At 70.1% G+C, this 57671-nt stretch carries 47 protein-coding genes and 4 pseudogenes (1 of these 51 running past the window's edge); 29 read left to right on the top strand and 22 right to left on the bottom strand.

The window, feature by feature from the left end; translation table 11 throughout:
• Positions 1-979, top strand: partial view of an MMPL family transporter gene (locus tag IEY79_RS31115; RefSeq protein ID WP_189110990.1) — the 3' end only. Its footprint begins 1262 nt before the window's first position; the window shows 979 of its 2241 coding nt (coding positions 1263-2241); its start codon lies off the left edge, out of view; the stop codon is at positions 977-979.
• 39 nt (positions 980-1018) lie between these two features.
• Here the strand turns inward: IEY79_RS31115 and IEY79_RS31110 are convergent, their stop codons facing one another.
• Positions 1019-3208 carry an MMPL family transporter gene (locus IEY79_RS31110; protein WP_189110989.1) on the bottom strand — a complete coding sequence of 730 codons (2190 nt, stop codon included), beginning with the start codon at positions 3206-3208 and terminating at the stop codon, positions 1019-1021.
• 199 nt (positions 3209-3407) lie between these two features.
• On the opposite strand from IEY79_RS31110, the gene IEY79_RS31105 reads away from it, so the two are divergent.
• On the top strand, positions 3408-4184 hold the full coding sequence (locus IEY79_RS31105; RefSeq protein ID WP_189110988.1) for a vWA domain-containing protein: 777 nt from the start codon (positions 3408-3410) through the stop codon (positions 4182-4184).
• Positions 4185-4281: 97 nt separating this feature from the next.
• On the opposite strand, the gene IEY79_RS31100 is transcribed toward IEY79_RS31105, so the two are convergent.
• Entirely contained in the window at positions 4282-5280 is a 999-nt protein-coding gene (locus IEY79_RS31100) for a helix-turn-helix transcriptional regulator (RefSeq protein WP_189110987.1), read from the bottom strand.
• Positions 5281-5465: 185 nt separating this feature from the next.
• On the opposite strand from IEY79_RS31100, the gene IEY79_RS31095 reads away from it, so the two are divergent.
• The 6 genes from IEY79_RS31095 (at position 5466) to IEY79_RS31070 (ending at position 10832) form a co-directional block, all read left to right on the top strand.
• On the top strand, positions 5466-6041 hold the full coding sequence (locus IEY79_RS31095) for a DinB family protein (protein ID WP_189110986.1): 576 nt from the start codon (positions 5466-5468) through the stop codon (positions 6039-6041).
• On the top strand, positions 6041-7144 hold the full coding sequence (locus IEY79_RS31090; protein WP_189110985.1) for a winged helix DNA-binding domain-containing protein: 1104 nt from the start codon (positions 6041-6043) through the stop codon (positions 7142-7144). Before IEY79_RS31095 ends, IEY79_RS31090 begins: the two co-directional genes overlap by 1 nt.
• A 138-nt stretch (positions 7145-7282) precedes the next feature.
• Entirely contained in the window at positions 7283-8524 is a 1242-nt protein-coding gene (locus IEY79_RS31085; protein WP_189110984.1) for a serine hydrolase domain-containing protein, read from the top strand.
• A gap of 214 nt (positions 8525-8738) precedes the next feature.
• The gene (locus tag IEY79_RS31080; RefSeq protein ID WP_189110983.1) at positions 8739-9317 is read left to right on the top strand and encodes a snapalysin family zinc-dependent metalloprotease; all 579 of its coding nucleotides are present in this window, start codon (positions 8739-8741) and stop codon (positions 9315-9317) included.
• Positions 9318-9454: 137 nt separating this feature from the next.
• Positions 9455-10042, top strand: a complete 588-nt coding sequence (locus IEY79_RS31075) for an O-methyltransferase (protein WP_189110982.1) — start codon at positions 9455-9457, stop codon at positions 10040-10042.
• A gap of 148 nt (positions 10043-10190) precedes the next feature.
• A complete protein-coding gene (locus IEY79_RS31070; protein WP_189110981.1) occupies positions 10191-10832 on the top strand; it encodes an SRPBCC family protein in 642 nt (213 codons plus the stop codon).
• A gap of 17 nt (positions 10833-10849) precedes the next feature.
• Here IEY79_RS31070 and IEY79_RS31065 read toward each other — a convergent pair whose 3' ends face one another.
• Positions 10850-11533, bottom strand: a complete 684-nt coding sequence (locus IEY79_RS31065; protein ID WP_189110980.1) for a helix-turn-helix domain-containing protein — start codon at positions 11531-11533, stop codon at positions 10850-10852.
• A 66-nt stretch (positions 11534-11599) separates the two neighbouring features.
• Here IEY79_RS31065 and IEY79_RS31060 point away from each other — a divergent pair, with 66 nt between their 5' ends.
• Entirely contained in the window at positions 11600-12442 is an 843-nt protein-coding gene (locus tag IEY79_RS31060) for an oxidoreductase (protein WP_189110979.1), read from the top strand.
• Positions 12443-12549: 107 nt separating this feature from the next.
• Here IEY79_RS31060 and IEY79_RS31055 read toward each other — a convergent pair whose 3' ends face one another.
• From IEY79_RS31055 to IEY79_RS31040, 4 genes are all read right to left on the bottom strand, one after another.
• The gene (locus tag IEY79_RS31055) at positions 12550-14226 is read right to left on the bottom strand and encodes a hypothetical protein (RefSeq protein WP_189110978.1); all 1677 of its coding nucleotides are present in this window, start codon (positions 14224-14226) and stop codon (positions 12550-12552) included.
• A 663-nt stretch (positions 14227-14889) separates the two neighbouring features.
• Positions 14890-15123 carry a hypothetical protein gene (locus tag IEY79_RS31050; RefSeq protein WP_189110977.1) on the bottom strand — a complete coding sequence of 78 codons (234 nt, stop codon included), beginning with the start codon at positions 15121-15123 and terminating at the stop codon, positions 14890-14892.
• A gap of 214 nt (positions 15124-15337) precedes the next feature.
• Positions 15338-18061: an ATP-binding protein gene (locus IEY79_RS31045; protein ID WP_189110976.1), complete on the bottom strand. Its 2724-nt coding sequence runs from the start codon at positions 18059-18061 to the stop codon at positions 15338-15340.
• A 10-nt stretch (positions 18062-18071) separates the two neighbouring features.
• Positions 18072-18839 carry a TetR/AcrR family transcriptional regulator gene (locus IEY79_RS31040; RefSeq protein ID WP_189110975.1) on the bottom strand — a complete coding sequence of 256 codons (768 nt, stop codon included), beginning with the start codon at positions 18837-18839 and terminating at the stop codon, positions 18072-18074.
• Between the two features lie 109 nt (positions 18840-18948).
• Here IEY79_RS31040 and IEY79_RS31035 point away from each other — a divergent pair, with 109 nt between their 5' ends.
• The 7 genes and pseudogenes from IEY79_RS31035 to IEY79_RS31005 all read left to right on the top strand — a co-directional run bounded on the left by IEY79_RS31035 (position 18949) and on the right by IEY79_RS31005 (position 26829).
• Entirely contained in the window at positions 18949-19992 is a 1044-nt protein-coding gene (locus tag IEY79_RS31035; RefSeq protein ID WP_189110974.1) for a medium chain dehydrogenase/reductase family protein, read from the top strand.
• A gap of 4 nt (positions 19993-19996) precedes the next feature.
• Positions 19997-20638, top strand: coding sequence for a TetR/AcrR family transcriptional regulator (locus IEY79_RS31030; protein WP_189111033.1), 642 nt, complete (start codon positions 19997-19999; stop codon positions 20636-20638).
• 36 nt (positions 20639-20674) lie between these two features.
• Positions 20675-21313, top strand: a complete 639-nt coding sequence (locus IEY79_RS31025; RefSeq protein WP_189110973.1) for an ABC transporter permease — start codon at positions 20675-20677, stop codon at positions 21311-21313.
• A gap of 242 nt (positions 21314-21555) precedes the next feature.
• The gene (locus tag IEY79_RS31020) at positions 21556-23859 is read left to right on the top strand and encodes an esterase-like activity of phytase family protein (RefSeq protein ID WP_189110972.1); all 2304 of its coding nucleotides are present in this window, start codon (positions 21556-21558) and stop codon (positions 23857-23859) included.
• A gap of 479 nt (positions 23860-24338) precedes the next feature.
• Complete coding sequence (locus IEY79_RS31015; RefSeq protein WP_229701266.1) at positions 24339-25637, top strand: peptidase; 1299 nt, start codon at positions 24339-24341, stop codon at positions 25635-25637.
• Between the two features lie 161 nt (positions 25638-25798).
• Positions 25799-26050 (top strand): annotated as a pseudogene (locus IEY79_RS31010) (VOC family protein); the annotation flags it as partial.
• 182 nt (positions 26051-26232) lie between these two features.
• Positions 26233-26829: a hypothetical protein gene (locus IEY79_RS31005; protein ID WP_189110970.1), complete on the top strand. Its 597-nt coding sequence runs from the start codon at positions 26233-26235 to the stop codon at positions 26827-26829.
• Between the two features lie 177 nt (positions 26830-27006).
• Here IEY79_RS31005 and IEY79_RS31000 read toward each other — a convergent pair whose 3' ends face one another.
• Positions 27007-27927 carry a trypsin-like serine peptidase gene (locus IEY79_RS31000; RefSeq protein WP_229701265.1) on the bottom strand — a complete coding sequence of 307 codons (921 nt, stop codon included), beginning with the start codon at positions 27925-27927 and terminating at the stop codon, positions 27007-27009.
• 131 nt (positions 27928-28058) lie between these two features.
• A complete protein-coding gene (locus tag IEY79_RS38100) occupies positions 28059-28181 on the bottom strand; it encodes a hypothetical protein (RefSeq protein WP_268240635.1) in 123 nt (40 codons plus the stop codon).
• A gap of 78 nt (positions 28182-28259) precedes the next feature.
• On the opposite strand from IEY79_RS38100, the gene IEY79_RS30995 reads away from it, so the two are divergent.
• The 3 genes and pseudogenes from IEY79_RS30995 to cdgB form a co-directional block, all read left to right on the top strand.
• Positions 28260-28679, top strand: a complete 420-nt coding sequence (locus tag IEY79_RS30995) for an effector-associated constant component EACC1 (protein ID WP_189110969.1) — start codon at positions 28260-28262, stop codon at positions 28677-28679.
• A pseudogene (locus tag IEY79_RS37635) lies at positions 28663-29289 on the top strand (caspase family protein); the annotation flags it as partial. The gene IEY79_RS30995 and the pseudogene IEY79_RS37635, both read left to right, overlap by 17 nt.
• 174 nt (positions 29290-29463) lie before the next feature.
• Positions 29464-30444: pseudogene (cdgB, locus tag IEY79_RS37630) on the top strand (diguanylate cyclase CdgB); the annotation flags it as partial.
• Between the two features lie 59 nt (positions 30445-30503).
• Here cdgB and IEY79_RS30985 read toward each other — a convergent pair.
• On the bottom strand, positions 30504-31277 hold the full coding sequence (locus tag IEY79_RS30985) for a polysaccharide deacetylase family protein (RefSeq protein ID WP_189110968.1): 774 nt from the start codon (positions 31275-31277) through the stop codon (positions 30504-30506).
• Between the two features lie 503 nt (positions 31278-31780).
• Between IEY79_RS30985 and IEY79_RS30980 the strand changes: the two genes are divergently transcribed.
• Both IEY79_RS30980 and IEY79_RS30975 read left to right on the top strand, forming a co-directional pair.
• Complete coding sequence (locus IEY79_RS30980; RefSeq protein WP_189111030.1) at positions 31781-33289, top strand: cryptochrome/photolyase family protein; 1509 nt, start codon at positions 31781-31783, stop codon at positions 33287-33289.
• 137 nt (positions 33290-33426) lie between these two features.
• A complete protein-coding gene (locus IEY79_RS30975) occupies positions 33427-34254 on the top strand; it encodes a class I SAM-dependent methyltransferase (protein ID WP_189110967.1) in 828 nt (275 codons plus the stop codon).
• A gap of 51 nt (positions 34255-34305) precedes the next feature.
• On the opposite strand, the gene IEY79_RS37625 is transcribed toward IEY79_RS30975, so the two are convergent.
• A complete protein-coding gene (locus IEY79_RS37625) occupies positions 34306-34452 on the bottom strand; it encodes a hypothetical protein (RefSeq protein WP_229701264.1) in 147 nt (48 codons plus the stop codon).
• Positions 34453-34743: 291 nt separating this feature from the next.
• Complete coding sequence (locus IEY79_RS30965; RefSeq protein ID WP_189110965.1) at positions 34744-35952, bottom strand: serine hydrolase domain-containing protein; 1209 nt, start codon at positions 35950-35952, stop codon at positions 34744-34746.
• Between the two features lie 295 nt (positions 35953-36247).
• Here IEY79_RS30965 and IEY79_RS30960 point away from each other — a divergent pair, with 295 nt between their 5' ends.
• A complete protein-coding gene (locus IEY79_RS30960; RefSeq protein WP_189110964.1) occupies positions 36248-37927 on the top strand; it encodes a serine/threonine-protein kinase in 1680 nt (559 codons plus the stop codon).
• A gap of 112 nt (positions 37928-38039) precedes the next feature.
• Here the strand turns inward: IEY79_RS30960 and IEY79_RS30955 are convergent, their stop codons facing one another.
• The 3 genes from IEY79_RS30955 to IEY79_RS30945 form a co-directional block, all read right to left on the bottom strand.
• On the bottom strand, positions 38040-38732 hold the full coding sequence (locus IEY79_RS30955) for a response regulator (protein WP_189110963.1): 693 nt from the start codon (positions 38730-38732) through the stop codon (positions 38040-38042).
• A gap of 163 nt (positions 38733-38895) precedes the next feature.
• Entirely contained in the window at positions 38896-39780 is an 885-nt protein-coding gene (locus tag IEY79_RS30950; RefSeq protein ID WP_189110962.1) for a universal stress protein, read from the bottom strand.
• Positions 39781-39953: 173 nt separating this feature from the next.
• Positions 39954-40577, bottom strand: coding sequence for a DoxX family protein (locus tag IEY79_RS30945; RefSeq protein WP_189110961.1), 624 nt, complete (start codon positions 40575-40577; stop codon positions 39954-39956).
• Positions 40578-40910: 333 nt separating this feature from the next.
• On the opposite strand from IEY79_RS30945, the gene IEY79_RS30940 reads away from it, so the two are divergent.
• Together IEY79_RS30940 and IEY79_RS30935 are read left to right on the top strand one after the other, a co-directional pair.
• A complete protein-coding gene (locus IEY79_RS30940; protein WP_373292664.1) occupies positions 40911-41393 on the top strand; it encodes a cyclic nucleotide-binding domain-containing protein in 483 nt (160 codons plus the stop codon).
• A 69-nt stretch (positions 41394-41462) separates the two neighbouring features.
• Positions 41463-42272 (top strand): response regulator transcription factor, encoded by an 810-nt coding sequence (locus tag IEY79_RS30935; protein ID WP_189110960.1) that lies wholly within the window; start codon positions 41463-41465, stop codon positions 42270-42272.
• Here the strand turns inward: IEY79_RS30935 and IEY79_RS30930 are convergent.
• Positions 42188-43945 (bottom strand): sensor histidine kinase, encoded by a 1758-nt coding sequence (locus tag IEY79_RS30930; protein ID WP_308426703.1) that lies wholly within the window; start codon positions 43943-43945, stop codon positions 42188-42190. The two genes, IEY79_RS30935 and IEY79_RS30930, sit on opposite strands and share 85 nt — an antisense overlap.
• Before the next feature lie 466 nt (positions 43946-44411).
• On the opposite strand from IEY79_RS30930, the gene IEY79_RS37620 reads away from it, so the two are divergent.
• Together IEY79_RS37620 and IEY79_RS30920 are read left to right on the top strand one after the other, a co-directional pair.
• A complete protein-coding gene (locus tag IEY79_RS37620) occupies positions 44412-46199 on the top strand; it encodes an HNH endonuclease (protein WP_229701263.1) in 1788 nt (595 codons plus the stop codon).
• A 102-nt stretch (positions 46200-46301) separates the two neighbouring features.
• The gene (locus tag IEY79_RS30920) at positions 46302-48152 is read left to right on the top strand and encodes a DUF2075 domain-containing protein (protein WP_189110959.1); all 1851 of its coding nucleotides are present in this window, start codon (positions 46302-46304) and stop codon (positions 48150-48152) included.
• Between the two features lie 692 nt (positions 48153-48844).
• Here IEY79_RS30920 and IEY79_RS30915 read toward each other — a convergent pair.
• The 4 genes from IEY79_RS30915 to IEY79_RS30900 form a co-directional block, all read right to left on the bottom strand.
• A complete protein-coding gene (locus IEY79_RS30915; protein WP_189110958.1) occupies positions 48845-49678 on the bottom strand; it encodes a PIG-L family deacetylase in 834 nt (277 codons plus the stop codon).
• Positions 49679-49946: 268 nt separating this feature from the next.
• Positions 49947-50162, bottom strand: coding sequence for a DUF6243 family protein (locus IEY79_RS30910; RefSeq protein WP_189110957.1), 216 nt, complete (start codon positions 50160-50162; stop codon positions 49947-49949).
• Between the two features lie 189 nt (positions 50163-50351).
• Positions 50352-51329, bottom strand: coding sequence for a CPBP family intramembrane glutamic endopeptidase (locus tag IEY79_RS30905; protein WP_229701262.1), 978 nt, complete (start codon positions 51327-51329; stop codon positions 50352-50354).
• Positions 51330-51522: 193 nt separating this feature from the next.
• Complete coding sequence (locus IEY79_RS30900; RefSeq protein ID WP_189110955.1) at positions 51523-51792, bottom strand: hypothetical protein; 270 nt, start codon at positions 51790-51792, stop codon at positions 51523-51525.
• A gap of 54 nt (positions 51793-51846) precedes the next feature.
• Between IEY79_RS30900 and IEY79_RS30895 the strand changes: the two genes are divergently transcribed.
• The 3 genes from IEY79_RS30895 (at position 51847) to IEY79_RS30885 (ending at position 56648) form a co-directional block, all read left to right on the top strand.
• The gene (locus IEY79_RS30895; protein WP_189110954.1) at positions 51847-52578 is read left to right on the top strand and encodes a MerR family transcriptional regulator; all 732 of its coding nucleotides are present in this window, start codon (positions 51847-51849) and stop codon (positions 52576-52578) included.
• Between the two features lie 318 nt (positions 52579-52896).
• Entirely contained in the window at positions 52897-53304 is a 408-nt protein-coding gene (locus IEY79_RS30890) for a hypothetical protein (protein ID WP_189110953.1), read from the top strand.
• Positions 53305-53507: 203 nt separating this feature from the next.
• Positions 53508-56648 (top strand): ATP-binding protein, encoded by a 3141-nt coding sequence (locus IEY79_RS30885; protein ID WP_189110952.1) that lies wholly within the window; start codon positions 53508-53510, stop codon positions 56646-56648.
• Here IEY79_RS30885 and IEY79_RS30880 read toward each other — a convergent pair.
• The gene (locus IEY79_RS30880) at positions 56629-57420 is read right to left on the bottom strand and encodes an ABC transporter permease (protein WP_189110951.1); all 792 of its coding nucleotides are present in this window, start codon (positions 57418-57420) and stop codon (positions 56629-56631) included. The two genes, IEY79_RS30885 and IEY79_RS30880, sit on opposite strands and share 20 nt — an antisense overlap.
• A pseudogene (locus tag IEY79_RS30875) lies at positions 57417-57671 on the bottom strand (ABC transporter); the annotation flags it as partial. The gene IEY79_RS30880 and the pseudogene IEY79_RS30875, both read right to left, overlap by 4 nt.

Here is a 57671-nt window from a genome sequence, read left to right as displayed (position 1 = left end):
CGCGGTCGTTTCCAGCGACGACGCCGCGGCCACCGCCGCCGCGGCCAAGGAAGCGGCCGCCCGGATCCAGGGCACCAAGGACGTACTCACGGTCGCCCCGCCCCTGATGAACAAGCAGGGCACCACCGCGCTCCTCACCGTCATCCCCAAGGCCGGCCCGACCGACGAGGCCACCGAGAAGGTCGTGCACACTGTCCGCGACCGTGTGGCCGGCATCGGGGACGGGAGCGTCGCGGGCGCGGAGGGCGCCACTGTCGGGCTCTCCGGGACCACGGCCGTCGGCATCGACGTCTCCGAGAAGGTCGCGGACGCCATGCTGGTCTATCTGCTGCTCGTGGTCGGTCTGTCGATCCTGCTGCTGATGCTGGTCTTCCGGTCGTTCCTGGTGCCGGTGAAGGCGGCCCTCGGCTTCCTCCTCACCATCGGCGCCACCTTCGGCATCACCGTGGCGATCTTCCAACAGGGCCACTTCGCGGACCTGTTGGGCATCGACGTCCCGGGACCGCTGGTGAGTTTCCTGCCGATCCTTCTCATCGGCATCCTGTTCGGGCTGGCCATGGACTACGAGGTCTTCCTCGTCTCGCGCATGCGTGAGGACTTCGTCCACGGAGCCGGCGCCCAGGAGGCGACCGTCAGCGGGATGGGGCACAACGCCCGTGTCGTCACGGCCGCCGCCCTGATCATGACGGCGGTCTTCGGCGGGTTCATCTTCATGCCGGACCCGATCATCAAGTCGATGGGATTCGCGCTGGCCGTGGGGGTGCTCGTGGACGCGTTCATCGTGCGTATGGCGCTGGTCCCGGCGGTCATGTCCCTTCTCGGACGAGCCGCTTGGTGGTTGCCGCGCCCGGTCGACCGGATCCTGCCCAACCTCGACATCGAGGGCGAGAGCCTTCAGCGCACGCTCGTACCGGAGCAGGGGGAGCGCACGGCCGAGGAGGACAGCAGGGGCAAGGACGCGGACGCGGTCAAGGTCTGAGAACGGACCCGACTCCCCCTCACTGAGGGCTTGTTCCCCTCAGTGAGGGTCCTTCCGCGTCGGCTCGATGGAGAGGTTCGGTACGATCCGGCCAAGCCGGGCGGGCATGGCCCAGTTGGCCGGACCGATCAGATGCATCAGGGCCGGGACGAGCAGTCCCCGGATGATCAGGGCGTCGACGAGTACGGCGAAGGCCAGGCCGAATCCGAACTCCTTGAGCACATGGTTGTCGCCGATCAGGAACGAGCCGAACACCAGGATCATGATTCCGGCCGCCGCCGCGATGACACGGCCCGTCTTCGCCTGACCGTGCGTCACCGCCCAGTGGTTGGCCCCGGCCTCGTCCGTGTGCGGGGAGGACATACGCCGGTGGTGCCACTCCTCCTGCATGCGGCTGACCAGATACACCTCGTAGTCCATCGAGAGCCCGAAGAGCACCGAGAACAGCAGGACCGGGATGAAGGCGTCCACGGGCCCGGCGACCGGCACGTTGAGCACCGAGAGGCCCCAGCCCCAGGTGAACACGGCGTTCAGCGCGCCGAGTGCCGCGCCCACGGACAGCAGGTTCATCACCGCCGCCACCAGCGGGATCAGCAGACTCCGGAACACCGCCACCAGCAGCAGGAACGCCAGGATCACGACGACGGCGATGAACAGCGGCAGCTTCTCGCTCAGCACCCGTGAGAAGTCGATGTTGGTCGGCGTCACTCCGCCCACATGGACGGGCGGATGGCCGGGCCCCTCGGCCTTGGGCGCCAGGTCGCGGACGGTGCTCGCCAGGGTCACGGTCCGCTCCGCGCCCGGACCGGTGCTCGGGTAGAGGATCGCGAGCGCGACCTTCCCGTTGGGCGAGGTCGTCGGCGGGGTCACGGTCACCACCCCCGGTGTCTTCGCGGCGGCGGCCAGGAAGGTGTCGAACGCCTTCGTGTCGTCGGGCGAATCGATCTCCGTCACCAGTTGGAAGGGCCCGTTGAAGCCTGGTCCGAACCCCCTGGCCAGGGTGGTGTACGCCTGGTGGGTGGTGGAGTCCTCGGGGTCGTTCGCGGCGCCGGACGAGCCGAGGCGCAGCGAGAACAGCGGCAGCGCGACCACGACCACGAGGGCCAGCGCGATCGCCGCCACCGGAATCCTGCCCCTCTCCACGAACCTCGCCCAGTGCAGCCAGAATCCGGCGGCGTCGTCGGAGACCGGCCCCTTCTCCTCGTGGGCGCGCCGCTCGCGCCGCGAGAGGGTCTTGGGGCCGAGGAAGCCGAGCATGGCGGGCAGGAACGTCAGCGAGGTGGCCATCGTCAGGGCGACCGTGAGCGCGGACGCGAGCGACAGCCCGTAGAGGAAGTCGATCCCGAGCGCGAACTGCCCGAGCAGCGCGATGCACACCGTGATCCCGGCGAACAGCACGGTCCGCCCGGAGGTGTTGACCGCCCGCACCGTCGCCTCCTCGTACGACAGCCCGGACTTCACCGCGCTGCGATGGCGGCTGATGATGAACAGGCCGTAGTCGATGCCGACGCCGAGCCCGATCAGTACGGCGAGGTCGCTGGAGACGCTCGGGGTGTCCATCACGTGTGACACCAGGCTGATGAGGGAGGTGCCGACGAACAGCGCGATGGCCGCGGTCACCAGCGGCATCAGCGAGGCGAACAGGGCCCCGCCGAAGACGATCAGGAGGATGACCAGCGCGGCGATCGCGCCCACCGCCACCGACAGACCGGGGCCCGAGCTCTCCTCGGCGGTGATCGACTGACCGCCGAGCGAGATACGGACGTTCGGCCCTTCCGCGGCCTTGGCGGTGTCGATCAGCGTCCGGGCGTCCGACGTCGTGACGTCGGCGGCCCGCATCTTCCAGTTCACCGCGGCGAACGCGATGGTGCCGTCCTTGCTGATCTGCCCCGCGCCCTGCTTGCTGTACGGGCTGACGACCGACGCGATGCCGCGGATGGCGGCGACCTTCGTGAGCATCGTGGTGACCGGGTTCCGCACCGAGTCCGAACGGACCGTGGCGCCGCCCGTGGCCTCGATGACGACCTGGTCGCCCTCGCCCGACACCTTCGGGAAGTTCTCGGTGAGGAGGGTCACGGCCGCCTGGGCGTCGGTGCCCGGCAGGCTGGCGCTCTCGTTGTACCTGCTGCCGAACGACTGGCTGAGCGCGACGGTGAGGACGAGGACCAGGAGCCAGCCGGACACCACCGCGCGGCGGCGCAGGAAACACCAGTGAGCCAGACGAGACACGATGTTTCTCCGCCGGGATGTCGGGTGGCCGGACAGGACGAATGAAGGACTACTCGACATGGGCGCCGCTGTGGCGAAACGTCACTCCAACGTGGGCGGGTCACTCGCCCGTGCGCCGTGTCGCGGGGAGGGCGACCGGCGGTCCCGATGGGCCGAAAGCCCGTACGCGCGGGGGTCAGTTGCTGCACAATCACTGCGTATGGCCATCGACTACCGCAAGTTCGTCAATTTGGGGCGCCGGAAACCGAATTACGAGGTCCCGGTCGAAGCGATCACCGAAGAAAGGGTCGCCCAGCGGGCGCCGGGGCTGGTCAGCCTCTACAAGACCGCCGCGGTCTCCCTCGCCAAGCACGACATCGGCGGGCAGCGTGCCGCCGTCTATCTGGTGCTGGACCGCTCGGGCAGCATGCGGCCGTACTACAAGGACGGCTCCGTGCAGCACCTCGCGGAGCAGACCCTCGCCCTCGCGGCCAATCTGGACGACGACGGCGTGGTCCCGGTCGTCTTCTTCTCCACGGGGATCGACGGGACGGCCGAGATAGGCCTGGACGACTACAGGAACCGGATCGGTGTGCTGCATCGCGGCCTGGGGCACATGGGGCTGACGAACTATCACGTCGCCATGCAGGCCGTCGTCGACCATTACGAGTCGTCCGGGGCCACCGATCCGGCGTTCGTCGTGTTCCAGACCGACGGCTCGCCGTCGTCCAAGGCGGCGGCGGAGAGCGTCCTCTGCATGGCCGCGAGGCTGCCGATCTTCTGGCAGTTCGTGGGCTTCGGCAACGACCAGTTCCACTTCCTGCGCAAGCTCGACGACCTGCCGGTGCCCCAGCGGCGCGTGATCGACAACGCGGGATTCTTCGCGGCGGGCCCGTCCCCGAAGACCCTCTCGGACGCGAGTCTGTACGACCAGTTGCTGAACGAATTCCCGCAGTGGCTGGTCGAGGCGCGAAAGGCCGGCATCGTACGGCGCTGAACGGTGCGGCGTACGGCGGCGTGGGCCGAGCTCTCAACTCGCCTGATTCCGTGGGGAGTCCTGCGTCGATGATGGCTGTCCGTGCGCCGGACCGGCGCTATGTCCCGTCGCCGCGGCCGGCTGCGGCGTCGGCGTAGCGGTGGGCCAACCGCGCGAACGCTTCCCTGAGTTCGGGCGGTCCTACGACCTCGATGTCGGCGTCGAACTTGCCGATGGTGGCGGCCAGACCGGCCCACGACCACGAGCCCAGGACGAGCCGGCAGCGGTCCGGGCCCAACGCCTCGACCAGTCCGTCGCGGAGGTAGGGGGACACCTCTCCGGCGGGCAGATCGAGGATCACCTCGCCCCGGCAGGGCCGGTGACCGGTGCCGTCGGAGCCGTAGAAGCCCAGGAATTTGCTGACGACGAAGGCGGCCACGTCGCCTCCGGGCAGTTCACGCGGGGTGAAGCGGGGGCCCGTCGGCGTACGCGGGGTGATCCGGTCCGCGCGGAACGTACGCCAGTCCTCCCGGTCGAGGTCCCACGCGACGAGGTACCAGCGCCCGCCCCAGGTGACGAGGTGATGCGGCTGCGTCCGCCGCGGCGGGGGACCGGTGGTGTCGCCGTCGGCCCTCGCGTAGTCGAAGCGCAGCTCCTCCCGGGCGTGGACGGCGGTGCTGAGCGCCATCAGCACGCCGCTGTCCGCCTGCGGGCCGGCGCGCCTCGCGGGCGGCTCGACGGCCGTGACCTGGAGGGCGTCGATACGGCGGCGCAGGCGCCCGGGCATGACCTGCCGAACGGTGTGCAGAGCGCGTGCCGCGGCCTCCTCGATGCCGGCGCCGGTGGTGGTGGCGATCTGGAGTGCCACGGCGAGGGCGACGGCCTGCTCGTCGTCGAAGAGCAGCGGGGGCAGTTCCGTACCGGCGTCGAGCCGGTACCCGCCCTCCGGCCCCTTGACGGCCACCACCGGGTAGCCGAGCTCGCGCAGCCGGTCGACGTCGCGGCGTACGGTCCGCGGGCTGATGTCCAGCCGCTCGGCCAGCAGCGCCCCCGGCCAGTCCCGGCGGGCCTGGAGCAGCGAAAGCATCGACAGCAGACGTGCTGAGGTCTTCGGCATGCTGTCGATTGTCGCCCGAGAAGCGGCCACATCCTGTCCTCTTCTCTTGGGAAGGTTGGGCTGTGCCGGAGAACGCGCGGGACGGAACGCGCGACGGCACGCGCACGACATAACGAGCACGACGTGACGCGCACGACAGAGCACGCACGACACACGTGATGAATCCAGCGGAAGGCCCTCCCACCATGAACGCCACCACCCCGTCCCGGACCGCCGACGCCGAGCGCGCCGACCTGCTCGCCGCCCTCGCCACCGTGCGCTCCAAGCTGACCGGCACCGTGCGCGGGCTCACCGACGAGCAGCTCGGCGAGCGCCCGACGGCCGGTGAGCTGTCGCTGGGCGGGCTGATCAAGCATGTGGCGTCAACCGAGGAGGCCTGGCTGCGCTTCACGGTCGACGGACCGTCGGCGATGAGCTTCGACCTGCCGGACGGTGTCACCTGGGCCGACTTCGCCGCCGGTACCGCCACCGAGTTCCCGCAGTGGGCGATCGACCGTGAGAACGACTTCCGGATGCTGCCCGGCGACACGTCGGCCGGGATCCTCGCGCGTTACGAGAAGGTCGCCGCGCGGACGGTGGAGATCGTCTCCGCCCTCCCCGACCTGTCGGCGACGCACCCGCTGCCCGACGCGCCCTGGAACGAGCCGGGAGCGGAGCTCAGCGTGCGCGGGGTGCTGATGCACGTCATCGCCGAGACCGCGCAGCACGCCGGGCACGCGGACATCGTGCGCGAGTCGATCGACGGGCAGAAGGCGACCTGATGGCCGTCGTTCTCGGTACGCGGGCGCTCAACCGCGCTACGCTCGCCCGGCAGTTGCTGCTCGACCGCTCCGGACTGCCGGTCCTCGCCGCCGTCGCGCACCTCGGCGGACTCCAGGCGCAGGAACCGCAGGAGCCGTACGTCGGACTCTGGTCCCGGCTGGGCGCGTTCCGGCCCGGGGCGCTCTCGGACCTGTTGACCGGGCGGAGCGTGGTGCGGACGCATCTCATGCGCCGTACGGTCCATCTCGTCACCGCCGAGGACGCCCTGGCCTGGCGGGCCCGCCACGAGGCCATGCTGCGCCAGCGCGTGCTCGGGGTGTACCGCGCGGAGCTCGACGGGACGGATCTCGAAGAGCTCGCGGCGGCGGGCCGGGCGGTGCTGGCGGACGGTGAGCCGCGCTCGATGACCGAGCTGGCGCGGGCGGTCGCCGACCGCTGGCCCGCGGTCGGGACACGGGCGCTCGGGGAGATGCTGATCACCGCGCTCGTCCCGACGGTCCAGCTGCCGCCGCGCGGGCTGTGGCGGACGAAGGCGGGAGTACGCAGCGTCCCGCTCGCCTCCTGGCTGGGGCGGGAGATCGCCCCTCTGTCGCCAGACGGTTCCGACCCGGTGGGCCAGGCGCTGCTGCGGCGCTATCTGGCCGCGTACGGCCCCGCAGCCTCGGCGGACCTGCGCGCCTGGTGCGGGCTCGCGGGACTGCCCGCCGCGGTGGCCGCGGTACGCGAGGAACTGGTCGCCTTCCGCGACGAGCGGGGCCGGGAACTGCTGGACCTGCCCGACGCCCCGCGCCCGGACCCGGACACCCCGGCCCCGGTCCGGTTCCTGCCGGCCTTCGACAACGCGATCCTCGGTTATCACGACCGCGGCCGGATCATCGACGACGCACACCGCGGTCTGTCGGTCGCCGGCGAGCGCGTGGTCCTGCTGGGCGGCCGGGTCGCCGCGACCTGGACCGTGGAGGACGGCACGGTGGCGGTGACCCCGCTGCGCCGTTTCTCCCGGGCGGACCGCGCGGGCGTCGCCGAACAGGGCCGGGAACTGGCGCTGTTCCTCTCCGACAGGGAGAGTGACCGTGTACGTGTGACCGGGGCGCCGGGCTGAGGGGACACCCCCGGGGTACAGCTGGCTGTACCCGGGAGTGGCCCGCTGGCCGGATCGTGGCCGGCGGGCCGTTTTTCTAAGTTGGTGATCACACCGCACGGAGCGGTGACACACCAACTCCCAAGGAGCCGACGGATCATGGCGACCAAGACGTTCACCCGGACCACCTCCCGCGCCCTGACCACGACGCTCGTCACCGCGCTCGCCGCGCTGGGCGTGGCGGTGCCGGCGGCGACCGCGGCGCAGCAGGCGAAGCCGGTTCCGTCGGCGGAGGCGGCGCGGTCCGCGAGCTCGGCGAGCTCGGCGACTTCGGGGAAGGAGTCGCTTCAGCAGCTGGTGAACGCGGTCCAGAAGACCGGCACCGTGGGTGTGCTCGCCCGGTCGACCGGCCCGCGTGGAGTCCAGTACGCGACGGCCGGTGTGGCGGACGTGGAGACCGGCCGCAAGGCGCGGCCGGGTGACAAGTTCCGTATAGCCAGCGCGACGAAGACCTACGTCTCCACCGTCGTGCTGCAACTGGTGGGCGAGGGAAGGCTGTCGCTGGACGACACGGTCGAGGAATGGCTGCCGGGTGTGGTGTCGGGCAACGGCAACGACGGCGGCGGAATCACGGTGCGGCAGCTGCTGAACCACACCAGCGGCCTGTTCAACTACACCGCCGACTTCCCCGCGCTGACCGGAATCGCCGCCTACGAGGCCGGCCGCCACACGACCTGGACCGACGAGGAGCTCGTGGCCATCGCGATGCGCCACGCGCCCACTTTCGAGCCCGGCACCAACTGGTCGTACTCCAACACCAACTACACCCTCGCCGGAATGATCATCAAGAAGGTCACCGGCCACACCTGGCAGCAGGAGGTCACCAAGCGCATCGTGCGCCCCCTGGCCCTGCACAACACCAGCACCCCCACCACGTCCTCCCGTATCCCCGGCTCCCACATGAAGGGCTACTCCGCCTTCGGCGAGTCCGCGCCCGCGATCGACGTCACCGCGTTCAACCCGAGCGCGGCCGGTGCGGCGGGCGCCATGATCAGCACCACCGGCGACATGACCACCTTCTACCAGGCGCTCATGCGCGGCCGGCTGCTGAAGCCCGCCCAGCTGAAGGAGATGAAGACGACGGTGGCCGCCGCGGAGCTGGACGCGGCCTGGCCGGGGGCCCGCTACGGTCTGGGCCTGATGGAGATCCCGCTGACCTGCGGCGGCAGCTACTACAGTCACGCCGGCGACTTCCCCGGTTACGCCACCCGCACCGGCGCCACCCCCGACGGCCGCCGCGTCGTGATCCTTGAGGCGACGGGCGACGGCTCCATGCCGGGCTCGATCTACGCGGCGAGCGACCTCGTCGACAAGCAGCTGTGCGCCGGCCGTACCAAGTGACGCTACGGAAAGGGCCCGTCCGGACAGGATCCGGACGGGCCCTTTCCGGCGTCCGGCACGCGGCGGGTGACCGATGGGCAACAGGTCCGGATCCGGGCGCGGTTGCGGGCTCCGTTGGGCCGTTGGATTGACGGATTGGTGCCGGTCGCCGCTGGGCAGTGAGCAGGGGAACTTCGTGTCATGTCCACGACTGTCTCCTGCAAGGAGGTCGACCATGCATGTCCGTAAGTTGACCGGCGGGCTCGTTGCCGCCCTGGCTGTGACGTTTTCCCTGATGGGTGGCCAGGCCACGGCCGCTCCCACCGGCACCGCCTCCGCCGCCGATGACGTGACCGCGGCCGCGCGCGTCGTCACCTACGACGCGGGCGGTTCGGCGGAGTTCAGGTCCGCGGTCGACCGGGGGGCGGCGATCTGGAACGAGAGCGTCGACGCCGTCGAACTGGTCCCGGTCGCGGCCGGCCAGCGCGCCAACATCCGCGTCCTGGCGGACAACGGGTGGCCCCGCGCGCTGACCACCTCGCTGGGCAACGGCACGGTCTGGATCGGACGCCAGGCGGTGAACGAGGGCCACGACACGGTCCGTATCTCGTCCCACGAACTGGGCCACATCCTGGGCCTCCCGGACCGCAAGCCCGGCCCGTGCACCAGCCTGATGTCCGGCTCCAGCGCGGGCACCTCGTGCAAGAACGCGTACCCGAACGCGGCCGAAAAGGCCGAGGTCGACGGCTACTTCGGCGGCGCGTTCGCCCGTACGGCGGGTTCGGTGCCGCTCAACACCATGATCGTGGACTGACCGTCGGACCCGACGGATCCGCAGGGCGTGACCGCCACCGCCCCTGCGCCCCGGAGTGCGCATCGCGCTCCGGGGCGTACGGCACCGGCCCGCCCAACTCGCTGACGCCGGGCCCCCGTCGGCGCTAGCGTGCGGTGATGATCAGTGACGAGCAGATGACAGCGCGTGCCGTCCCGCCCCGCGTGGTGGCCGCGGAGGCCATCGCCTCCGAGACGGGATTCACGAAGAGCTGCCTCCCCGAAGTGGGCCGGCTGCTGAGGCTGGCCGCCGCCTCGAAACCCGACGGGGTCGTCGCGGAGAGCGGCACCGGCTCGGGCGTGGGCACCGCCTGGCTGCACAGCGGCCTCGGCGCCGGCGCGCGCCTGGTCACCGTGGAGCGTGACGAGGAGCTGGCACGTCGGGCCTCCGGCGTCTTCGCGGACGACGAGCGCGTCGGCGTACTCACCGGGGACTGGCGGCTGCTTGAGCGGCACGCACCGTTCGACGTCTTCTTCTGCGACGGCGGGGGCAAGCGGGACGACCCAGGGAGAGTCGTGGAGCTGCTCGCTCCCGGTGGCCTTCTGATCCTCGACGACTTCACCCCCTCGTCCGAGTGGCCGCCTCGTTTCGAGGGCGAGGTGGACGAGCTCCGCGTCTTCTATCTGACCCATCCGGCGCTGGAAGCCACCGAAGTACTCACGACACCGGCCAGCTCAGCGGTCGTCGCGGCCCGCCGCGTCCCGTGACCGGCGGACTGCGTAGCCCTCGCGGTTACGTAGTTTTCGCCGATGCGACGAGGCGGGGGCCCGCGGGATTGTCGGTACCGGACGGTTCGTGATCGCCGTCGCGCCCAACCGGCCACTCCCGCAAGTGAAGAACAGACAAGGAAACGCCATGCCCGGCATCCGTACCACCAGCGTCCGCGCCGCCCTCTTCACCGCCCCGCTCGTCGCCGTCGCGCTCCTCGGCACCGGGGTCGCACCCGCCGGGGCCACCGGGTCGGCCTCGCACCACACCGGCAAGTCGCTCACCTGCCGCGGGAAGGGCGTCGACCCGGATGCCGTCGTGCGCTACCGGACCGAGACCGTCATCGACGCGCCGCTGAGCACCATCTGGAAGCTCCAGACCGACGTGGAGCGCTGGCCGTCCTGGCAGGAGCACGTGACGACCAGCGAACGACTCGACCACGGCCCGTTCCGCGCGGGATCGGCGTTCCGGTGGACGACCCCCGTGCCGCCCAACCCCGTGACTCCCGCCACCAGCCTGGACATCACCTCGACCGTCAAGCAGGTCAAGCGCGGCTCCTGCATCCGCTGGACCGGCCCCGCCGTCGGCGAGCAGCTGCGTATCGACGGCGTCCACGTATGGAACTTCACCAAGGTCAGGGGCGGTGTGCGCGTGACCACCGAGGAGACGCACACCGGCGAGCAGGTCGAAGCGAACGTGCCCTTCGCGACCGAGGTCCTCAGTACGGGGCTGGAGACATGGCTGCTGGAGCTGAAGACCGCCGCCGAGGCCCGCGCCGGCCACCGCTGAGCACGAACCGCGGACGTCTACGGGCGGCGAGCCAGCCCCAGCTCGCCCGCCCGCAGCCCGGCCTGGAAGCGGGAGCCCGCCTCCAGCCCGGCCATCAGCTCGGCCACGCGGCGGCGATACGTACGCAGTGAGACCCCCAGCCGCTTGGCCGACGACTCGTCGGTGAGCCCCGAGGAGAGGGCGTCGAGGATCACGCGGCCCTCGGCATCGAGGTGCGGGATCTCCCCGCGCAGATAGGTGTCGGGATCGACGGCGCTGTCCCAGATCGCCCGGAACATCGAGTGGACGCCCTCGACCAGGGTCTCCGACGTCGTCACGGTGTACTCGCGGCCGGTGGGGGAGGCGGGGGTCTCCCGGCCGGCGAGGATCATCACCCGCCGGTCGATGAGGATCGTCTCGTGCGGCAGCCGCGAGCCGCTGATCCGTACCTGAGCGCCCTGGCTCCGTACCTCCCGCAGATGAGTCCGGGCCTCCTCGTCGGCGAGCGCGACCGGGCTGAGCAGCTTGCGGATCGTGAGGCTGCCGGCGGAACCCGTGGCCCGCATCCGCTTCGCGATCCCCGCTCTCGCCTCCGGCAGCGACCAGGTCCTGAGGTCCCGTGCGGCGCACACGAACTCGGTCTGCGCGGATTCGAAGAGATGACCGGCACGCGCGACGAGCTCGGCGTCGCCCTGTACTGAAAACACTTGTTCGTTCCGCATTCCACCAGTCTGGCAGCAAGCTGCCACGAGCTCGCCGGGCTTCCCGGCCGCGAGCACGATGAAGCCATGACGATCAAGACTTTCTCCCTGGGCGGAGATCTGACCATCAACCGGCTCGGCTTCGGTGCGATGCGCCTCGCGAGGGGCACTTTCGCGGGCCCGATCCGCGACGCCGCGACCGGCGTCGCGGTGCTCCGGCGCGCCGTTGAGCTGGGCGTGAACCACATCGACACCGCCGGCTTCTACGGCGGCCAGGACGTGTGGGCCAACGACATGATCCGTAAGGCACTGACGCCGTACGCGGCCGACCTGGTGATCGCGACGAAGGTCGGCCCGCTGCTCGGCCCGAGCGGTATGCCGACCGGGCAGGCGACCCCCGACGAACTGCGCGGCCTGGTCGAGGGCGATCTGCGCGCTCTGGGTCTCGACCGGCTCGACCTGGTCTATCTGCGGGTGGGCGCGGGGCACGGACCGGGTGGCGAGTCGATCGCCGAACGCTTCGCGGTACTGGCCGAACTCCGCGAGGAGGGACTGATCCGGCATCTGGGCATCAGCAACGTCGACGCCGCGCAGTTCGCGGAGGCCAGGGCGATCGCGCCCGTCACGGCGGTGCAGAACGAGTACATGGACGACCTGACGCTGCTCGCGGAGTGCGAGGAGGCGGGCATCGCGTACGTGCCGTATTTCCCGCTCGGCGGCGGCCACAACCCGCTCGACACCACGCGTCTCGACAAGGTCGCCGCCCGCCTGGGCGCGACCACGCCGCAGGTCGCGCTCGCCGCCCTGCTCTCGGCCTCGCCGACGGTGCTGGCGATCCCGGGGACGGGCTCCGTCGATCACCTGGAGGAGAACCTCGGGGCGAACGATCTCGCTCTCGGCGCGGAGGACCTGGCCGAGCTGCGGGGCTGACGGCAGGGCTTCGTGCACGGCGTCCGCCCGGGGCGGGGGCTGACGGGCGCCGCCCCCCGACGTGTGTCGGGGGGGGCGGCGCGTCGAGGGGCGGTCACCCGACACCCCTACGTGGGGATGGGCTTGATCTTGCTGCAGTTCTTCCAGTCCACCCACGGGCGGGCGCCGCCGTTCTTGGGGCCGGTGGCGTACGTGGGATTCCCGGTGATCGTCTGCGACTTCTCCTCGTGGGTGATGTCGATCCCGAAGAGCTTGAACCCCAGGGTGAACTGCCCGGCGGAGATACCGAATCCGATGCCCAGCGAGGCGTTCCACCAGTCGGTGTTGGCGTTGTAGTCGAGCCTGCTGAGCTTCGCCTTGTCGTGCAGGAGCCGTTCGAGCGGGCTCGCGTCGGGTCCCGGCACCTCGGCCGAGTCCGTGGGCGAGGGAAGCGGGTTCTTCGCCGGGTCGCCGTTTCCGCGCAGCCAGTCCTCGACGATGGTGCTGTCGGCGTCGTTGTCGAGGATGAGTTCGGATGTCTCGGTGTGGATCTTCGAGTTGGTGGTTCCACCGCCGCCGCCGACATCGATGGTCACGGGACCGGCGTTGGCTCCCGCCTCGACCTTGACGCCGGCGCCCTCGCCGGCCTCCTGGCTGGTGGTGACGACCAGCTTCTCGGGTCGGTGCGACTTGCCGTCCTTCTCCCCCTGGTCGTACGTCGCCGCGTCGTAGGTGACGGCGACCTGCTGCATCCGCTCGCCGACGGCGATCCCGCCCGCGCCGGCGGCCCCCTTGACGCTGAAGGTGTAGACGAAGGTGATCTTTCCGGCGTTCGGTCCGCTGTGCGCCCGCATGACGACGACGTCCTCGGTCATCGTGCCGTTGGCCAGCTCGCCGGATATCTTGCCGAGGTCCTTGGAGTCCTTGCCGCCCTTTCCGTTGCTCTTGAACTTCCCGCCGAAGTTCGCGTTGCCGGAGGCCTCGACGGAGGTCTTGGTGATGTCGACGTCCGGGGCCCTCTCCGGTTCGAGATCGGGCTTCTTCTTGCCCGCGTGGTAGCCGCAGATCATGCCCAGTTCGGAGGAACGCGGGCCGGCGGGCCTGCTGTTGCACTCGTCCTGGGCCTTGAGGTACTCGGTGAACTGCTTGGCGTCCTCCAGGTTGAGCTCCAGGTCCTTCTGGGTGTCACCGGTCTTGTTCCCGGAGAAGAGCCACTGTCCGCCACTGCCGCTGCCCGCGAGGTAGGTCCCGCTCAGCTTCGCGCTGCCGCCCCAGTCCTCAAGGCCCTTGATGCCCGCGGAGATGCTGGCCGTGACGCCGCCGCCGGTCTCGGTGATCCGCTCCAGGGTGACGGTGCCGTCGGACCACTGCTGGAGCTTGACCTGCTCGGAGCTGCTGATCTTGATGAAGAAGATCTGCACGACGACGGTGGTCTTCGTCTGGTCCTGGGCCAGCAGACACCTCGTGGGCTCGAACGGGTCGCCGTTCGGGACGAATTCGTCCCCGCCGCCACCCCCGCCCCCGCCGCCTTCCCCGCCGCCCTCTCCGCCGTCCGCGAAATCGCCGGTGGCGCAGGCGTCGGCACCGCTGAGCGGGTGGATGACCCGGCACACCGCGCTCTTCAGCCCGGTCCCGGTCTCGGCGGGCACACTCAGCCCGACGATCGCGGCGACGATCGCGGCCACGACCCCGAACATCGCGGCGTACTCGGCCCCGCTCTGCCCTCTGTCGCGGTACCGCGGATCTCGCCATCCGCGTTCACGCGGATGCGAGTGCCACCACTGGAACCTACGGCCCTTCTTCATCTGTTCTCCCACCTCACGCTGTCGTCGCCGCCCCCGAGCGCGAGCAGCGTAAGGACAGGTCAGGGCCCACCCGGCAGGGTCCATGGGCCCACCGGAGGGTCAAGCACGGCCGATCCGGAAGGTGTTCATCTCCCGGTCCACCAGCAACACCACGCAGGACGCCCGGAGTTACTCGATCGGGCATTCGGCCGCCACCGTCGCCGTCACCGGGAGGGTTATTCGCGGCTCGATCGCGGTCGATCGCGCGTCGTTCGTCCGCCGGTCGCACCTGGGGCTGGTTTCCTTGCCCAGAAGGGGAGTTGGGTGCCTGGGCGGGCCCAAAGAGGGCTCACGGCCCGGCCTCACGGCCCGGCCTCACGGCCCAGCCTCGCGTGCCGGCCCGGCGGGTACGCACCGCCGGCAGTCGCCAGGCCGTGCCGTGGGCTTGCCGCCCCGCGGTGACGCCCTCGGGCAGGATGCCCGGCCGTCGATTCGTAGCTCCGGCAGCCCTCCCGTAAACGCACATGACTCTGCCCCGACCGCCGGTCGTTCGGGCGGTCGGGGCAGAGGTGGGGGGTCGTGATGGTCCGGAAACGAGAGAGGGGCAGGGTCGTCACCATCCTGGCCGGGGATGGTGCCGCGCCTGCCCTGTCTCGCCTACTCCGTGGGGGGACTGCCCTACGATCAGCCGCCCAGGATCTCGGCGACCTTGTCCGACAGACCGCCGGCGATCTCGTCCGCGACACCGGAGCCGACGATCGCGGCGATGATCAGGGCCACCAGGACGATGACGCCGACGTACTCGACCGCGCCCTGGCCCTTGTCGCTGCGGCGCTTCATGGCGGCGACGGCGGTGTTCGCCCAGGTGCCGACGTAGAGCTTGGCGTTGGTGGCGGCCTTCAGCGTGACGTTCGACATGTGATTTTCCCCTTGTGTGTCGGCCGGCCGTCGTCCGGCCGACTCGTACGAGTCTGTGGTGTCTCCCGCGCTTCCGACTTCCTCCTGGCCGGTCTCGCTGGCGACATGAGAAACATACGGCGGCACCAGGTGGCCCGGCATGGGCCCCAAGGCCCAACCCCAGGCCCAACCCGCCACGTGGGCCCGTCGGCCCAGCCGCTCGAACGCCCGCGCCTCACCGAAGGCCCGGAACGTCCTTGAGCTGTCTGCGGGACGTGATGCCGAGCTTGCGGAAGACGTTCCGCAGATGCGCGTCGATCGTGCGGGGACTGAGGAACAGCCGCGTGGCGACCTCCCTGGACGTCGCGCCCGTGGCGACCAGCCGCGCGATGTACGCCTCCTGCGCGGTGAGTTGGTCGTAGCCGGGCGTCGTCGACCGGCCGCGTACCCTCTCGCCGGCGGCCCGCAGTTCGTCTGCGGCCCGCCTGGCGAACGCCTCCAGCCCGGCCCCTGACAGCAGTTCATGCGCGATGCGCAGGTGCCGGCAGCCGTCCCGCCTGCGGCCCTGGCGTCGCAGCCACTCCCCGTAGAGGAGATGTGCCCTGGCCCGGTACGGGAGCATCGGGCTCTCCTCCAGATGCTCGACGGCCTGTCGGTAGTGCTCCTCGTCCCCGGTCACCAGCCCGCGCGCGTACGCCGCGATGCCCAGGCCCGAGGGGGTGCCGCCCGCCTCGGTGCGCTCGGTCAGCGCGTGCAGCGCCGCCGCTGCCGCGTCCGGCTCACCGCAGCGGACCGCCGCCTCGACCAACTCCGGCAGGGCGAATCCGGCGAGATACAACTCGCCGCCCTCGGTGGCCCGCCGGGCCGCGGCCAGGGCGGCGGGGTAGTCGGCCAGGCTGTTGTTGAGCACGGCCGACGCCCAGTGGACGTTGGCGATCAGCTGGCCGGTGCCACGTTCCGTCGCCGAGGCCGCAGCGGTCTCGAAGAGTTCGAGCGCCTCCTCGCGCCGGCCACGCATCGCCGCCAGATGCAGCCGGTGATAGAAGACGGGCGGTCCGCCGAACGCGTCGGCGATCGCCTCCTCCTCGGCGATCGCCGTCGTCGCCCGCGCCAAGTCGCCGCAGACCGCGGCGAGGGACGCCATCGGCGCGAGCCCCAGGCGCAGTACGAGCGGTGACCCCGACTCCTGGCCGGTCTTGATCAGCCAGTCGGTGATCGCCGCGTGCGTGTGCGGATCCCACACCTCCGACGCGAGCATGACGGCGAGCGCGGGCCTGTGCCTCCACATCGGACCGTCCTCAACACCGCCTTCGGCGGCAGGAGATGTGAGCAGCCGCTGAATCAGGGGCACCGCCTCCCCGTGTCTGTCCGTCGCCAGCAGCGCCAGCGCGTCCAGGAGGTCCGGCGAGTCCGCGGCCGTGTCGGCCGGCGCCGCCGTCCGCGCGGCGGCCAGCACCTTGTCGAGCACCCCGCTGGACCGCCCGACGGCCAGGCTCATCTCGACCGCGTCCAGGAAACAGTCGCGTGAGCGCCGCGGGTCCAGTTCCGAGAGCCGTCGCGCGGCTCGCAGCATGAACATCGGCCCGTTGTTGTCGTGGTGCCGTACGAACGCGATCTTCCCCCGCAGCAGATCGACCGCGACGCGCTGGAGTTCGTCGAGCGCCGCGTTCTCGACCGTCGTGAGAAGCTCCGCCGCCGTGTCGGTGGTGCCCGCGTCGAGATGGGCCTGCACGGCCGCGAGCGTACGCGCGGTCCGCCGGGTCGCGTCCAGCGACAAGGCGGCCGCGCGTTCCATGAAGGCCGCCGCGGCCACCGCACCGCCGCGTGACCGGGCGCGGGTCGCCGAGCGCTCCAACTCCTCGGCGACGTCGTCGTCCGGGCCGATGCCCGCCTGCGCCCGGTGCCAGGCCCGCCGGTCCGGATCCACGACGGGGTCGGTGACCTCGCCCAGTACGCGGTGGGCCGTACGGCGCCGGCTCGCCTCCGCGGCCCGGTAGACCGCGGACCGGGCCAGCGGATGACAGAAGCGGACGCGGGTGGAGAAGTCGACCAGCCCGGTCGCGGCCGCGGCGGCGCCGGTCGTCGTCACGTCCAGGTCCAGCCGCTGCGCGGCGGGCCACAGGAGACCGGGGTCGCCGGTCGGGTCGGCGCTCGCGATCGTCAGCAACAGCCTTGCCTCATCGGGCAGATCACGCAGTCGCGCCTGGAACCCCCGCTCGATCCGGGTCGGTACGGAAGGCGAGTCCGGCGGGGCGAAACCGCCGGCCCTGGGGAGTTCGAGCAGCGCCAGCGGGTTCCCCCGCGCCTCGGCCATGATGCGCTGACGCACCTGCTCATCCAGCGTCACATGGGTCCTGGCGGAGAGCAGCGCCCGTGCGTCGGTGTCGTTCAGCCCGTCGACGGCCAAGCCCGGCAGTCCGTCCAGTTCACCGGCCGGGGAGGGCAGGCGTACGGCGAAAACCATGGCGACCGGTTCGGAGGAGATGCGCCGTGCGAGGAAGGCGAGCGCCTTCGACGAGGCGGCGTCCAGCCAGTGCGCGTCGTCGATCAGACACAACAGGGGACGCTCACGAGCGGCGGTCGCCAGCAGCTCCAGGGTCGCCAGACCCAAGCGGAACTCGTCCGGTACGCCTGTAGCCAGCCCGAACGCGACCTGAAGGGCCTCGCGGCGCTGAGCGGGGAGCTCGGCGAGATGCCCCAGCGCCGGCACACACAACTGGTGCAGACCGGCGAACGGCAGCTCCGCCTCCCCCTCCGACCCCGATGCCCGAATGACCAGGAAACCGGGCGCCGTCCGCCGGGCATGGTCCAGCAGCGCGCTCTTGCCGATGCCCGCCTCACCGCGCAGGACCAGCGCCCCGCCCCGGCCGGCCCGCGCGGCGGTGGTCAGCTCGTCGATCCGCCCGAACTCCTCCCGCCTGCCGTACAGATGACCAGGGGAGTGAACCGATGTCCGCATGCCGCGTACGTTAGGCGAGCCGGCTCGGCGATTCTCCCTCGCTCAGATGCGCGAGCGTCGTGATGATGCGGTCGGCTATGTCTTCCGGCCACGGGAAAGCCTGCGACACAGCGCGCTGGTGGGCGAGTCCGTGCAGGCCCAGCCAGAGCGCCACCGTGTCGCTCGGTACGTCGGTGCTGGTGGCCTGCCCCGCGGCGACGCAGTCACCGAAGAGGCCGACGAGCAACTGCATCGTCTCCGAGCCGAGTGCGGCCAGATCGCCGTGGGTCAGGGAACTGTCCCCGAGAGCCGGCAGCCAGAGACCGCCGAACATGGTGCGGTAGCGCTCGGGATGGAGCCGGGCGAAATCGAGGTAGGCGGTGCAGGCGGCGTAGAGCCGGTCGCGAGGATCGTCGCCGGCCGCGTCCACGGCGGCACGCAGGTCCTTCTCCAGCCCGGCGAACTCCCCTTGCACGACGGCCAGCATGATGGCCGGCTGGTCGGGGAAGTGCGGATAGATCGACGGGGCGGCGATACCGACCCGGCGGGCGACCGACCGCAGCGTGATCGCGCGTTCGTCGCCGGACTCGTCGAGCAGTTCGACCGCGGCGGCGACGATGTCCTCGCGCAGGCGCCCGCCCTCGCCGCGGCGGTTGCGGGCCCTGGGCGGTTTCCGCGTGGTCGCCGCGCCTGCGCCTGCGCCTGCGCCTGCGACTTCGCCTTCGGCCGCCGCGGTCGGCGCAGCCCGTCCGGTCGGCTCGGTCGGTGTGGCGGTCTCCTCCGCTGTCGTCTTCTTCACCCTGTCACCTTACACCGCGAAGTTTATCGCCGGATTCTCTTGCGACTCCAACTTAACGCTTGTAGTGTTACGACCGTAAGCAAACGAGCGAAGCCCTAAGGAGCCCCTCATGACCAGCACCTTTACCACCAACGCCACCGAGATCGTCCTGCCCGGCAAGGTCGAGCCGAGCGGTCTTACGGTCCACAACCGTGAGCTGGGCCCGCCCGCCGCCGGTCAGGTCGTCCTGAGGATGGAAGCGACGGGCGTCTCCTTCGCCGAGCAGCAGATGCGCCGCGGCAAGTACTACGACCAGCCGGCCTTCCCCTTCGTACCCGGCTACGACGTGGTCGGCACGGTCACGGCGACCGGCCCCGGCGTCGACACCGCTCTGACCGGACGACGCTTCGCCGCCGTCACCAAGGTCGGCGCATGGGCCAGCCACCTGCTGCTCGACGCCGCGGACCTGCTGCCCGTACCCGACGACGTGGACGCGGTGGCCGCGGAGACCGTGGTCGTCAACGGGATCACCGCCTGGCAGATGCTGCACCGTGTGGCCAAGGTCCGCTCCGGCGGGACGATCGTGGTGCTGGGCGCCAACGGCGGCGTCGGCTCCACCCTCGTACAACTGGCCCGGCACGCCGGGATCACCGTGATCGGTACGGCGTCGGCCCGCCACCACGAGGCGGTACGCGAGCTGGGAGCCATCCCCGTCGACTACCGCGACCCCGACCTGTACGGCCGGATCGCCGAGCTCGCCCCGGCGGGCGTGGACGCGGTGTTCGACCACGTCGGCGGCGCCGGACTGGTGCGGTCGTGGCGGCTGCTGCGCAAGGGCGGAACGCTGGTCTCGTACGGCACCGCGGCGACGAAGGACGACGAGGGCAATTCACAGCTGCCGGTACTGAAGGTCTTCGCACGGCTCTTCGCCTGGAACTACCTGCCCAACGGCAAGAGCGCGCACTTCTACAACTTCTGGGCCGGCCTCCGCCGCCCGGAGACCTTCCGCGCCCGGCTGCGTGAGGACCTCGCCCAGGTGCTGCGCCTGGTGTCGGAGGGCGTCGTCACCCCGCAGATCGCCGCGCGGATCCCGTTGAGCGACGTGGCGTCGGCCCTGTCGCTGGCCGAGTCCCACACCGTCGCGGGCAAGGTCATCCTCATCCCGGACGCGTGACGCCATCGGCACCACCGGCGCGGACGCACCGCCCGCCCGCGGTGCCGCGCGCCCGCGGAACCGCCGAGGACAGGGTGGCAACCTGCGTACGGACATCCTGGCCGCCGCGACCGACCTGCTCGACCGCGGCGACCAACGGGCCGTCACGCTCAGGGCCGTGGCCCGGCGGGCCGGGATCTCCGCACCGTCGATCTACCCGCACTTCCCCGGCCGGTCGGCCATCGTGCTCGCGGTCGTCCACGAAGCCTTCCTCGAACTGAACGGCCTGCTCCGGTCCGCCGTGGACGACGCGCACGACGCGGACCGGCGCCTGTACGCCGCCTGCCTCGCCTATCTCGACTACGCCGCCGCCCATCCCGAGCGCTACCGGGCGATGTTCGGCGAACTCCCGGCCGGCCAAGGCGTCTCCTCTCCCGGCGCGGGAACGCTGCGAATCCTCGCCGACACCCTCGCCCAGTGCGTCACCGCCGGGCAGTCCACCAGCACCGACCCCCGCTCCGACGCGATCGCGCTCTGGCTCGGTCTGCACGGACTCGCCCATCAACGCGCCATCGCCCACGCCTTCCCGTGGCCCGCCGATCTCGTACGCCCCTTCGTGGCCTCGCTGTCACGCCTCGGCCGGCCGGGAGCCACGGCCCTTCCGTGAACACCCCACCGCACCCCGACTCCGGAGGTCTCCGCCATGTCCCTCACCACCGCCACCCCCGTCGCCCCGATCACGACCACGTCCGTGGCCACCACGTCCGGTACGGGCGAGGTCGACAACCGCGCGACCTACGTCAGCTTCGGACTCGCCTACGTACTCGGCCACGGCGCCGCGGCGCTCTCGGGTGGCGGCGCCCCTCTGCTCGACCTGCCCGGCTGGCTGCCCATGACCCTGCTGGGCATCGGTCTCGCGGCAGGCACCGTCAACGCGACCGTCGCCGCCGCCCGTGCCCAACGCGAGGCCACCGGGCCCGACATCCTCTCCGGCAAAATGCTCGGAGCCTCCTGGGTTGTCGCGTTCGCCGCCCTCTTCCTCGCCATCACCGGCCTGACGAACAGCCTCGACATGCCCGAGCTCCAGTCCGTGCTCTGGCCCACCGGCTCCGGCCTCGTCGTGGGCCTGCTCTACCTCGCCGAAGGCGCCGTACGCCGCAACAAGCTCCACTACACCCTCGGCGCCTGGCTCGCCCTGACCTCCACGGCGGCGCTCTTCCTCGGCACGCCCGGTCTCTACTGGGTCCTCACCCTCGCCGGCGGTGGCGCCTACGCGCTCGCGGCGGTCCTGGAAGACCGACGACTCACCGCCCGCGCCGCCCTTGAGGCCGGCCGAAGGTGACAACGGGGTGAACTCTCTCCGGCCAGGCACGTGCCGGGGCCGCCACCGGGGAAGTACGAGCGCCGCCCGAGCGGCCCTACGGCAGCGCCCAGTTGAGGGCGGGACCGGCTGGATCCGGCCATCGGCCGGGGATCTCACCGCCGCCCTCGATGATCTCCCGCGGCTGTTCATCCGGGCGCCGTTCCGTCCTTGCCCCCAGGTGGGACGATCCTGCCCTCCCACTGTCCCGCAACGGAGAAACAATGCCCCCGAAGAGAACCTGCGCCGCGCTCGTAGCGGTAGCGGTCGCCGCCGGCCTGCTGGCCGGGACGGGCGCGGCGAGCGCGCACCAGGATGCGCGCCGGCCGGTCGCCTTCGACCGCACCGCCACCTACCCGGTCTTCCAGAACCGGCCGGCCGGCGAGGACCCCGCCTCCCCGACCGTCGCCGAGATCTCGGCGACCAGCGAGGACGGCCGGACCCTGGTCTACACGGACGCCCTGGCCCGGCGGATCGGCTTCCTCGACATCAGCGACTCCGACCGCCCGCGCGGCCTCGGCACGCTGTCGCTGGCCGAACTCGGCAACTCCGAGGACGAGCCGACCTCGGTGGCCGTCGTCGGCAAGTACGTCCTGGTCGTCGTCAACACCAGCGCCGACCACACCGACCCGTCCGGCCGCCTCGACGTCATCTCCCTGCGCGACCGCCGACGGGTCGCGAGCCACGACCTCGGCGGCCAGCCCGACTCCATCGCGATCAGCAAGGACCAGCGGTACGCCGCCATCGCGATCGAGAACGAGCGCGACGAGGAGGCGACCCCGCCCGGCGGCGAGGAGGGCGACCTGCCCCAGCTCCCGGCCGGCTTCGTGCGGATAGTCGACCTCAAGGGCGCAGCGCCCACGCAGTGGCGCACCCGTGCCGTGCCGCTGACCCGGCCCGACGGCAAGGCGCTGCCCGCCCTGGTCGCCGCCGGGATCACCGAGCCGACCGACCCGGAGCCGGAGTACGTCTCCATCAACGGCCGCGACCAGCTGGTGGTGACCCTCCAGGAGAACAACGGCGTCGTACTGCTGGACCTGCCGACGGGCAGGATCACCAAGGCATTCAGCGCCGGTACGGCGTCGGTCGACGGCATCGACACCGTCGAGGACGGCAAGATCGACCTGACCGGCTCGATCACCGACGTACCGCGCGAGCCCGACTCGGTCGGCTGGATCGACGACCGCTACCTCGCCACAGCCAACGAGGGCGACTGGCGCGGCGGCACCCGGGGCTGGTCCGTCTTCGACAGCCGGACCGGCAAGGTCGTCTGGGACGCGGGCAACAGCTTCGAGGAGATCGCCGCGCGCCACGGACTGCACAACGAGTCGCGGGCCGAGAAGAAGGGCACCGAGCCGGAGGGCCTGGCGATCGCCGAGTTCGACGGCGTGCGCTACGCCTTCGTCGGCTCGGAGCGGAGCAACTTCGTCGCGGTGTACGACCTGAGCCGGCCGACCTCCCCGGTCTTCCGCCAGGTCCTGGCCACGACCAACGGCCCCGAGGGGCTGCTGCCGATCCCGTCGCGCGACATGCTCGCGGTCTCCAGCGAGGAGGACGACGCCTCGGTCAACGTACGGGCCTCGGTCAGCCTCTTCCGCCTCGGCGGGCACACCCCCTCCTTCCCGAGCATCGTCTCGGCCGGGGACTCCGGCGGCGCGCCGATCGGCTGGGGCGCGCTCGGCGCGCTCTCCGCCGTACCCGGCAAGTCGCACCAGCTCTACAGCGTCACCGACGCGGCGTACTCCACCACCAAGATCCTCACGCTCGAGGCGGGGCGCCAACCGGCTGTCATCACGCGGTCGTTGACCGTCAAGGGGACGGACGGGCAGCCGACCGGTTACGACGTGGAGGGCATCCACGCCCGTGAGCAGGGCGGCTTCTGGCTCGCGGTCGAGGGCGCGACCGGCGCGGGCAACAAGCTGGTCCGGCTCGACAGCGCGGGGAACACCCGTCAGGTCGTAGACCTTCCGGCGGACATCGCCGCGGGCCTCGCGGGCCAGGGCTTCGAGGGCGTCACGGCGACCACCGACCGCCGCGGCCACGAGGTGGTCTGGGCCACGCTCCAGCGCGAGGTCAAGACGGACCCGGCCGGCACCGTCCGCCTCGGCCGGTACGACGTGGAGTCCGACACCTGGAGCTGGTACGGCTACCGGATCGGCAGCACGACCACCCCGGGCGACTGGATCGGCCTCTCCGAGATCACCGCGGTCGGCGACAAGCTCGCGGTGATCGAACGGGACAAGCTGAACGGCCCGTCCGCCAGGATCAAGCGCGTCTACACGGTCGACCTGCCGAAGTCCGCGGCCCCCGCGGGCCCGCTGCGCGTCCTCCCGAAGAAGCTGGCCCACGACGTCCTGCCCGACCTCCGCGAGACCAACGGCTGGACGCAGGAGAAGCTGGAGGGCCTGACCGTAGCCGGCAACGGCGAGGTCTACGCCGTGACGGACAACGACGGCCTGGACAACGCGACGGGCGAGACGGCCTTCATGGACCTCGGCTCCAGCCGCGAGATCTTCGGCCGCCACTGATCCCACCTCGCGGCGGCCCACCTCGCGGCCGCCGGCTTCACGGCCCGCTCGACCTGACGGCCGCCGGCACACTGCCGGCGGCCGTGCTGCGTACGCGTGCGGTCATGGGCCGCCCGGGACAACCTCGCGCGTCCCTCAATGAAATGACATGGATCACAAAAGTGACCTGTGCGGCGAAAGCAACTGCCCCTCTATGCGCCGATTGTCCCGTAGGTGAAGGCCCTGTGCTGCCCTCCTCGCCCGATTAACGTGCTTCCGTCAACGATGTTTTCGGCCATACGATCGCCGACGAGGCACTGCGTGGGTGCTGCCGCAGGGGCCGCCTCAACCACTTTTCGAACCCGCTTTGCTCGACCCGCTTCGCTCAACCAGCTTCGCTCGGCGCGCTGTACACAGCTCGCTCGCTCGACCCGCGTCACCCAAGTCGCATTTCAACCAGCATTTCGGACCCGTGAAGGACTCCGTTGAAGATTCGCCGCATGCTCGCCACGGCTGTTGTCGCCGCCGTCACCACCCCCGCGGTCCTGCTCTCCGTCACGCCCGCGCTCGCCGACGCCAAGGCGTCCGTCGCGTCGGTGACCCAGCAGGGGGGCACGCAGGACAAGCCCTCCATCGAGGAACTCGAAAAGGCCGCCGAGAAGGCGCAGAAGGCGTACGAGGCCGCCGAAGCCGCGCAGCAGGCCGCGCGGGTGGTGCTCGAAGCGGCCATCTCCGACGACGCGCCCCTCGCGGTGGCCGCGAAGGCCGCCAAGCAGGAGGCCGCAACTGCCGCCACCGCCAAGGAGAACGCCGACAAGGCGCTCGCCGACGCCAAGGCCGCACTCGCCGCGCTGCCCGAGACCGCCACCGCCGAGGAGAAGGCGGCGGCGGAGAAGGCCGTCACCGACGCCGAGACCGCCGCCGTGTCCGCGGCGGACGCCAAGACCACGGCCGACGAGAAGGCCACGGCTGCCGGCACGGCCAGGGACGACGCCCGCGTGGCCGCCGTCCGCGAGTACGGCAAGGTCCAGAACGCCCTGAAGGAGGCCCTCAAGGAGAAGGAGGCCGCCGACAAGGCGCTCGCCGACGCCAGGGACGAGGCGGGGGAGCCGGAAGAGCCGAGCTGCGTCCCCGAGAACAAGCTCACCACGGTCGTCAACGGCCTGCCGTCCAAGCTCGTCGCGGGCTCTACCACCGACTTCTCGGTTCGTGTGACCAACGGGACGAAGAAGACGATGGACGCGGTCTCCCCGAGCGTCAACTTCCACGCGACGGACAACGGCGGCTACAACGTCATCGACGACGCCTTCCACCTCCAGTGGTCGACCGCCGCCTCCCCCGTCTGGAAGAACGTGGGTGCGGACCACAAGGCCGGCTCCATCAGCCCGCTGAAGGCCGGCACCCACGCCGATGTGAAGCTGCGCCTGAAGATCGACGCCAAGGCCCCGGCCGGGCACGGTGTCGCCTTCGTCGCCGGTGAGTACGTCAACAACGACGAGTCCTGCGGCGGCAACTTCTCCACCGAGTACGCCTTCGGTCTCCTTCCCGCCGGCAGCGCGGTGGACGACGACGTCGACGACGCCGAGCCCGGCGAGACGACGCCGCCGACCTCGGACAACGAGCCCCAGGGCGGCTCGTCCACCACGCCGGAGGACTCCGGCGACGACGACGGCTCCCTCGCCAGCACGGGCTCGTCCTCGCCCCTCCCGCAGGTCGCGGCCGCGGCCGGCGGTGCGCTGGCCCTGGGCGCGGCGGCCCTCTTCACGGTCCGCCGCCGCCGGTCCAACTCGGCCGTCTGACACGGCTTCGACCTGACCGCACGGTGAGAAAGGGCGTCCCCTTCCGGGGGCGCCCTTTCCGCTGTGCGCGGTCCGGACGACGACGAGCCGCTCACACCTGAGGGCGAAGTTGCGGGGGATCGGAACGCTGCGCAAGGTGGACGGGACGGGGGCCGATTCGCACCGAGCGGAAGGAAGAACCCGGTGACCCGGTGTCCTCCTTTCTCAACGTACGGGTGGCCGACATCGCGGCCTTCTACGAGCAGGCGCTGGCCAAGGGCGCGCGGTTCCTCACCGAGCCCCTCGACCGCAAGGCCGAGCTCCGCTGCTACCTGAAGGATCCGGACGGCTATCTGATCGAGATCGGTCAGGGTACCGGCCTCCTGGAAGGTGTCTACGCGGATCGCACCGATCCGCCGGAGAGCCAAGGGTGAATTAGCCGCTCACTTCCCTGTCGTAATAGACGCCGAATCGGGTTCTGTCGGAAGAATTCATTCGAAGCGCTGAGCGGTGCTTTTTCGGGGGTGTGCGGCATGCGTAACTGGAACTGGCCCGCCCTTTTTCGTGGTAGAGTCTTATCGAATTCACAGGACGCCACGAGAAAAAGGGGAATGGCGTGAACACCGAGAAGGTTACGGCTCGACGTCTTACGGCCGGGGAGGTCGCAGAGTTGGGCGTCCAGGACGCCATCTTCGTCTCGGCAGAGACGGATGGCCTTCCTCTCGACTGCTACGCCCCGGCATTCCTTTCGGAGCCGGGAAAGAATTCCGAGGGAGGGTCCTTCGCCGTAAAGACGGTATTCGGTGAGGAAATCCATGTTCTCCCGGACAACGCCGAAGAGCGCGGGATCTGGGTCGCCGACAAGGCAGGGGAGGAGATCGAGGTTCTCCAGAGCGCCGGCGTCGTCCTGAACCTCGCCCTCTTCGTGCCCAACGGCAACAAGGAAGCCCTGGAGGCGCTCTACTCCGCCGCGCGCGACGCGTTCGGCGCGGGGATCGTCCAGCGCTGGAGCGAGGAGGTCGTCGCGGTGCCGGACGTCAAGGTCGACCTGTTCGAGGAGCCGGTCCGGGGTCGGAAGAGCGCGAGCCAGAACCGCGACCGCCGCGCCCTGGACATCTACCCGACCCGAGTGCGGTTCCTGGAGCCGAGCGAAGGCTGGAAGTTCATTGTGGAACCGCACAAGGAAGTCGTCGATGAAACACCCACGATCTGATCTGGTGACAGCCTAGAAGTTACGAGGGGGCATAAAAGACCCTCTCGGTGGCGAATTCGAAAGGGACGCTCGGCCGGGATATCCCGGCCGAGCGTTTCGCGTAGGCCGGCACAGTTCACGGAATGGTGAAGCCCCAGACCAGCGGCCTGGGGCTTTCCTGTCGAGCTCGGGAATCAATCAGCCATTCTGGGCCCGGTCGTACACCTTCTTCGCCGTGGCCCCCAGCACCTCTCCGTACATCTTGGTCGGTGTCATGGAGTCCAGCGCGGCGTTGACCGAGACCAGCACGCCTTTGCCGGTGGTGGCGTTGAAGTCGGCCAGCCACGGGCCGCCGCTGGAGCCGCCGGTCATGTCGCAGGGGATGGCCTGCATACCGATCTCCTTCTTCGCCGTTCCGGCGCAGCGGAGGAGCTCCTCGCCGAGCTGCGGGCGGGTGGCGGAGTAGCCGAGGCTGGAGACGGTGCCGCCGACGGCGCGGTTGAAGGCGATGGCCTGGCCGCCCACGACGTCGGTGAGCTTACGGCCGCTCTTGTCGGCGTCGACGATCAGCGCGGACACGTCGTTCGTGGAGTCGTTCACCCAGGTGCGGGGGGTCGCCGCGGTCCGGACCGCGAAGGTGCCGTACGGCTTCTTGCCCTTGCTGTAGCCGGGGACGAACACCATCGAGGAGTTGGTCATGCCAGGAGCGGAGCCCAGGCGTACGCAGTGGGCCGCGGTCATCACGGCGGAGCGGTTGGCGCTCTTCACGGCGGTGGCCGTGCACCAGGTGTCGGCACCGCGCGAGTTGACGAAGAACAGCCGTCCCACGGTCTTCAGCGCGACACCCGTGTACGGCTTGGCCTTGGGTCCGGTGGGACCCAGGTCCACGGACTTCCCGACGGCCTTGATGCGGGCGGGCGTCCAGTAGGCGAGGGCTTCCTTGCGCTCCTTGGCGGTGTACGTCAGGACGGAGACCGGGTCGGGTGCGGCGGCTTTGGCCTGGCCGGCCACGGCGGTCGCGGTGAACGGGGCGGCGAGGGCGAGGACCGTACCGGCCGCGCCGAGTCCCATGACCCGGCCACGAAGCCGCCGGACCAGGGAAGTCGATGTCTCGGACATGGCTGATGTCTCCTCGGCTGATGCGGGCGGCGAACCGGTCGGTCCGGCCGCACTGCAAGAGAGGGGAACCGGCCCGCTCGGTTGCGCTGTCGGCGACCTGTGACAGTGCGCGGACACACGACCAACGGCCATTAGTAGGGCACCGATTCACACAAGCTCTCCGCCCAGGCGGAGGCGCCGTACGCGTTGGCCGCGCGCACCGTGACGCAGACCTCGTCACCGGAGTACGGACCCTTGATCGTGTAGCTGATCACCGGAATGTCATGCTCCGCGCCATCGGCCCTAAACTGTCCCACCCGCCGTCGTGGGTGGGCCGAAACGAAGGGGTCGCGGTGAGACTGGGCGTCGGCTTGGAGGACGAAGACACGGCGGAGGGCGAGCTGCGTTCACTGCACGCCTGGCTGCTCGCGGAGCCCGCGGCCCGACGTCACGCGCGCCCCGTACTCGGCACGGCACGGTCGCCGCGGGCGGGAGCACAGGGTGACGTGATCGACCTGATCTCGCTGGCTGTGAGCAGCGGCTTCGCCGCCGCGTCGCTCGCCCTGTCCATCGCCGCTTGGCGAGCGACACGGCCAGGACGGCCGGTCGTCACCGTGGAACGCCCCGACGGTGTCAGGGTCACCATCTCCGACTCCTCGCCCGAGGAGACGCGGCGCCTGCTGGAGTCGCTGACCGCTGACCGGACCGACGTGCGGGGGGCCGGGCAAGGGGACACGGACGCGGGCGGGGACGAGCGTGGCGAACCCACCTGACCCCGCGAAGTCGCGCGCGTTGCTCATAGGAGTCGGCGCCTTCGACACGCTCCACGATCTGCCCGCCGTCGAGGCCGGGGTGCGGACTCTCGCGGATCTCTTCGCACAGAAGGACATCTGGGGGCTTCCCCCCGAGAACTGCCAGATGTTGCTCGATCCACAGACGCCGCGTCAGCTCTCCAAGTCGGTTGCGGAGGCGGCGGAAGCCGCCGAGGACACCCTGCTCGTGTACTACGCGGGGCACGGGCTGATCGAACCGAGGACGGGCCAACTGCACCTGGCCGTCGGTGACAGCGACCGGATGTCCGTGCACGACACGGCCGTTCCGTACGAATGGATCCGCCGGTCGATCGAACACAGTCCCGCCGCCCGGCGGATCCTCATCGCCGACTGCTGCTACAGCGCGCGCACCTTCGGCACCCAGTCCGCCGGCGCCGAACTGGAGGTCGAGGGTACCTATCTGCTCGCCGCCGCCGCCGAGAACGCGGTAGCGGTGTCCCCGCCCGGCGAGCGCTTCACCGCGTTCACCGGCGAACTGATCAGACTGATCAGGGACGGTGTCCTGGAGGGCGAGGAATTCCTCGATCTGGACACGATCTACCAGCGGCTGCGGGTGGAGCTCGGTCTGAAGGCCCTGCCCGAGCCGCACCGGCTCTGCCGTGACAGGCTCGGCAAGGCACCTTTCCTTCGTAATACGGCTTTCCAGCCCGTGACCGCGACCTCGCGGCGCGGTTGGGACAACTGGAGCGCGGCACACGCGACCGCCGGGCGCCACGCCGAGCCGGTGGCAATGGAGTCGGAGCCGTACGTCCGGCTCGCCACCCTCCGTAGCCTGCTCGACCAGCTCATCACTCAGGTCTCGCCCGCGCGGAGCCTGGCCGACACCCTTCAGTCCGTCGCCGACGGCATCGTCGCGGGACTCGGATACGAACTCGCCGCCGTCAATCTGGTCCGCCCGGACGGCGACCTCGTGGTCGCCGCTTTCTCCGGCGACCCCAACGCCGAGGCCCTGCTCTCCGGCAGAGTGGGCCCGCGTGCTTCCTGGGACCGACGCCTCTCGATGGGCGAGGCGTGGGGCTCCCTCCGCTTCATCCCGCACAGCGAGGGCCGGGTCCTGGACGACGACGACGTACCGCAATGGCACACCGAGGGACGCTACCCCCGGTTCGAGGGCGAATGGCACCCCGACGACCGGCTGTTCGCACCGATGTACCTGGCGAGGCAGGGCGACGGGGAGCTTCTCGGTGTCATATCGGTCGACCGACCGAGTGACGGCCAGCGCCCCGGCCCGTGGGGCCGGGAGGCGCTTCAGGTCTACGCGGCCCACGCGGCGGTCGCCATCAGCAACGCCCGGCTGCGTGGCAACATGCAGCGGGCCCTGGCGCGCCTGGAACGGGAGCAGCAGGCGCTGCGCGCCAGCGAGGAGTCGTTCCGGCAGGCATTCGAGTTTGCGCCCAGCGGCATGGTCATGGCCGAGATGGGCGGCGATCAGCACGGTCGGATCCTGCGCACCAACGACGCGCTGTGCCGCCTGCTCGGCCGCCCGGCGTCCGCGTTGCGCCGATACTCGTTCTCGGATCTCGTTCACCCCGAGGACATCGGGACCCTGCTCCGCACCTCGGCCGAGGGGGGCCGCGCCGAACTGCGTCTGGCGCGACGGGACAACAGCTATGTGTGGGTGTCCATGCGTAACTCGGTGGTCGCCGACGCGGTGGACGGCCCCCGCTACCTGCTGACCCACGTGGAGGACATCGAGTACCGCAGGGGTCCGGGCGACAACGGGCCGGCCTCGTAGGGGGAAGGCCGCAACCACCAGGACCGGGCTCAGCGCACCGGGAAGCCGAACGTGTAGCCCTGCTCCTTGAGTTGGGGGAGCAGCCGGCGCAGGGCCTCGACGGTCTGGGTGCGGTCACCGCCCGCGTCGTGGAAGAGGAGGGTCGGTCCGTTGGGCAGCTCGCGCTCAACCGTGGCGACGATGGCGTCCGTACCCGGAAGTTCGAAGTCCTTGGTGTCCACGTTCCAGCCCAGCGGGCGCATGCCCCGGGAAGCGGCGAGCTGCCGGCTGTAGGGGGTGAAGGCCCCGCCGGGCGCGCGGTAGTACATCGGGCGTACGCCCCCGGACGCTTTGGTGATCATGCGTTCGGCGTCGAGGATCTGCTGCGACTGGTAGGCCTGCGAATCCTTGTCCATGGCGGTGTTGTGGGACACCGAGTGGTCACACAGCCGGTGCCCGTCCGCGACCACTTTCTTCACCAGGTCCGGGTGGGCCCGCGCCTGCGTCCCCACCATGCAGAACGTGGCCTTGACCTCGTACTCCCGCAGCAGGTCGAGCACTTGAGGGGTCCATACGGGGTCGGGGCCGTCGTCGATGGTGATGTTCACGCCGCGCGGCCCGTCCTCCGAGGCGTGCGCGATGGTCGCCGCGACCGGCTTGACGTCACTGCCCGGCGTGGCCGGCGCGGTGGGCTTCGCGGACGAGTCGCCCGGGGTGACGGCCTGCGTGGTCCACACCGAGGCACCGGTGGCGAGCATCGCCACCCCAAGCGCCGCCCCGATGACCTTGCCGTACCAGCCCCGTCCGCCACCATGCCGTGCCATGTCCACTCCTTAGGCGCATTCCCTCGCCGATCCCGGTCGCCTCACGACCACTTCCGAGGACGAGGGGGGCGCCCCGGAGGATGCGCCCGTTACCGATCACGGACAACTCCGGAGGAGTTCACGGACAACTCACCACGAGCGACAACCTGTACCGCACCGACCGGCGCGGTACACCTTCGAACAGCCCGCCATGAACTGCTGCTCCGCGCACGGCTGCGGAGAAAGTTCCAACGTGGGCTCCCTGGATGGAGTCGATTCACTGACGTGCCAAGGTGCGCCGGCCGCACAGACGTCCGAGGTCGCCCTGCAATCCTTTCGGACCGGTCGGCGACTTGTACCTCACCGGCAGACAGGAACGCTCCGCTGCCGCCCGGCGGAGTGTCGGCGTACGGGTGGTCCGTGCGGCTGGCAGCATTGGCCGATCCGGAGACCCGATGGTCACCGCGCGAGCGGCGCTCGGCGCCGCCCCCGCCCGAGGCAACGGCTGTGAGAGGCACAACCCCATGGCGCCACGCCCCCACTGGCTGTTCGGGGACCAACTCGGTCCGCACTTCGTCAACCCGCGCGGCGGCGGCCCCGGCGCCCACGCTCCGTTGGTCATGATCGAGGCGCGCTCGGTGCTGCGTCGGCGCCGTTTCCACCGAGCCAAGGCGCATCTGGTGCTCTCGGCGATGCGGCACCGCGCCGCCGAACTCGGCGACCGGGTCACGTATGTCCGGGCCGAGACGTACGCCGAAGGTCTGGAGCAGGCCCTCGGGCACCCGCCAGCCCCGCTGACCGTCTGCCATCCCACCTCGCGCCGTGCCCTGGACTTCGCCCGTACGCGAAAGGAGGTGGAGGTCCTGCCGGCGAAGGGATTCATGGTGAGCCACGACGACTTCGCGCGGTGGGCCGACAGCAGACAGGGTCTGCGGCTGGAGAGCTTCTACCGCTGGGTGCGGGCCCGTCACGACCTGCTCATGGACGGCGGCGAGCCCGCCGGCGGGCGCTGGAACCTCGACCACGACAACCGCGAACCCCCACCGCGCGGACAGGAAACCCTGGATGTCCGCGGACCCTGGCAGCCGCGTGAGGACGCCATCGACGACGAGGTCCGGCACGACCTCGATCGCTGGGAGCGCGACGGAGATGTCTCCTTCGTCGGCCGTGACGGCCCCAGGCGATTCCCCGCCACCCGGCGCGAGGCGCTGTCCGCGCTGCGGCACTTCATCACGCACCGGCTGCCCGACTTCGGCCGCTACGAGGACGCCATGCTGGCGGGGGACCCGGTGCTGAGCCACAGCCTGCTGTCAGCACCCCTGAACCTCGGGCTCCTCGATCCGGCCGAATGCGTGGAGCGCGCCGAACGCGCCTTCCGGGCCGGCGACGCACCTCTCAACAGTGTCGAAGGCTTCGTCCGGCAGATCGCCGGCTGGCGCGAATACGTATGGCACCTCTACTGGCACTTCGGTGAGGACTACCGCCACCGCAACGCACTGCGGCACACCACACCTCTGCCGGACTGGTTCCTCGACCTGGACGCCGAAGCGGTCACCGCCAACTGCCTGTCCACCGTGCTCGCCCAGGTGCGGGACACCGGCTGGACCCACCACATCCCCCGCCTGATGGTCCTCGGCAGCCGCGCCCTTCAGGACGGCTGGGACCCGGCGGCCGTCACCGACTGGTTCCACCGCTGCTTCGTCGACGGCTACGACTGGGTCATGCTTCCCAACGTCGTCGGCATGTCCCAGTACGCCGACGGCGGTCTCATGACCACCAAGCCGTACACATCGGGCGGGGCCTACATCAACAAGATGAGCGATCTGTGCGGCCCGTGCGCCTACCGCCCCACCGCCCGCACCGGCGACCACGCCTGCCCGTACACCGCGGGTTACTGGGCCTTCCTCCACCGCCACCGCGCCCGCCTGGCCGCCAACCACCGTACGTCCCGCGCCGTCAAAGGCCTCGACCGACTCAAAGACCTGCCGGAACTCCTCGACGACACCGCACGACGCGGTGACACGCCTCCGTGACCGGAGTTGAGGGGTGGATCGCCGTGCGTGGATCGCCGTGCGAGGCGGACTCCGCGACGGCACGATAGAGCCTTGCGACACCGACACCGACGTCCACAAGACCAACGATCATGTGAAATCGGTATCGAGAGGATCTGATGACCGTGGTGTCCGACCGGCGGGGAACCCAGACGCACAGGACCAGAGATACCGAACTGTTCGACTACGACGCGGAGTTGCGGCTCCACAACGAACATCTCCGTGCCGCCGCCCGCGTCGGCGCCCGCGACCGTGTGCTCGACATCGGCTGTGGCACGGGCCAGACCACCCGCGAAGCCGCCCGCGCGGCCGTCACCGGAAGCGCGCTGGGCGTCGACGTGTCCGAGCCAATGCTCGAACGGGCCCGCCGGCTCAGTGCCGACCAGGGCCCGCCCAACGTCACCTACCAACAGGCGGATGCCCAGGTCCACCGCTTCCCACCGGCGCACTTCGACCTCTGTATCAGCAGATTCGGAACGATGTTCTTCGCCGACCCGGTCGCCGCCTTCACCAACATCGGGCGCGCTCTGCGCCCCGAAGCGCGCCTGGTGCTACTGGTCTGGCAGGACCGTGACAGCAATGAATGGGCCTCCGCGATCCGCCGGAGTCTCACCGCCGCAGAGGCGACGCCTCCGCCTTCCACCTCCGGTCCGAACGCGTTCTCACTCGCCGACCCGGGCACCACGGAAGGCATCCTGGCGGCGGCGGGCTTCAAGGACGTCAGCTTCACCGACGTGCACGAACCCGTCTACTACGGCCCGGACACCGCCACCGCATTCGACAACGTGCTCCGCCTGCTGAAATTCCAAGATCTTCTCACCGGCCTCGACGCCGCGACGGCAGAGCAGGCACGCACACGGCTGCGGGCCACCCTCGCCGCCCACGACACCGGCGAGGGCGTGTATTTCGACTCCCGTGCCTGGCTCATCACAGCCGGCCACCACTGACCACCCCGCCGGAATTCTCATCCTCTCCGGCGGTCTTCGGTGATCAGCTCATCACGAGGTCTCGGTGAAACGGACGGACCAGGCGTAGCCGCTCAAGCTCTCGTGCGGTACCCGCCGGACCTCTCTGACCTGGCAACCGTCGTGGGCGTACTTGAGGGCGAACCGGTCGAGGCGCTGTGCGTCGGTGAGATCCTCCATGGACAGCGGTGCTCCGACGACGAGGTCTTCGTGAAGGACTGAGTTCCGCTCGGCACTGTCCGAGCAGGTAGAGCACTGATGTGTCTTGGGTAGGGCCATAGCCCCAGTGTGCTCCTCAAGGGAGCCCCACGCTGTGCCCAGCCGCACCACACACCCACTCGATCCGAAGGACCACGAACGCGGCGCGGGCGGCCGCAACGACATCCGGCGGCTTCGAGCTGACGTGGCCGCCCCCACATGTCGGCCGCCCCCTGTCGCAGACACACGCGGGGAGAGGGGGCGGAAGCAGCACTACTGGCGGGGGCTGATCGAGCTGTCCTTGTCGTAGATGTCGTCCGGTGTGGCGATCGTCGTGATCGCTCGGGCGAGCATTGTGGACGGCTCCTGGCCCTGGGTCTGGATGTCCGTGTTGATCATGATGACCAGGGTGGCCTTCTTCGAGGGCAGATAGACCGTCACGGTCTCGTACCCGGGGATCGATCCGTTGTGCCCGATCCATCCGTTGGCCTTGAAGATCCCCAGGCCGTAGGTGGTACCGGGGAATCCGGTGGGCAGCGTCTTGAGCCGTTGCCGCTGGGTTTCGGGGCTGAGCAGCTTCCCGGTCGCGACGATCGGGGCCCACCGGCGCAGGTCGTGCAGGTTCGAGATCATCGCCCCGGCCGCCCAGGCCCAGCTGGGGTTCCAGCGCGTGGCGTCCGCGGTCTCGCCGCTCGGCGTCTGGTCGGTGTAGCCGCGCGGGTGCGGCGCGGGGAACTCGGACCCCTTCGGGAACAGCGTGTGGTGCAGGCGAGCCGGGCCGAGCACCCGCTCGTGGATGAAGTCGGCGAGCCGCTGACCGCTGACCTTCTCGATCACGAGGCCGAGCAGGACGAGGTTGGAGTTGCAGTACTGGAACTTCGTCCCCGGCGCGAAGGTGTTCCGGTGCTTGAAGCCGTACGCGAGTGTTTCCCGGGGGGTGAAGGTGCGCTCCGGGTCGCTCTCCAGCTTCTGGATGAAGCCGGGGTCCGAGGTGTACGGGAACAAGCCGCTGCGCATCTCGGCGAGGTGACGCAGCGTGATCCGGTGACCGTTGGGCACGCCGCGGACGTATTCGGCGATCGGGTCGTCCAGCTCGATCCGGCCGTCGTCCACCAGCTCCAGCAGGGCCGTGACCGTGAACGTCTTGGTCTCGCTGCCGATCCGCACGGAGGAGTCGGCGGACATCGGCCTGCCGGTGGCGGTGTCGGCGACGCCGGTCGCGCGTACGTAGCTTCCCTTGCCCGGCATCCACAGTCCGACGACGGCGCCGGGGATGCCCGCCTGCTCGCGGACCTCCTTGATGGTCCTGTCCAGCCGGGCGGTGAGCTGGGGATCGAGACTGTCCGTGGCCGTGGTGGGAACGGCCGTAGCGGGAACGGCCGTGGTGGGAACGGCGGTGGCGGGAATCGCAGCCGGCGGGGCCAGCAAGGAGGCCGCGAGCAGTGCTGCGGTGAGCAGACGGCGGGAGGGAGTACGTCTCATGTGGGGCGCCTCTTCCGGAAGGGGGCGGACGGCCCGCCTCCTTCAGAGAGCACGGACGGCAGAACATCACCATCCGGACCCGTGACTCATGCCCCCTTGCCGTTCGGGCGCCAAGGAGTCCACTCATTCGGAGCCACCCGGGCCGCCCAGGCGGCCACACACCGGCGGGCCACCACCGACCCGGCCACCGCCCCTGGGCGCCGACCCCGACCGCCGCCCCTGAACCACGACGTCATGGCCCTGCCCCTTAGGCTGCTGCCGTTGGCCAATGCATCAAAATGGGGGGAGCGGGCCGATGAACGACATGACGGATGTCTTCAAGCCACTTCAGGCGACCGACCCGTCCGTGGTGGCGGGCTACCGTCTCGCCGCCCGGCTGGGGGCGGGCGGCATGGGCCGGGTCTACCTCTCGCACACCCAGGCCGGCCGACCCCTGGCGATCAAGGTCGTGCGGCCGGAGCTGGCGGACGACCCGGACTTCCGGCGGAGGTTCGGCCGGGAGGTCAGGGCGGCCCGGCGGGTCCGCGGGGCGTACACCGCCGAGTTGATCGACGCCGACGCGGATGGCGTACCGCCCTGGCTGGCCACGTTGTACGTACCGGGGCCGTCCCTGGCGGAGGCCGTGGCCCGGCGTGGTCCGCTGTCGGTGACGGCCGTGCTGTGGCTGATGGCGGGGATGGCCGAGGCGTTGCAGGCGATCCATGCCGAGGGCATCGTGCACCGGGACCTCAAGCCGTCGAACGTGCTGCTGGCCGCCGACGGGCCGCGCGTGATCGACTTCGGCATCGCGCTGGCCGCCGACGCGACCTCGTACACGGCGACGGGACACACGGTCGGTACGCCCGCGTACATGGCCCCGGAGCAGGCGGCCGGGGGGGACGTCACGGTCGCGACGGATGTCTTCGCCCTTGCCCAGACGGCGGCGTTCGCCGCACTGGGCAGGCCTCTCTACGGCGATGGCCCCGGTGTCTACGTGCTGTACAGGATTGTGCACTCCGGCCCCGAACTGTCCCTGCTGCCAGAACCCCTGCGTCCGCTGTTCGCCCGTTGCCTGGCCGCCGATCCGGCGGAGCGGGCCACTCCGGCGGAGATCCTGGAGTGGTGTCGGCAGCGGCTGGGAGCGGAGGCCGACGCGGGCGGGGCACCGGCCGTGTGGCGGGAGATCAGCGGACCGGAGGTCGTGGGTCCGCCACCGGTGCACGAGCCCACCCCGGCGCGGCCGCAGCCGCTGATCGGGTATTCGCCGCCCCCGACCGCGTTGCTGCGGCCGACGCAGGCGGAGGGGAAGGTTCGCAGGCGGCGCACCGCGCGGATCGCGGCCGTCGGTCTGGCGGGGGGCGCGCTGCTGGTGACGGCGCTGGCCTGGAACGTGATGGACGGGGAGAGCCGGGGCGATCACCGGGACACCGCCGGCTCGTCGGCGTCCGCGACGGGATCGTCCGCACGGTCGTCGGATTCCGCACGGGGGTCCTCCCCGGATTCCTCGGATTCCTCGGACTCGGCGGATTCGTCGGACTCCTCGGACTCGGCGGCGCTGGGCACCGGTGAACAGACAGCCGGGACCTCATCGTCTTCCTCGGCCTCGCCCCGGGAACCGCGCCCCGAGCCGTACTCCCTGGTGATGCTGGACGCGAAGAACTCGGTGAACCTCAAGAACCCGGACGCGGAGGCGAAGGGCCGCACGGGGGACATCCGTTTCGGCTGCCAGTCGGTGGGCTGCGAACTGAAGAGCGACACGAGCGTGTTCGTCCAGCTGTACCGCAAGCCGGGCGGCACCCTCGACGAATGCCGTCTGCTGCTCAACCACGCCAAGAGCCACAGCCTCCCGCTTGCCGGCGCGGCGAACGGCACCGAGATCTGCATCAAGGGCCCCTCGGGGGACATCGGCATATTCGTGATCACGACGAAGTCGACCGCGATGCCGGACCTCGCCTTTCTCCAGGGCGACCTGACGATCTGGCGAGGCGCGGCGTAGGGCCCGTCCCGGGGTTCAGCGCGGAATCTCCCAGCCCGGCGGCCAGGTCCCGGCGCGCTGTGGTCGGCCACTGTGACGGCGAGGTGGGCGCGGGAAGGTGTTACGGCGGGAACTACCCGTGCGCGGGAGGCCGCGGCGCGGTCCGGGTCGCCAGGACGGCTGCCTGGATGCGCCGCTCCACGCCGAGCTTGGCGAGGAGCCGGGAGATGTTGTTCTTGACTGTCTTCTCCGACAGGAAGAGACGTTTGCCGATCCCCGCGTTGGTCAGTCCTTCGCCGATCAGGTCCAGGATCTCCCGTTCCCGCGTGGTGAGACCGGCCAATGCCGACGGCTTGTCCGCCTGGGAGGGTTCCTTGCCGCGCAGGCTGCTCATCAGGCGGGTCGTGGTTGCCGGGTCGAGCATCGACTGGCCGGAGGCGACGGTACGGACCGCCGCGACCAGGTCGTTGCCCTTGATCTCCTTGAGGACGTAACCCGAGGCCCCGGCCATGATCGCGTCGAGGAGGGCATCGTCGTCGTCGAAGGACGTCAGCATCAGGCAGGCGAGGTGGGGCATTCTCGACCGCAACTCCCGGCAGACCGTGATGCCGTCGCCGTCGGGCAGCCGTACGTCCAGCACGGCGACGTCGGGGCGCAGCGCCGGCCCCCGCGCCAGGGCCTGTTCGGCGCTCCCCGCCTCGCCGACGACCTCGATGCCGGATTCCGCGTCCAGCAGGTCGTGCACACCTCGCCGGACCACTTCGTGGTCGTCGAGCAGGAAGACCCGGATCGGCTCCTGCGGTGAGGAGTCCTGACTGTCTGTCATCGTGGCCCTTCGCGGTCTCGGGAGTACGTTCCCCGGCACTGCCCATAGTGGACCGTCCTGCGCCGGGCTTACCAGGGCAGCCCGGTCCATGACAGGCGGCGGGTGCGTGAAGGTGTCGGCGGCGGCCCGCCGGGGTCCACCCACCGACGGGCCGCCGAAGACCTCAGCCGTGCGGGACCACGGCCACCGGGCACACGGCGTGATGGATCACCGAGTGGGCCACATGGCCGAGATGGGCCCCGAGGCGGGACCTGCGCTCCTGTCGGCCGATCACGAGCAGAGCGGCGCCCGAAGCGGCCTTCACCAGCCGGTCCGCCGCCCGGTCCATGACCGCGTCGGCCGTGACGTGCACAGTCGGGTACTTCTCCTGCCACGGCCGCAGTACGGCCGTCAGCGCGTCCGTACGCTCCTCGGCCAACAAGTCCTGGTACTCGGGCATTTGGGCGGAGGCGATCGCGTAGGCCATGGGCAGGTCGTACGAGTGCAGGACGTACAGGGACGCGCCGCGGCGGCCGGCCGCATCGAACGCGAACTCGATCACCTTCTCGCAGTGATGCGCCAGGTCGATCCCGAGGACGACCCGGTCCGGCGACGCGGTGACGGGGGCCGCGTCCGCCGCGGTGTTCCGGTGGGCCGCCGACCGTACGAGAACCACCGGACGCGCCGCGTGGGCCACGACGTCCGACGCGACGGAGCCCGCGAGATATCCGGCCGCGCCGCTCAGGCCCCGTGACCCGAGCACCAGTGTCTCGGCTTCCGCGGCGGCGGCCAACAGGGTGGGGACCGCCGGTCCTTGGACCAGTTCACACGTCGGCCGCGTACCCGGGAACTTCCGCGTGAGGTGGCCCTCGGCCGCCCGCAGGGCGCGGCCCGCCCCGTGCCGCCCGCCCGCCACGTCCGGCACTGAGCCCGACGGGTACGAGACTTCCTCCCAGGCACGCACCAGCCGCAGGGGATGGCCGCTCAACGAGGCTTCCGCGGCGGCCCATTCGGCTGCGGCGAGACTCTCCGGGGATCCGTCGACGCCTACGAGTACGGGGCGAAGCATGGTGTACCTCCTGGTTGATGTCACGGTGAACGCGTGCGGTCAGGCGGTCAGGCGGTCAGTCGCTTGGGGTCCGGCGTCCGCTCCACGAGTGAGGCGGGGGCGGGGGCGGGGGCCGTACGGTCCCGAGCCGGGCCGGACGGCCCCGGCCGTAGGTGGTTGTGCGGAGGGGGCGGTCAGGCCAGCCAGCGGTGGTCCCGTACGACCGGGAGGTTCTGCCACACCCTGCCGAGCCCCCACGTACGGCCCGCGGCGGCGACGGCCAGGGCGATCATGACGACCGCGTACACCAGGTGGTAGTCGACGACCGGGTTCGAGGACATGCTCGGCGCGCCGTCGGACAGGCTCTTGGCGGGGGGCCATTCGGCCGCCCACATCAGCGCCATCATCACCGTGCCGGCGGCGGCGGTCAGGCGCAGGGCGATGCCACTGGTGAGGGCGATGCCGATCCCCAGAAGTCCCAGCATGAACAGCCAGTTGGCCCAGGTCGCACCGGCCCAGGAGTGGAACGTCGACTCCAGCGGCCCCGCGGCGACACCGCTCAGGAAGCCCTCCGTCGGGGAACCACCGTTGATCCAGGCTCCCTTGGACGGGGTGGCGTACCCCCAGCCGAACGCCTTGTCGAAGAAGGCCCAGAGGAAGACGAACCCGAGCAGGATGCGTGCGGTGGCGGCGATCCGGGCGAACGTTCCGCCGACGGCCAGAGGCTGGGCGGTGTCGTCCGTGGTGGTGGAGCGCGTGGCTCCCCTCAACGAGGAGAGTCGGAAGCCGGTGTGACGGGGGCTCTGGTGAACGGCCATGTCTGTCATCCCTTTCAGGGGCGAGCGGCGCGGTGAACGGGTCTCCGTCGTGCGGTGGCCTGTCGTGTCCGATCCGGTGTGTCCTCAATCTCCCGCGCCGGCCCTGGGTGGCGCCGGTGCCGCCCGGGTCCTCTCCGCAGGGCCGAACGTCCCTGCTTCGGGGCCCGGTTGGGCCCGTTGGGCGCCCCGGCCGCGCAGAACGTGATCGGCCGGAGATGAGGGCTGTTCGGCCCCCCGAGGTACCCGGACAGCCCTTGAAGGGGTGCGATCCCCGGTCGGAGCCTTGGGGGGACTCCCACCGTCCCGAGCACCCGCGACAAGGAGACATACGCGATGAGGATGAAGGCCACCACCCTGCTGAGCGCCCTCCCGGCTGCCCATCGTGAGCGGCTCATGCAATGCGCCCGCGAGGTCAACTTCCCCCAAGGCACCCGGCTCTTCGAGGAGGGACACCGTGCCGACCGCTTCTGGATCGTGCGTACCGGCTGCATCACTCTCGACACGCGTGTTCCGGGCCGTCGGTCCCCCGTGATCGACACCTTGGGCCCGGGGCAGCTTGTCGGGTGGTCCTGGCTGTTCGCACCGTACGTATGGCATCTGGGTGCGGAGACCATGACCCCCGTACGCGCCTGGGAGTTCGACGCCGTCGCGGCACGTCTCCTCTGCCGGGACGACCCCGCGCTCGGCGCCGCGGTAGCCCTGTGGGTGGGGCAGGTGGTCTCCCTCCGGCTGCACACCACCCGAACCCGGCTGCTCGACCTGTACGGCCCCTACGGCAGCGGACCCGCCCCCTGGGCCGACGTCCGCGACGGGTGACCGCGGCCCCGACCTGTCCGCGTGTCCGCGTGCCCGCCCGTCCGCCCGTCCGAGAATGAAGGAACTCCCATGACCGCGGTCGGCGCCCTGTCGGAACGGCACCCCATACGGGTGTTCCTCGTGGACGGCCACGAGGCCGTCCGGCAGGGGCTGGGTGAACTGCTCGACGCCGAGACGGACATGGTCGCCGTCGGTGCCGCTGCCTCCGTCGAAGAGGCGCTGATCCGGGGTCCCGTCGCCCGCCCCGACGTGGCCGTGGTGAACGTCCGGCTGACCGAGGACATCATTTCCTGTCGCGCCCTGCGGTCCGCCGTGCCCGCGCTCTCACTTCTCACGCTCGCCTCGTTCGACGACGACACCGCGCATCTGCACGCCGTTCTGGCCGGCGCGTCCGGCTCCGTGCTGAGGCAGATCAGGGGGACCCGACTCGCCGTCGCCGTGCGCTCCGTCGCCGCCGGCCACTCGATGCTGGACCGGACGACTTCCGCGCGACTGCTGGACGGTCTGACCCGCGGGGGAAGGGACCACGGTACGAACGGCCTCTCCGCCCGGGAGCGCCACCTCCTGGTCCTGGTGGGGGACAGGCTCACCGACCGGCAGATCGGTCGACGGCTGTTCCTGTCGGAGGAGGCGGTGCGGACGCAGATCCGGCGGCTGCTGACCGGTGGGGTACTGCGCAGGCACGGCCTGCCCTCGGCGAGTGCTTCCCGGCAGTCGGTGCTGCCCCCCGAGAGGAACAGCCCGGACAGCCCCGCAAGTCGGAGAGAGCCGGCCCAGCAGGGACAGCCGGATCGTCAGGCGGCACCCGGCTGGAGTGGCGCGTCCCGCAGCGGCACGTGCCACACCAGCCGGGTGCCGCCCGCCGAAGGGGTGTCGTAGGTGAAGGTGCCGTCCAGTTCCTCCGCCCGGCGCGCGATGTTCTTCAGTCCGCTGCGCGCCGCCCCCGGCGGGATGCCGGTGCCGTTGTCCGCCACGGTCAGCGTCAACCGGCCCTCCCTCACCGCGACATGTACGTCCACCGTGCGCGCCGCCGCGTGGCGCGCGGTGTTGCTCAGTGCCTCCACCAGAACCGCGATCAGGTGATCGGCGATGTGGTGCGGCACCTCGGTGTCGACCAGCCCCTCGATACGCACCGCCGGGCTGAACCCCAGCGCGGCGGCCGCTCCGTCGACCGCGGCCGCCACCCGGGCGCGTACGCCGTCGTCCGAACCGCCCGACTGCTGCACACGCAGGCCGAAGATGGTCGACCGGATGATCTTTATGGTGTCGTCGAGATCGTTGACGGCGCGCTCGATGCGTTCGGCGGCTCCGGGGTGCTGGGCGAACTTCTGGGCGCTCTGCAGGGTCATGCCGGTGGCGAACAGCCGTTGAATGGCGAGGTCGTGGAGGTCACGGGCGATACGGTCGCGGTCCTCCAGCAGCGCGATCTGCTCGGCGTCGCGGCGGCGTTCGGCCAGTTCCATGGCGAGCGCGGCCTGTCCGGCGAAGCCGAGCAGCGGTGCGGACTGCGTAGGCGCGAACGGTTCGCGACCCGCGGTGCGGGCCAGAACCAGCACCCCGCGTACGCGGTCCCCGCTGCCCAGCGGAACCGCCACGGCCGGCCCCATGCCCGCCCAGCGGGACTCGCAGCCGATGACCCGCTCGTCCATGGCGATGTTCACGCTGAGAACGGGCTCCGCACTGGTGAACGCCGCACTGATGAAACCGTCCTGGACCTCTTGCTGAGGGCCGCTGTGGGTCTTGGCATCCTGCCCGACCACCAGGGCGGTGCGGAGCTCGCCAGTACCCGCGAGAGGTTCGGCCACCAGCCCGAGGTCCGCGGAGAGTATCTGTCCGGCACGCTCGACGATCAGCTCCAGCACCTGCGCACGGGGGGCGCCGGAGAGCAGGCTGTTGGTGACCTCCGCGCTCGCCGTCAGCCACTGCTCACGGTTGCGCCCCTCCTCGTAGAGGCGTGCGTTCTCGATCGCCACCCCTGCCGCGACCGCCAAGGTCGACAGGACCGACTCGTCCTCCGCGTCGAACTCCCGGGCACTGCGCTTCTCCGTCAGGTACAGATTCCCGAACACCTCGTCCCGCACCCGGATGGGCACACCTAGGAACGAGTGCATCGGCGGATGGTTGGCCGGAAAACCGGAGGACGACTCATGACCTCCCAGCTCCGCCAGCCGCAACGGCTCCGGGTGCCGGATCAACTCACCCAGCAGACCGTGCCCGCTGGGCAACTCGCCGATCCGGGAGCGAAGTTCGTCATCGATGCCCACCGTGATGAACTCCGACAGCCGCTGCTCGCCACCGATCACCCCGAGCGCGCCGTACTCCGCGTCCACGAGCACCACGGCCGCCTCGACTATGCCCCGCAGGACCTGCGGGAGGTCCAGCTCGCGGCCGACCGAGAGCACCGCTTCGAGAAGGCTGTGCACACGGTCACGCGTACCGCGCACGGCTTCGATCCGGACCTGGAGCTCCTCCAGCAACTCGTCCAGCCGCAACCGCGGTAGCGCTTGACCCGTCGTGCCGTCCCCGTCCGCCCGCACAGATCCTCCAGCCACTTGCACATCGCCCGGTGGAACACGACACGCGCCACGATAGACCGCTCTCCGCCCCGCCGATGTCCCCTTGCACACGGCTCACGCGCTACATCGCGGGGAACCGAACACGGGAGGTGGCGCGCTCCGCCCTGGGCGGCGAGACGGCCCAGACCACTGCTGCTGGTTGTTCGTGAGCGGGCATGTCCGGGCCTCGTGATGCAGCGCACCACCAGGACCGAGAGTGATGCCAGGCACCGCCCCGAGAAGGCTCGACGGCAGAGTTCATTGGGTGCCCCATGTGAGTGGTTGGGCTTTGGTGCTGGTCGGGACGGGCACTCCCAGCGCCGCAGCCCGAACCGCGGCGGGACCCAACCAGGGGGACGACAGCCGATCTGCTCGCGGAGATCCGTGCATCGCGGTCACCTCTCGCGAGAGGGAGACGCGGATTGAGAGCGTAATGTCATACGATCCGATTAGCCTTTGAGGCATGGGACTTGGAGACATTACGCGGTCGGGAGTTCTGGCGGCGTTGGGGGACAGCAGACACCTCGGGCGTGAAGTCTTCGGGCGACGCCATGGCTTCGGTCAGCCCACCGTCTATGACCTGGTGGTGGACGGTGATCGGTATGACTCCGAGGCCATAGCTGGCGTGGGACACATGTACGCCACCGACATCTTGCTGAGCTCGGATGATTTCAGCGGCGGCGCACATGCGGTGGCGCGCCGGCTGGAGGCACTCGGCTTCACTGTGACGGCGACCAGCTCCGTGGAGGCGCCGGAGCCCTACTTGCCGCAGTTGGTCCTGCAGCCGAGAGGCGGGCCTCGTGTACAGGGTCCGAAGAACTTCCAGAAGTCCCTGAGGACAGGCGTTCCGATCGCAGAGATTCAGACGGTGCTCGGGACGCAGGAGGCTGGCGTACTCAGCGACCTGTACGCGGACGGGATAGCCCGACTGTGGGGCTCTACCCCTGCCAGAAGGGCCAACGACCCGAAGGCGAAAGCGCTGAGGAATCGCCGTGTTGGCGATGATGTTTTCTTCTACGCCGACAAGGGCTTCATTGCTCGCGCCCGGATCCTTCATCTGCTCCGCAGCCCTGCTGTGGCTCGTGCGGTGTGGGGCGTCGACCAAGACGGCTTCACCTGGGAGCACATCATGGCGTTGGGGGCCATCGAGGAATTCGCGACAGTTGTGCCGGCCGCGCCGATCCTCCAGAGTCTGAGTGTTCCAGCACCGCTGCGCTGCGTAACCCTCAGGTCGGCCGGGGACTACCGCCGCGTTGCCCACATGCTCCCGGAGACGGGCTCATCGTTGCCTCTGCGGCTTTCGTCTGAACCGTCCTCCGTTTCGAAGCCGATGACCGCGCTCCAGATGCTGGAGCGCATCGAGGCTCTCAATACACACCGCACCTCCAAGGGAGGAACTCCAAGCCGTCACCAACCGCTGGCTCTCCTGTGGACCATCTCCCGAGTCGCTGCAGGAAAACCACGCCTGGCTTCATGGCAACGTTTTCGTGCTGGGGTAGGACCGCTCTTGGCCGAGTTCGGGCTGCCCAGCTCCAAGGTCACTCCTGAGTACCCCTTCTGGCATCTGCAGGGCAGCGGTTTGTGGGAAGTTCTCGGGATCCCTGACGACGCCGGCGTAATGCCGCGGACCGGAGTTTTCGACACCCTTCAGCCGATCGCTGGCCTGACCTTCGAGGCGGCCGAGATCATCAAAGACCCGGTCGCTCGTTTGGAAGTCGTCGCGAAGCTGTGCCAAACCTATCTCGACGCCGTTGATCGGCACGAACTGTTCGGCAGAGTGGGGCTGTCCGGGTATGAGACCGCCGACGGCATGCTCAACGGCAGTGCGGAGGAGACAGCCCAAGCCGTCGATGTGGAGCGGGTGTTCGGCCCAGCGGGGCGACGCCATTCGAAGTCTTCTCGTCTGGTTCGTGATGCGGCGTTGGCGCGAAGGGTGAAGGAGTTGCACGGCAACCAGTGTCAGGTATGCGGAGTGCGTCTGCAGTACAAGGGCAGCCCCTACAGCCAAGCCGCTCATATCCGTGGGCTTGGATCTCCGCATGATGGGCCGGACGAGCTGCCCAATCTGCTGTGTCTGTGCCCCAATCACCACATTCTCTTCGACGGTCTGGAGATCTACATCGACGCGGAGGGCATCGTGCGGTGGACGCATGGCGGTGAGCGTCCTCGCCCGCTTCGTCGGCGCTCGCCCCATCCGCTCGACGAAGAACATCTCCGCTACCACCGGATGCTGTGTGCCCTGAGCGTCTGAATACGCGCCAAGCTCCACTCGGCGAGTTGCCGTAGCCCGCCGAAGCTACCTGCCACGACGTTTCGACTTCTTCTTGGAGGCTGCCCCGTGCCCCTCGCTCGTATGTCCGCACGTGCGCTGCGCGAGCGCAGCCCCGCAGACTTGGTCGCGCACCTCACGGAGCAGTATCGCCTCCTTCTCTTACAGGACCCGTCGTCAAGTGAGCGCGGAGCATGGAAGAACAGCCTCCCAGCCCTGGCGGAGGTCCTGTGCGACGCCGGTCTCGATGAGGTCGAAGTATTGATTGAGCAGAAGTTGCCTCTCACCAGTCTGCGAGCCGACGCGGTCCTGGCCGGTTCGCACCCCGAGACTGGTCTGCCTTCCTATGTCATTGTGGAGCTCAAGCAGTGGAGCGAGGCACGTCTTGTGCCGGATTCCGAAGACCTGTGCCTGGTCCCCAAAATAGGAAACCACGCAGCCCTGCACCCCGTTGCGCAAGTGCGGCGCTACTGTGACTACCTGCAGGATTTTACTAATCTGCTGAATGACTGCCAGGAGGGCGTTACTGGCGTCGCCTACCTGCATAACGCAGAAGATTTGGACGTCGACCAGCTTTTCAGGCTTCCCGATGCGAAGGCGCAGCTGTTTACGAAAACGACGCGCGGTGAACTCATACGGTATCTACAGACCCGTCTGTCCTCGCTCAACGGGGCCCTTGAAGCAGATGCTCTTCTGGAGAGCCCTATTGCCCCTGGCCGCCAGCTCATGCGCGCTGCCTCCTACGAGATCACGCACGGCGGCAAGTTCCTTCTGATCGATGAGCAACAGGTGGCGGCCTCCCTGGTGAAACGTGCGGCTTCCGCTGCGCGTCGAGCGGACCAGAAAGAAGTCATTGTCGTCTCTGGAGGCCCTGGCTCGGGGAAGAGCTTGATCGCCCTCAACCTCATGAATCACTTCAGCATGCACGGCAGACCTGTCGTCCATGCAACCGGCTCCAGGTCTTTCACTACGACGCTCCGCCACGTAGTTGGCGAGAAAAACAGCAAGCTTCCGAAGCTTTTCCGGTATTTCTTCGACTTCACTGCCGCTGAACAGAATGGGCTAGACGTCTTGATCTGTGACGAGGCGCACCGGATCCGCCGCCATTCGGGAAAAGAGAGCGCACCGGACACATTCCGACCCGGTCGCAGTCAGGTTGAGGAACTCATCGACGCGGCCAGGGTTCCGGTCTTCCTGCTCGATGAGCACCAGGTGGTGCGCCCGGGAGAGATGGGGAGCGTCAAGACGATAGACCAAGCCGCGCATGCCAGAGGCTGCATCGTCCGGCATGTCAATCTGAACGATCAGTTCCGGTGCGGTGGGAGTCGCGCCTACGAGAACTGGGTGCTTCGCCTTCTGGGACTGGAGCCAGGGGGTCCGGTGCCATGGCAGCCGGACAAGAACTTCGAACTGCTCGTCGCTGACACACCCCAGGAGATGGAGACCCATCTTCGCTTCCAGCAAGAAGCGGGCTACACCGCTCGCATGACCGCCGGCTTCTGCTGGCGTTGGAGCAGCCCGCGGAGCGACGGGAGCCTTGTCGATGACGTGGTCATCGGAAACTGGCGTAGGCCCTGGAATCTCAAGAGTGAGCGCTCCGTTGGCGGGGTCCCCGCATCCTCGCTGTGGGCCACGGAGCCGGGGGGAATCGGGCAGATCGGCTGTATCTACACGGCACAGGGGTTCGAGTACGCCTGGAACGGCACCATCTTGGGCCCCGACCTGGTATGGCGTGACAACGGCTGGCGTGCCCGCAAGGCAGCGAGCAGAGATGGCAGCTTGAAGGATGCTGAACCGGAGGAGTTCGAACTCCTGGCACGCAACAGCTACAAGGTCCTGCTGACCAGGGGGCTGGCCGGCACCGTCCTCTATTCCACCGACCCCGAGACGCACGCCATGCTGCGCGGCCTCGTCCCCGGACGGGTTACTCAGTAGACCTGAGAATCGAACTCGAGCTCTGAGCTTGGGAGTACCCGGTGACGTTGAACTGTGAGTCTCACAGCCGTCGTCGCAGTCGCGTGTGCCAGGTGACGCGACGTCGGCCTGATGGGGACATCGTCCGGGAACGCGTCGTGCTCCATTGCCCCGCCATGGACTGCGGGCGTCGGCGTAGAGACCTGTCGCGGGCGCCCAGAACGCGTCTTCCCGGGCCTACCGCTACGGGCCGGAGCCACATGCCCTGGCTACGTCGGGAACGGGACTGACGGGCCCGGCCGGGGACACGTCACCCGTCGAGATTGTACGGTTGTGCGCCCCCGTCCGCGCAGAGAACCTGCTCGCCGCGCACACTCTGGCCCGATCCGATGCCGCACGCCGTGCCCTGCCGAACTTCGCCCTGCTGGGCCTTGGGGACGCTGAGGTCTTCCGTGTCAGGCCGTCAGGTGGCAAGGAGGTCGCGGCGACGCTCGATGCCCGCCTGGCTGCCCAACGGGAGGACTTGTCCGACGACGCGCAAGTGGTGCGAAAGTTGTGCGCGGTCCTCGAACTGGTCTGGATGACTGGAAAGCCACGGGCCTCTGACCTCGGGTGATGGTCGTCTGTCGGCCATTCACCCAAGGCCTGGGCGAAGCCCCCGGTGGCCGCCGTTCACCGACGTTCCTTTTTCGGGCCCCGGTCTGACCGGTGGGTCAGCGCAGTCCGGCGAAGAGGTCGTTCTCGGGGACCGCCGCGCCGGTGGTGTCCTTGACCCGTACGAAGGTCTCCGTGCCCATCAACTCGCCGAACCTCTCCTTGCCCATCTTGAGGAAGAAGATGTTCTCGCCCTGACTGGCGTGCGCGGCCAGTGCGTCGAACTTCTGACCGCTGAACGCGGTGGTGTCCACCCACGTGGTGATCTCGTCGTCGGGGAGGCCGATCTCGGCCAGCGCTGCTGTCTCGGCGGGATCCGGCTCCGGCATGTCCTCCTGGAACTCGCGCATGGTCTCACCGAACCGCCGCATCATCGATTGGGGCACCGTCGTCCAGTACACCTTCGGTGTCAGCGCGGTCATCTCCACCGCGGCCATCGTGATGCGGTGGGCCTGGATGTGGTCGGGGTGGCCGTAGAAGCCGTTCTCGTCGTAGGTGACGACCACATCGGGCCGGTAGTGCCGCATGAGTTCCGCGAGTCTGGCGGCGCTTTCCTCCACGGGGGTCTGCCAGAAGGATCCGGGGGCGTCGTTGCTCGGCCAGCCCGCCATTCCGGAGTCCGCGTAGTCCAGCAGTTCCAGATCGCTGATCTTCAGGACGTCACAGCTCGCCTGGAGCTCCTGGCGGCGCATCGAGGCGACGGCGGCCGGATCGTGGCCGGGGTCGCCCGGTTTGACACCCCCTGGTCCGTCACCGCAACCGCCGTCGGTACACGTCACGAGAACGGTGCGGATGCCTTCCGCCGCGTACCGCGCGAGGATCCCTCCGGTTCCGGTCGCCTCGTCGTCGGGGTGGGCGTGTACTGCCATGAGTGTCAAGGGCCGGTCGGTCATGGAAAACAGTCCTCCTGCGGAAATAAGTCTTGGTCGGAGTGCGACGGGCGTGCCACCATCCTGGGCCCGGATCCCGGCGGGGCGGACGACCTTGCGATCTCCGTGTCTCCCGCTCGCGGCGCCGGCCCTTCGGGTGCAACCGTGCCGGCCTGACCGGCTGTTCCCGGCCGCCGACCCTGACCGGCCACCCCCGGTACGACAGCAGGCCCGGACCGTGTGTCGCGGTCCGGGCCCCGCACCGTGCGGTGCCGCCCTCGGCGGCGGTGTGTCAGCTCTGTGCGGTGTCGTCGCCCGTCTGCCCGGCTCCCTCGACCGCGCCCGCCTTCTCGCGCATCTTGCGCACCAGCTCCGCCTTCTGGTCGGCGGCACCCTTGCGGTCGAGGTTGCGGTGCGGGCCGTTGTTCTGCCGTTCGGCGCGGGACAGCCGCTTGCGCTGGCCGCCGCCCATCCCCACGGGGTTGTTGATGTTCTTGCTTACGGTCATGGGTTCTCCCGGAGTGATGTGAAGTGATCTACGGATTCATCGGTGGGGGACGGGCGCGGCGATGTCGGGGGACGTCAGCGGGGGCCCGTCACGCTCTCACTCGTAAATCGGCGTCTGGAAGAACATGACAAAGACGTTACTCGGTTCTTCCGGCCCCGTACGCCAGAGCCGCCCTACGCCGCGGGACGCTCACGAGGCGTCACGGTCACCGGTACCGGGCCGCGAGGGATGCGGGCTGGGCAGAGAGCCGGCCGCCACAGGGGGAGTGACACCGCCCGGTACCGGCTCCGTGGCCTGCGGAGACGGCTTGGCCGCGAAGCCCAGACGGCCCCGGGTGACGGCCAGCAGTATGAGCGCCACCGTGACGGCGGCCATCAGGAAGGCCTGGGAGCCCTGCTTGTCCGTCAGCGCGGGGAACATGTCGGACCAGGCCATGGAGAAGAAGTTGTTGACGCTGGTGTGGAGCAGCATGACCAGCGGCATGCTCTCGCCCGAGCGGTTGAACACCCACGTCATGACGGTGCTGAAGGCGAGCGCGGTGACCATGAACTCCACGACGCCCATCAGGTCATGGCCCCGCCCGCCGCCCCAGTCGGTCAGGAACAGCGGCAGGTGCCACGCGCCCCACAGGACGCCGACGACGAGGGTCGCGACCAGCGGGCCGTAGCGGTTCTGCATCCGCGGCATGGCGAACTCGCGCCAGCCGGGCTCCTCCGCGAGGCCGGTCGTGATCATCTGGACCAGCAGGCCGGGAAGGTACATGGCGAACACCATGACGCCGGGGAGTACGGGCTCGGTGTCCGTCATCCCGACCGTGGCGAGGGTCAGCGCGGCGGGGACCGAGACCAGCACCAGCACGTACCACTGCCAGCCGACCCGGAGCTTGGTCATCCGGGCCCGCCAGTTCCGCAGCCCCTGGCGGCCCTCGGTCAGGGAGGTGATCAGCAGGGCCGCGCAGATCGGGCCGAGGTACGCGCCCGGCAGGACGCCGAGGATCTGGCCCGAGCCGTCGGACCCGAAGTCGTGGTGCCAGATGCCCAGCCCGTTCTCCGACAGGATGTACGGCGTCCAGGCCAGCCAGCTCAGTGCGTACGCGAGGAAGAAGAACCAGGTCAGCGGCGCGCGTCGGAAGGCGCCTCGGATGCCTGAGGTGGTGTGGACGGTCACCGCGTGTCCTCTCGGATGGGGCTGGTGTGATGCGTCCAGCACACCAGCCCCGGGGCCGCGGATCATTCCCGCGGAGACCCCGAAAGGGGGTACAGCAGGCTGTACTCGGACCAGGCGCCGGGTCTCCTTTCCGTACGTCACCCCCGGGTCCGTACGTCACCCCCGGGCTGGGCGTCAGCGTCCGCCTCGTCCGTCAGGAACCCTTCAACAGCCGCTCCAGCTCGCCCCCGGCCTCGTCGTACCCCGCGTCCGAGATCCGTTGCAGCTCGCTCAGGTCACCGGCCGCGACCGCGCGTCGCGTGAGCAGGAATCCGGCACGCGTGGATCCCTCGTCCAGCAACTCACCGAGCTCGACGAGGTCGCCGGCCGCGTCCGCGAGATCGGCCAACCGGTCCGATGCGGTCTCGTTGCCCGCGTCAGCCAGCTCGCGCAGGGTCTCCCGGTCGAAATGTGTGTTCGCCATGACGCCATGCTGCGACCCTGCCCCTGGGGAAAGGTCAAGTGGCACGATGGCCGGGTGATCACCATTGGGCAGCTGGCCGGGTACGTCGGTGTGTCGACCAAGACCATCCGCGTCTATCACGACAAGGGACTCCTGCCCGAGCCCGACCGCGACGCTTCCGGTTATCGAAGGTACGGCGCGCGCGACGCCATCGAGCTGATCAAGATCCGGACACTCGCCGAGGCCGGTGTCCCCCTGGCCCGTATCCGGGATCTGCGGTCGGCGTCCGACGACGAGTTCCGGGAGGCACTGGGCAAGATCGACGAACAGCTCACCGAGCGGATCCGTGGCCTGCGGGCGACGAAGCGGCGACTGCGCCGGCTCGCCACCGGGAGCCTGGCACCACTGCCCGAGGAGGTCCTCGCCCATCTGGAACATCTGGCCGGTCTTGGATTCACCTCGCGCTGGGTGGAGCTGCAGCGTGACCTGTGGATCCTCGTGTTCGCCGCCCACCCGGACGTGGCGATCGAGCTGGTCCACGACCAGGCCGAGTCGCTGACCCAGCCGGCGCTACGACAGCTCTTCCTCGAATACGACCAGGCGCACGACCTCGACGCCGACGACCCCCGCGTCGACGACCTCGCCCGCCGGATCGCGGAGGCGACCCGCGAACGCTACGGATCCGACGACCTTCCCGGGCCGGAGGCGGCATCCGAGATCCCGGCCCTCGTTCAGGGAACGGTCAATGCCTCATCCCCGGCATGGCAGAGGATCGACACCCTCCTGCGGGCGCGATTGAACGCGTAGCCGGGCGGGTCCGCCTCAACGGACGACCGTCGAATGCGGCGCAGTTCGCTCGCTCTTACCGGTGCCGCCGCGGTCCGGTGCCGCCGTGGTCCGGTGCCGTCGCGACCGCGTACGACAACCGGTGGCTCGCTCCCACCGGTTCACGCGGTCCCGGTTCAGAGACGCTTCTCAAGCCGCGCTCAATCGGCTCTCATCGTCGGCCTGTCCACTGAAACCGTGGTGCGACAGCCGTGAAAGCGGACGGGAGCAAGCTCTGTGCCAGAAGGAAGGCGACGCGAGCCCGACCGGGGCCGCGACAGAGTTGAGGAGCACACGACCATGGCCATCACTTTCACCGACCAGGACAAGCTCACCCTGCGGACCGCCGCGTACGGCGCCGTCTCGCTGATGGCCGCCGCCGGCGCCGCCGGGTCGTCCCACCGGGCCGCCACCGAAGGCAGTATCGCGCTGGCTTCCGCGACCGGTCCGGTCGGGCACGTGCTCGCCGAGAAGACAAAGATCAAGGACCTGAACGGCAAGTCCACTGCCGAACTCGCCGACCACGTACTGCCGGCCCTGACAGCGACCATGAGCCTGCTCAAGAAGCAGGATCCGGCGGAGGCCGACAACTTCCGCCGCACCGTCACCGTCGCCGTCGACGCCTCCGCCCGGACCCACCGTGGCGAGCCCAGCCCCGCCCTGGCCGAGATGGCCCGCAAGATCACCGGGGCCCTCGACGCCGCCTGATGACCGGCCCCGGTCAGCCGGATTCGTACGCTCGGCGGTCGCGACGTCGGCCCGAACCCGCCTCCGAACCCCCGAAATCGGGGATTCGGAGGCGGGTTCCGAGCGCTCAGGGACGGGGGAGACAAGGTGATCCGGCGGGACTGCGGCGAGCCCGAGGCGGCAGCCGGAGTTCACCCGGGCGGCCCCATGGCTAATCTGCACGGGTGACTACCGATCTGACCCTGCTGCCACGTGTCGCCTGCCGCGGACACGAGGTCACCGCGCCCCGGCTCCGCGGTCTCCTCGCGCTGCTCGCGGGCGACTTGCGGACCGGCTGCAGCACCGAACGGCTGGTGGCCGGGCTGTGGCCGGAGGACTTGCCCGAGAGGCCGGGAAGGGCGGTGCAGGTCCTCGTGTCGCGCGCGCGGGCGCAGTTGGGCGCCGACGTCATCGCGAGCACGCCGACGGGATACCGGCTCACCCTCGCCGAGGACCAGGTCGACGCCTCCGCGCTGCTGCTGCACGCCGCCGCGAGCGCGGACCGGGCCAGGGCCGGGGACCACGCGGGATCCCTCGCCGCGGCCGAGGCGGGGCTCGCGCTGTGGGAGGGCACGCCCGGCGATGCCGACGACACCCGCGACCCCGTGGCCGCGTTGCGCACCGAGCGCGCCCCCGTCCGCCGGACCCTTGTCCGCGCGCGGGCGCTCGCCCTTGCCCGTCTTGGACGGCACGCGGAAGCGGCCGGACCGCTGGGCGTGGCCGCCGCGGACAATCCGCGCGACGAGGAGGTACTGGCCGAGCTGCTGCGCGGTGAGGCGGCGACGGCGGGCCCGTCCGCCGCGCTGACGCGGTACGAGGCGTACCGCCGTGACCTGCGCGACGAGCTCGGCACGAATCCGGGCAACGGGCTCAAAGCCGTACAGCAGGAACTGCTTCGCGGCGAGGAGCCGGTGGTCAGGCACGGGGTGCCGCACGAGCCGAACCCGCTTCTCGGCCGGGACGAGGACATCGCCGCGCTCCAGGGGCTGTTGCGCACCTCCCGCGCCGTCACCGTCGTCGGCCCCGGCGGCCTCGGCAAGACCAGGATCGCGCACGCCGTCAGCCGCCGGGCCGAGCAGCGGGTGGTGTATTTCGTGCAGCTCGCCGGCGTCACCGCGGACGCGGACGTGGCCGTGGAAGTGGCGTCCGCGCTCGGCGCGGGCGAGGGCCGGCCCGGCGCCGTGGGCGGCCACGGCCCGGCCGCCCAGGTGTCCGGCATTCTCGGCGTGCTCGGCTCCGGACCCGCCATGCTGGTCCTGGACAACTGCGAGCAGGTCGTACGGGGCGCCTCCGACCTCGTACGGGCCCTGGTCTCCTCCTCGAAGGACCTGCGGGTGCTCGCCACCAGCAGGGCCCCTCTCGGTCTCATGTCGGAGGCGGTGTACACGCTGCCGGAGCTCGGTCTCGACACCTCCGTGGAGCTGTTCACACAGCGCGCCCGCGCCGCCCGGCCCGGAGTGGAGCTGCCACCGGACACGGTGGCCGAGCTGTGCCGCCATCTCGACGGACTGCCGCTCGCCGTGGAGCTGGCCGCGGCGCGGGTGCGGGTGCTGTCCGTCCCGGAGATAGCCCGCCGACTCGGCGACCGGTTCGCGCTGCTGCGCGGCGGAGCCAGGGACACACCGGAGCGCCACCGCACGCTGTACGCGGTGGTGGAGTGGAGCTGGAATCTCCTCGCGGAGGAAGCCAGGGCGGCGTTGCGGCTGCTGTCCGTCTTTCCCGGCGGCCTCTCCGGCGAGGCGGCGGAGCAGGTCCTCGGCGCGGACGCGCTGTTTCTGCTGGAGCAGTTGGCCGATCAGTCGCTGATCACCGTCGCCGACACCCCGGACGGCGTACGGTTCCGGATGCTGGAGACCGTACGGGAGTTCAGCGCGGCCCGGTGTACGGAGGCGGGCCAGGACGAGGAGGCCGTCAATCGGTTCCTCACCTGGGCGCGGGACTTCGGGGTCACGTACCACGACTGGTTCTTCGGCCCGGAACCGCTCGCCGCCTGGGTAAGGATCAGGGCCGAGCAGGACAACCTCGTACTGGCCCTGCGGCACGCCCTGGCCCGTACGGACGGCCCCACCCTCGCAGCCCTCACCGCCGTCCTCGCCTCCCTGTGGTCCACCGACTCCAACTTCCCGCGTTTCGCCGCCCTCGCCGCGGACACCGGCCCGCCGCTGTCGCACTACCACCCCGAGCCCGAGCACGTCGAAGTCGCCCGCTCCGCCGCGGTGTTGTGCACGGCGAACCTGTTCATGGGCCAGGGCCCCCGCGCCATACGCCAGCTCGTCACCCTCCGGCGGCTGCCTCCGGCCCCGCCGGACACCCTGCTGCGCGCCAGCGCGGTGGTGCTGAGCGCGGTCCCCGAGATGCTGCCTCCCGACTACGAGGTGCTGCGAAGGCTCAGCGACAGCGAGCAGCCGCTGATCGCCGGCGTCGCCGAGTCCATAGCCACCTACATCTGGGAGTCGGAGCACGACATCGACCGCGCGCTCGCCTCGGCGCGCCGGACGGTCGCCGCACTGGCTCCCGTCGACACTCCGTCCATGCAGCTCATGGGGCATTCCCGGCTGAGCGAGCTGTACGTGCGGACGGGGCAGGGCGAAAAGGCGTACGAGCACCTCAAGGCGGTGCTCAAGGTGCTGCCGCGTCTCAACGACGGCCACGACTACATCTTCGTCCGCTGGCTCCTCGTCCTCGCCTGCCTGCAGCGCGGCGATCCCGACGAGGCCGAGTACTGGCTGCGGCAGGCCGAGAGCCACAACGCCTCGCGCCAAGTCGCGTTCTACAGTCCCGGAGTCGGCGGACGCGCCGAGATCGCACTCTCCCGCGGACTGACCGAGGTCGGGCTCGGCCTGTGGCGCAGTGCCGTGGAGCGACTGCCCCAAGTCGGCTCGACGCTCAGCGGCGGCGACCTGTGGCTCGACCCGTGGGCGCTGCAGATCCAGTCGGCGGCGGTCACCGCGCACGCGCACGCCGACCGTCTTGAGCTGGTCACGGAGACCGTCGACCGGCTGCGGCAGGGGCTGCGGACCCTGCTCTCGGCTCCGGCCGGCTCGCAGGTGGGTCTCCCGGTGCTCGGGACGGTGCTGCACGCGCTGGGAATGGCGGGACTCGCCGCCGGTGACGCCGCTGCCGTACGGATGCTCGCGCTGGCCGAACGGCTGCGGGTACTGAGGGAGTTCCAGCCGACGATGGCGGCGGACCGGGCCCGGAAGGCGGCCGAGGACGCCGGCAGGGCGGCGTACGCCGACGCGGTGTCGGAGTACGCCGCCCTGGAGCGGGACGAGTTGCTGGAGGCCGCCCGTGTCATGACGGCGGTCACTTCGGGTCGCGGTTGAACTGTGCCTTGGACCAGTAGTAGCCGAGGGCGGAGAGAGCCAGGCACCAGACCACGGCCAGCCATCCGTTGTGGCCGATCTCGGTGCCGAGGAGCAGGCCGCGCAGGGTTTCGATGGCGGGGGTGAAGGGCTGGTACTGGGCGATCGGCTGGAACCAGCCCGGCATGGTCTCGGCCGGGATGAAGGCGCTGGAGATGAGCGGGAGCAGGATCAGGGGCATGGCCATGTTGCCGGCCGCCTCCGGGTTCGGGCTGGCCAGGCCCATGCCGACGGCGATCCAGGTGAGTGCCAGGGCGAACAGGGCGAGCAGTCCGAACGCCGCGAGCCATTCCAGGGCGTTCGCGTCGGTCGAGCGGAATCCGATGGCCACGGCGACGGCGCCGACAAGGACCAGGCTGGCGAGCACCTGCAGCACGCTGCCGACGACGTGCCCGACGATCACCGAGCCGCGGTGGATCGCCATCGTACGGAAGCGGGCGATGATGCCCTCGGTCATGTCGGTGGAGACCGATACGGCGGCCCCGATCACGGTGGAACCGATGGTCATCATCAGGATGCCCGGGACGATGTAGGCGATGTAGTCGGCGCGGTCCGCGCCCCCGCCACCGATGCCGGCGCTCATCACGTCGCCGAAGATGTAGACGAAGAGCAGCAGCAGCATGATCGGCGTGAGCAGCAGGTTCAGCGTCAGGGACGGGTAGCGGCGCGCGTGCAGGAGGTTCCGGCGCAGCATCGTGGTCGAGTCGCGGGCGGCGAGGGTCAGGGAGCTCATCGGACGTTCTCCTTGGTCTGGTTGGGGATGTTGGCGGGGCCGGTCAGGGCGAAGAACACGTCGTCGAGGTCGGGGGTGTGGACGGTCAGTTCGTCGGCCTCGATGCCGGCGGTGTCCAGCCAGTCGAGGATGGAGCGCAGTTCGCGCTGGCTGCCGCCGCTGGGGATCTGCAGCGACAGCGCTTCGTCGTCGCGGGTGGCTTCGCGGAGGGCGGCGGCGGCGCCCTGGTAGGTGGCCGGGTCGGTGAAGCG

The sequence above is a fragment of the Streptomyces camponoticapitis genome (assembly GCF_014646115.1).
GTDB classification, from domain to species: domain Bacteria; phylum Actinomycetota; class Actinomycetes; order Streptomycetales; family Streptomycetaceae; genus Streptomyces; species Streptomyces camponoticapitis.
The sequence above is the reverse complement of the archived record's forward strand: the minus strand, read 5'-3'. Positions and strand labels throughout refer to the sequence as shown.

Bases quoted from the DNA above. Each gene is read 5' to 3' on its own strand.
- IEY79_RS31000 (WP_229701265.1), bottom strand. From the start codon at position 27,927: ATGTCCGAGACATCGACTTCCCTGGTCCGGCGGCTTCGTGGCCGGGTC.
- IEY79_RS30935 (WP_189110960.1), top strand. From the start codon at position 41,463: ATGACCGCGGTCGGCGCCCTGTCGGAACGGCACCCCATACGGGTGTTC.
- IEY79_RS31095 (WP_189110986.1), top strand. From the start codon at position 5,466: ATGAACGCCACCACCCCGTCCCGGACCGCCGACGCCGAGCGCGCCGAC.
- IEY79_RS31055 (WP_189110978.1), bottom strand. From the start codon at position 14,226: ATGAAGAAGGGCCGTAGGTTCCAGTGGTGGCACTCGCATCCGCGTGAA.
- IEY79_RS31045 (WP_189110976.1), bottom strand. From the start codon at position 18,061: ATGCGGACATCGGTTCACTCCCCTGGTCATCTGTACGGCAGGCGGGAG.
- IEY79_RS30920 (WP_189110959.1), top strand. From the start codon at position 46,302: ATGTCCGCACGTGCGCTGCGCGAGCGCAGCCCCGCAGACTTGGTCGCG.
- IEY79_RS31020 (WP_189110972.1), top strand. From the start codon at position 21,556: ATGCCCCCGAAGAGAACCTGCGCCGCGCTCGTAGCGGTAGCGGTCGCC.
- IEY79_RS37625 (WP_229701264.1), bottom strand. From the start codon at position 34,452: ATGGAGGATCTCACCGACGCACAGCGCCTCGACCGGTTCGCCCTCAAG.
- IEY79_RS31070 (WP_189110981.1), top strand. From the start codon at position 10,191: ATGCCCGGCATCCGTACCACCAGCGTCCGCGCCGCCCTCTTCACCGCC.
- IEY79_RS30940 (WP_373292664.1), top strand. From the start codon at position 40,911: ATGAGGATGAAGGCCACCACCCTGCTGAGCGCCCTCCCGGCTGCCCAT.
- IEY79_RS31085 (WP_189110984.1), top strand. From the start codon at position 7,283: ATGGCGACCAAGACGTTCACCCGGACCACCTCCCGCGCCCTGACCACG.
- IEY79_RS31075 (WP_189110982.1), top strand. From the start codon at position 9,455: ATGATCAGTGACGAGCAGATGACAGCGCGTGCCGTCCCGCCCCGCGTG.
- IEY79_RS30980 (WP_189111030.1), top strand. From the start codon at position 31,781: ATGGCGCCACGCCCCCACTGGCTGTTCGGGGACCAACTCGGTCCGCAC.
- IEY79_RS31100 (WP_189110987.1), bottom strand. From the start codon at position 5,280: ATGCCGAAGACCTCAGCACGTCTGCTGTCGATGCTTTCGCTGCTCCAG.
- IEY79_RS37620 (WP_229701263.1), top strand. From the start codon at position 44,412: ATGGGACTTGGAGACATTACGCGGTCGGGAGTTCTGGCGGCGTTGGGG.
- IEY79_RS30945 (WP_189110961.1), bottom strand. From the start codon at position 40,577: ATGGCCGTTCACCAGAGCCCCCGTCACACCGGCTTCCGACTCTCCTCG.
- IEY79_RS31035 (WP_189110974.1), top strand. From the start codon at position 18,949: ATGACCAGCACCTTTACCACCAACGCCACCGAGATCGTCCTGCCCGGC.
- IEY79_RS30965 (WP_189110965.1), bottom strand. From the start codon at position 35,952: ATGAGACGTACTCCCTCCCGCCGTCTGCTCACCGCAGCACTGCTCGCG.
- IEY79_RS31015 (WP_229701266.1), top strand. From the start codon at position 24,339: ATGCTCGCCACGGCTGTTGTCGCCGCCGTCACCACCCCCGCGGTCCTG.
- IEY79_RS31060 (WP_189110979.1), top strand. From the start codon at position 11,600: ATGACGATCAAGACTTTCTCCCTGGGCGGAGATCTGACCATCAACCGG.
- IEY79_RS30955 (WP_189110963.1), bottom strand. From the start codon at position 38,732: ATGACAGACAGTCAGGACTCCTCACCGCAGGAGCCGATCCGGGTCTTC.
- IEY79_RS30915 (WP_189110958.1), bottom strand. From the start codon at position 49,678: ATGACCGACCGGCCCTTGACACTCATGGCAGTACACGCCCACCCCGAC.
- IEY79_RS30880 (WP_189110951.1), bottom strand. From the start codon at position 57,420: ATGAGCTCCCTGACCCTCGCCGCCCGCGACTCGACCACGATGCTGCGC.
- IEY79_RS31090 (WP_189110985.1), top strand. From the start codon at position 6,041: ATGGCCGTCGTTCTCGGTACGCGGGCGCTCAACCGCGCTACGCTCGCC.
- IEY79_RS31065 (WP_189110980.1), bottom strand. From the start codon at position 11,533: ATGCGGAACGAACAAGTGTTTTCAGTACAGGGCGACGCCGAGCTCGTC.
- IEY79_RS30985 (WP_189110968.1), bottom strand. From the start codon at position 31,277: ATGGCACGGCATGGTGGCGGACGGGGCTGGTACGGCAAGGTCATCGGG.
- IEY79_RS30900 (WP_189110955.1), bottom strand. From the start codon at position 51,792: ATGGCGAACACACATTTCGACCGGGAGACCCTGCGCGAGCTGGCTGAC.
- IEY79_RS30975 (WP_189110967.1), top strand. From the start codon at position 33,427: ATGACCGTGGTGTCCGACCGGCGGGGAACCCAGACGCACAGGACCAGA.
- IEY79_RS30960 (WP_189110964.1), top strand. From the start codon at position 36,248: ATGAACGACATGACGGATGTCTTCAAGCCACTTCAGGCGACCGACCCG.
- IEY79_RS30910 (WP_189110957.1), bottom strand. From the start codon at position 50,162: ATGACCGTAAGCAAGAACATCAACAACCCCGTGGGGATGGGCGGCGGC.
- IEY79_RS31105 (WP_189110988.1), top strand. From the start codon at position 3,408: ATGGCCATCGACTACCGCAAGTTCGTCAATTTGGGGCGCCGGAAACCG.
- IEY79_RS31080 (WP_189110983.1), top strand. From the start codon at position 8,739: ATGCATGTCCGTAAGTTGACCGGCGGGCTCGTTGCCGCCCTGGCTGTG.
- IEY79_RS31025 (WP_189110973.1), top strand. From the start codon at position 20,675: ATGTCCCTCACCACCGCCACCCCCGTCGCCCCGATCACGACCACGTCC.
- IEY79_RS30950 (WP_189110962.1), bottom strand. From the start codon at position 39,780: ATGCTTCGCCCCGTACTCGTAGGCGTCGACGGATCCCCGGAGAGTCTC.
- IEY79_RS30890 (WP_189110953.1), top strand. From the start codon at position 52,897: ATGGCCATCACTTTCACCGACCAGGACAAGCTCACCCTGCGGACCGCC.
- IEY79_RS31050 (WP_189110977.1), bottom strand. From the start codon at position 15,123: ATGTCGAACGTCACGCTGAAGGCCGCCACCAACGCCAAGCTCTACGTC.